General features: G+C 70.9%; 55 protein-coding genes and 1 riboswitch (1 of these 56 running past the window's edge). Of the genes, 22 read left to right on the top strand and 33 right to left on the bottom strand.

Going from position 1 to position 57,092, the window contains the following annotated elements:
* Nucleotides 1-2: a 2-nt sliver of an ABC transporter permease subunit gene (locus VHU88_18665; protein ID HEX3613719.1), read on the bottom strand. 1,747 nt of this gene lie to the left of the window's left edge; a 2-nt sliver of its 1,749-nt coding sequence is all that appears in the window; the start codon is cut by the window's left edge — 2 of its three bases fall inside, at nt 1-2; the stop codon falls past the left edge of the window.
* Nucleotides 3-210: 208 nt separating this feature from the next.
* Between VHU88_18665 and VHU88_18660 the strand changes: the two genes are divergently transcribed.
* On the top strand, nt 211-582 hold the full coding sequence (locus VHU88_18660; protein HEX3613718.1) for a metalloregulator ArsR/SmtB family transcription factor: 372 nt from the start codon (nt 211-213) through the stop codon (nt 580-582).
* Nucleotides 583-588: 6 nt separating this feature from the next.
* On the opposite strand, the gene VHU88_18655 is transcribed toward VHU88_18660, so the two are convergent.
* Nucleotides 589-732: a hypothetical protein gene (locus VHU88_18655; protein HEX3613717.1), complete on the bottom strand. Its 144-nt coding sequence runs from the start codon at nt 730-732 to the stop codon at nt 589-591.
* A 150-nt stretch (nt 733-882) separates the two neighbouring features.
* Between VHU88_18655 and VHU88_18650 the strand changes: the two genes are divergently transcribed.
* Nucleotides 883-2,724: a hypothetical protein gene (locus VHU88_18650; protein ID HEX3613716.1), complete on the top strand. Its 1,842-nt coding sequence runs from the start codon at nt 883-885 to the stop codon at nt 2,722-2,724.
* Between the two features lie 98 nt (nt 2,725-2,822).
* Here the strand turns inward: VHU88_18650 and VHU88_18645 are convergent, their stop codons facing one another.
* The 3 genes from VHU88_18645 to VHU88_18635 form a co-directional block, all read right to left on the bottom strand.
* Nucleotides 2,823-3,686 carry an SGNH/GDSL hydrolase family protein gene (locus tag VHU88_18645; GenBank protein ID HEX3613715.1) on the bottom strand — a complete coding sequence of 288 codons (864 nt, stop codon included), beginning with the start codon at nt 3,684-3,686 and terminating at the stop codon, nt 2,823-2,825.
* Nucleotides 3,687-3,752: 66 nt separating this feature from the next.
* On the bottom strand, nt 3,753-5,270 hold the full coding sequence (locus VHU88_18640) for an LCP family protein (GenBank protein HEX3613714.1): 1,518 nt from the start codon (nt 5,268-5,270) through the stop codon (nt 3,753-3,755).
* 146 nt (nt 5,271-5,416) lie between these two features.
* Nucleotides 5,417-8,059 (bottom strand): hypothetical protein, encoded by a 2,643-nt coding sequence (locus VHU88_18635; GenBank protein ID HEX3613713.1) that lies wholly within the window; start codon nt 8,057-8,059, stop codon nt 5,417-5,419.
* Nucleotides 8,060-8,230: 171 nt separating this feature from the next.
* Here VHU88_18635 and VHU88_18630 point away from each other — a divergent pair, with 171 nt between their 5' ends.
* Complete coding sequence (locus VHU88_18630; protein HEX3613712.1) at nt 8,231-9,082, top strand: glycerophosphodiester phosphodiesterase family protein; 852 nt, start codon at nt 8,231-8,233, stop codon at nt 9,080-9,082.
* A 46-nt stretch (nt 9,083-9,128) separates the two neighbouring features.
* Here VHU88_18630 and VHU88_18625 read toward each other — a convergent pair whose 3' ends face one another.
* From VHU88_18625 to VHU88_18610, 4 genes are all read right to left on the bottom strand, one after another.
* Nucleotides 9,129-12,896: an adenylate/guanylate cyclase domain-containing protein gene (locus tag VHU88_18625; protein ID HEX3613711.1), complete on the bottom strand. Its 3,768-nt coding sequence runs from the start codon at nt 12,894-12,896 to the stop codon at nt 9,129-9,131.
* Nucleotides 12,897-12,920: 24 nt separating this feature from the next.
* A complete protein-coding gene (locus VHU88_18620; protein HEX3613710.1) occupies nt 12,921-13,292 on the bottom strand; it encodes a Crp/Fnr family transcriptional regulator in 372 nt (123 codons plus the stop codon).
* Between the two features lie 74 nt (nt 13,293-13,366).
* On the bottom strand, nt 13,367-14,161 hold the full coding sequence (locus tag VHU88_18615; protein ID HEX3613709.1) for an enoyl-CoA hydratase/isomerase family protein: 795 nt from the start codon (nt 14,159-14,161) through the stop codon (nt 13,367-13,369).
* Between the two features lie 92 nt (nt 14,162-14,253).
* Nucleotides 14,254-14,841 carry a TetR/AcrR family transcriptional regulator gene (locus VHU88_18610; GenBank protein HEX3613708.1) on the bottom strand — a complete coding sequence of 196 codons (588 nt, stop codon included), beginning with the start codon at nt 14,839-14,841 and terminating at the stop codon, nt 14,254-14,256.
* Nucleotides 14,842-15,064: 223 nt separating this feature from the next.
* Here VHU88_18610 and VHU88_18605 point away from each other — a divergent pair, with 223 nt between their 5' ends.
* Nucleotides 15,065-15,943, top strand: a complete 879-nt coding sequence (locus VHU88_18605; protein HEX3613707.1) for a phytanoyl-CoA dioxygenase family protein — start codon at nt 15,065-15,067, stop codon at nt 15,941-15,943.
* Between the two features lie 280 nt (nt 15,944-16,223).
* Here the strand turns inward: VHU88_18605 and VHU88_18600 are convergent, their stop codons facing one another.
* A complete protein-coding gene (locus VHU88_18600) occupies nt 16,224-16,508 on the bottom strand; it encodes a hypothetical protein (GenBank protein ID HEX3613706.1) in 285 nt (94 codons plus the stop codon).
* A 186-nt stretch (nt 16,509-16,694) separates the two neighbouring features.
* Between VHU88_18600 and VHU88_18595 the strand changes: the two genes are divergently transcribed.
* On the top strand, nt 16,695-16,901 hold the full coding sequence (locus tag VHU88_18595) for a hypothetical protein (GenBank protein HEX3613705.1): 207 nt from the start codon (nt 16,695-16,697) through the stop codon (nt 16,899-16,901).
* 7 nt (nt 16,902-16,908) lie between these two features.
* On the opposite strand, the gene atzF is transcribed toward VHU88_18595, so the two are convergent.
* The 9 genes from atzF to VHU88_18550 form a co-directional block, all read right to left on the bottom strand.
* Nucleotides 16,909-18,579: an allophanate hydrolase gene (gene atzF, locus VHU88_18590; GenBank protein HEX3613704.1), complete on the bottom strand. Its 1,671-nt coding sequence runs from the start codon at nt 18,577-18,579 to the stop codon at nt 16,909-16,911.
* Entirely contained in the window at nt 18,576-20,621 is a 2,046-nt protein-coding gene (locus tag VHU88_18585) for a 5-oxoprolinase/urea amidolyase family protein (GenBank protein HEX3613703.1), read from the bottom strand. Before VHU88_18585 ends, atzF begins: the two co-directional genes overlap by 4 nt.
* Entirely contained in the window at nt 20,618-21,265 is a 648-nt protein-coding gene (locus VHU88_18580; protein HEX3613702.1) for an urea amidolyase associated protein UAAP2, read from the bottom strand. Before VHU88_18580 ends, VHU88_18585 begins: the two co-directional genes overlap by 4 nt.
* Nucleotides 21,262-21,963: an urea amidolyase associated protein UAAP1 gene (locus tag VHU88_18575; protein HEX3613701.1), complete on the bottom strand. Its 702-nt coding sequence runs from the start codon at nt 21,961-21,963 to the stop codon at nt 21,262-21,264. The genes VHU88_18580 and VHU88_18575 overlap by 4 nt, the downstream gene beginning before the upstream one ends.
* Nucleotides 21,960-23,531 (bottom strand): amino acid permease, encoded by a 1,572-nt coding sequence (locus tag VHU88_18570; protein ID HEX3613700.1) that lies wholly within the window; start codon nt 23,529-23,531, stop codon nt 21,960-21,962. Before VHU88_18570 ends, VHU88_18575 begins: the two co-directional genes overlap by 4 nt.
* Before the next feature lie 54 nt (nt 23,532-23,585).
* A riboswitch (guanidine-I (ykkC/yxkD leader) is annotated at nt 23,586-23,692 on the bottom strand.
* A 52-nt stretch (nt 23,693-23,744) separates the two neighbouring features.
* Nucleotides 23,745-24,089 (bottom strand): hypothetical protein, encoded by a 345-nt coding sequence (locus tag VHU88_18565; protein ID HEX3613699.1) that lies wholly within the window; start codon nt 24,087-24,089, stop codon nt 23,745-23,747.
* Nucleotides 24,090-24,348: 259 nt separating this feature from the next.
* Nucleotides 24,349-25,827, bottom strand: a complete 1,479-nt coding sequence (locus VHU88_18560; protein ID HEX3613698.1) for a catalase — start codon at nt 25,825-25,827, stop codon at nt 24,349-24,351.
* A gap of 44 nt (nt 25,828-25,871) precedes the next feature.
* Nucleotides 25,872-27,116, bottom strand: coding sequence for an FAD-dependent oxidoreductase (locus tag VHU88_18555; GenBank protein ID HEX3613697.1), 1,245 nt, complete (start codon nt 27,114-27,116; stop codon nt 25,872-25,874).
* A 125-nt stretch (nt 27,117-27,241) separates the two neighbouring features.
* Nucleotides 27,242-27,697: an SRPBCC family protein gene (locus tag VHU88_18550; GenBank protein HEX3613696.1), complete on the bottom strand. Its 456-nt coding sequence runs from the start codon at nt 27,695-27,697 to the stop codon at nt 27,242-27,244.
* 403 nt (nt 27,698-28,100) lie between these two features.
* Here VHU88_18550 and VHU88_18545 point away from each other — a divergent pair, with 403 nt between their 5' ends.
* The gene (locus VHU88_18545) at nt 28,101-29,318 is read left to right on the top strand and encodes an AI-2E family transporter (GenBank protein HEX3613695.1); all 1,218 of its coding nucleotides are present in this window, start codon (nt 28,101-28,103) and stop codon (nt 29,316-29,318) included.
* 21 nt (nt 29,319-29,339) lie between these two features.
* Here the strand turns inward: VHU88_18545 and VHU88_18540 are convergent, their stop codons facing one another.
* From VHU88_18540 to VHU88_18530, 3 genes are all read right to left on the bottom strand, one after another.
* Nucleotides 29,340-29,582, bottom strand: coding sequence for a hypothetical protein (locus tag VHU88_18540; protein ID HEX3613694.1), 243 nt, complete (start codon nt 29,580-29,582; stop codon nt 29,340-29,342).
* A 50-nt stretch (nt 29,583-29,632) separates the two neighbouring features.
* Complete coding sequence (locus VHU88_18535) at nt 29,633-29,773, bottom strand: hypothetical protein (GenBank protein HEX3613693.1); 141 nt, start codon at nt 29,771-29,773, stop codon at nt 29,633-29,635.
* A 124-nt stretch (nt 29,774-29,897) separates the two neighbouring features.
* Entirely contained in the window at nt 29,898-30,317 is a 420-nt protein-coding gene (locus VHU88_18530; GenBank protein ID HEX3613692.1) for a hypothetical protein, read from the bottom strand.
* A 471-nt stretch (nt 30,318-30,788) separates the two neighbouring features.
* On the opposite strand from VHU88_18530, the gene VHU88_18525 reads away from it, so the two are divergent.
* The 5 genes from VHU88_18525 (at nt 30,789) to VHU88_18505 (ending at nt 33,674) form a co-directional block, all read left to right on the top strand.
* Nucleotides 30,789-31,175 (top strand): response regulator, encoded by a 387-nt coding sequence (locus VHU88_18525; protein ID HEX3613691.1) that lies wholly within the window; start codon nt 30,789-30,791, stop codon nt 31,173-31,175.
* Complete coding sequence (locus VHU88_18520; GenBank protein ID HEX3613690.1) at nt 31,172-31,360, top strand: response regulator; 189 nt, start codon at nt 31,172-31,174, stop codon at nt 31,358-31,360. Before VHU88_18525 ends, VHU88_18520 begins: the two co-directional genes overlap by 4 nt.
* Nucleotides 31,348-32,514 carry an Hpt domain-containing protein gene (locus VHU88_18515; GenBank protein HEX3613689.1) on the top strand — a complete coding sequence of 389 codons (1,167 nt, stop codon included), beginning with the start codon at nt 31,348-31,350 and terminating at the stop codon, nt 32,512-32,514. Before VHU88_18520 ends, VHU88_18515 begins: the two co-directional genes overlap by 13 nt.
* Before the next feature lie 208 nt (nt 32,515-32,722).
* Nucleotides 32,723-33,220 carry a cysteine dioxygenase family protein gene (locus VHU88_18510; GenBank protein HEX3613688.1) on the top strand — a complete coding sequence of 166 codons (498 nt, stop codon included), beginning with the start codon at nt 32,723-32,725 and terminating at the stop codon, nt 33,218-33,220.
* 73 nt (nt 33,221-33,293) lie between these two features.
* Nucleotides 33,294-33,674, top strand: a complete 381-nt coding sequence (locus VHU88_18505; protein HEX3613687.1) for a rhodanese-like domain-containing protein — start codon at nt 33,294-33,296, stop codon at nt 33,672-33,674.
* A 1-nt stretch (nt 33,675) separates the two neighbouring features.
* On the opposite strand, the gene VHU88_18500 is transcribed toward VHU88_18505, so the two are convergent.
* Nucleotides 33,676-34,371: a response regulator transcription factor gene (locus tag VHU88_18500; GenBank protein HEX3613686.1), complete on the bottom strand. Its 696-nt coding sequence runs from the start codon at nt 34,369-34,371 to the stop codon at nt 33,676-33,678.
* A gap of 113 nt (nt 34,372-34,484) precedes the next feature.
* On the opposite strand from VHU88_18500, the gene VHU88_18495 reads away from it, so the two are divergent.
* Complete coding sequence (locus VHU88_18495; GenBank protein ID HEX3613685.1) at nt 34,485-34,799, top strand: hypothetical protein; 315 nt, start codon at nt 34,485-34,487, stop codon at nt 34,797-34,799.
* A 4-nt stretch (nt 34,800-34,803) separates the two neighbouring features.
* Here the strand turns inward: VHU88_18495 and VHU88_18490 are convergent, their stop codons facing one another.
* From VHU88_18490 to VHU88_18475, 4 genes are all read right to left on the bottom strand, one after another.
* A complete protein-coding gene (locus tag VHU88_18490; protein HEX3613684.1) occupies nt 34,804-35,769 on the bottom strand; it encodes a TIGR03557 family F420-dependent LLM class oxidoreductase in 966 nt (321 codons plus the stop codon).
* A gap of 44 nt (nt 35,770-35,813) precedes the next feature.
* Entirely contained in the window at nt 35,814-36,149 is a 336-nt protein-coding gene (locus VHU88_18485; GenBank protein HEX3613683.1) for a plasmid stabilization protein, read from the bottom strand.
* A gap of 352 nt (nt 36,150-36,501) precedes the next feature.
* Entirely contained in the window at nt 36,502-36,798 is a 297-nt protein-coding gene (locus VHU88_18480; protein ID HEX3613682.1) for a hypothetical protein, read from the bottom strand.
* Between the two features lie 135 nt (nt 36,799-36,933).
* Nucleotides 36,934-37,491 carry an SRPBCC family protein gene (locus tag VHU88_18475; GenBank protein ID HEX3613681.1) on the bottom strand — a complete coding sequence of 186 codons (558 nt, stop codon included), beginning with the start codon at nt 37,489-37,491 and terminating at the stop codon, nt 36,934-36,936.
* 69 nt (nt 37,492-37,560) lie between these two features.
* Between VHU88_18475 and VHU88_18470 the strand changes: the two genes are divergently transcribed.
* From VHU88_18470 to VHU88_18450, 5 genes are all read left to right on the top strand, one after another.
* Nucleotides 37,561-39,027 (top strand): MFS transporter, encoded by a 1,467-nt coding sequence (locus VHU88_18470; GenBank protein HEX3613680.1) that lies wholly within the window; start codon nt 37,561-37,563, stop codon nt 39,025-39,027.
* Nucleotides 39,028-39,076: 49 nt separating this feature from the next.
* On the top strand, nt 39,077-40,324 hold the full coding sequence (locus VHU88_18465; protein ID HEX3613679.1) for a glycoside hydrolase family 3 N-terminal domain-containing protein: 1,248 nt from the start codon (nt 39,077-39,079) through the stop codon (nt 40,322-40,324).
* A gap of 207 nt (nt 40,325-40,531) precedes the next feature.
* Complete coding sequence (locus VHU88_18460; GenBank protein ID HEX3613678.1) at nt 40,532-42,016, top strand: MDR family MFS transporter; 1,485 nt, start codon at nt 40,532-40,534, stop codon at nt 42,014-42,016.
* Nucleotides 42,017-42,218: 202 nt separating this feature from the next.
* A complete protein-coding gene (locus tag VHU88_18455; protein ID HEX3613677.1) occupies nt 42,219-43,280 on the top strand; it encodes a glycoside hydrolase family 43 protein in 1,062 nt (353 codons plus the stop codon).
* A gap of 14 nt (nt 43,281-43,294) precedes the next feature.
* A complete protein-coding gene (locus VHU88_18450) occupies nt 43,295-43,801 on the top strand; it encodes a hypothetical protein (GenBank protein HEX3613676.1) in 507 nt (168 codons plus the stop codon).
* 78 nt (nt 43,802-43,879) lie between these two features.
* Here the strand turns inward: VHU88_18450 and ftsH are convergent, their stop codons facing one another.
* Nucleotides 43,880-45,919 carry an ATP-dependent zinc metalloprotease FtsH gene (ftsH, locus tag VHU88_18445; protein ID HEX3613675.1) on the bottom strand — a complete coding sequence of 680 codons (2,040 nt, stop codon included), beginning with the start codon at nt 45,917-45,919 and terminating at the stop codon, nt 43,880-43,882.
* A gap of 296 nt (nt 45,920-46,215) precedes the next feature.
* On the opposite strand from ftsH, the gene VHU88_18440 reads away from it, so the two are divergent.
* Nucleotides 46,216-47,076, top strand: coding sequence for an undecaprenyl-diphosphate phosphatase (locus VHU88_18440; GenBank protein HEX3613674.1), 861 nt, complete (start codon nt 46,216-46,218; stop codon nt 47,074-47,076).
* 8 nt (nt 47,077-47,084) lie between these two features.
* Here VHU88_18440 and VHU88_18435 read toward each other — a convergent pair whose 3' ends face one another.
* Nucleotides 47,085-47,765, bottom strand: a complete 681-nt coding sequence (locus VHU88_18435) for a hypothetical protein (protein ID HEX3613673.1) — start codon at nt 47,763-47,765, stop codon at nt 47,085-47,087.
* Nucleotides 47,766-48,361: 596 nt separating this feature from the next.
* Here VHU88_18435 and VHU88_18430 point away from each other — a divergent pair.
* From VHU88_18430 to VHU88_18420, 3 genes are all read left to right on the top strand, one after another.
* Entirely contained in the window at nt 48,362-49,234 is an 873-nt protein-coding gene (locus VHU88_18430) for an NAD(P)-dependent oxidoreductase (GenBank protein ID HEX3613672.1), read from the top strand.
* A gap of 15 nt (nt 49,235-49,249) precedes the next feature.
* Nucleotides 49,250-49,954, top strand: a complete 705-nt coding sequence (locus VHU88_18425) for an SDR family oxidoreductase (GenBank protein HEX3613671.1) — start codon at nt 49,250-49,252, stop codon at nt 49,952-49,954.
* Between the two features lie 420 nt (nt 49,955-50,374).
* Nucleotides 50,375-50,839 (top strand): hypothetical protein, encoded by a 465-nt coding sequence (locus VHU88_18420; protein ID HEX3613670.1) that lies wholly within the window; start codon nt 50,375-50,377, stop codon nt 50,837-50,839.
* Nucleotides 50,840-50,931: 92 nt separating this feature from the next.
* Here the strand turns inward: VHU88_18420 and VHU88_18415 are convergent, their stop codons facing one another.
* Both VHU88_18415 and VHU88_18410 read right to left on the bottom strand, forming a co-directional pair.
* Nucleotides 50,932-51,609, bottom strand: coding sequence for a lytic transglycosylase domain-containing protein (locus VHU88_18415; GenBank protein ID HEX3613669.1), 678 nt, complete (start codon nt 51,607-51,609; stop codon nt 50,932-50,934).
* Nucleotides 51,610-52,108: 499 nt separating this feature from the next.
* Entirely contained in the window at nt 52,109-53,293 is a 1,185-nt protein-coding gene (locus VHU88_18410) for an acetyl-CoA C-acyltransferase (GenBank protein ID HEX3613668.1), read from the bottom strand.
* Between the two features lie 125 nt (nt 53,294-53,418).
* On the opposite strand from VHU88_18410, the gene VHU88_18405 reads away from it, so the two are divergent.
* Nucleotides 53,419-55,131, top strand: coding sequence for an NAD-dependent malic enzyme (locus VHU88_18405; GenBank protein ID HEX3613667.1), 1,713 nt, complete (start codon nt 53,419-53,421; stop codon nt 55,129-55,131).
* A 7-nt stretch (nt 55,132-55,138) separates the two neighbouring features.
* Here the strand turns inward: VHU88_18405 and VHU88_18400 are convergent, their stop codons facing one another.
* Nucleotides 55,139-56,170, bottom strand: a complete 1,032-nt coding sequence (locus VHU88_18400) for a TIGR03617 family F420-dependent LLM class oxidoreductase (GenBank protein HEX3613666.1) — start codon at nt 56,168-56,170, stop codon at nt 55,139-55,141.
* A gap of 28 nt (nt 56,171-56,198) precedes the next feature.
* Nucleotides 56,199-56,960, bottom strand: a complete 762-nt coding sequence (locus VHU88_18395) for an SDR family NAD(P)-dependent oxidoreductase (protein ID HEX3613665.1) — start codon at nt 56,958-56,960, stop codon at nt 56,199-56,201.
* Nucleotides 56,961-57,092: the final 132 nt, after the last annotated feature.

The following is a 57,092-nucleotide window of genomic DNA, read 5'->3' as shown; positions in this document are numbered from 1 at the left end:
ACGGCCGCCCCCGCTGGGCGTCGTCCACCTGCGAAACCATCGCTCCCGAATCCCCGTCCCGACCGCGCCGCACAGCGGCGCAACCGGGTTGGCCATTCAATCATTTGCGTCAACGAAGAATTGGCGGCACAGTTTCGGCCACGATGTCTTTCTCATTCAGTGCGAGGCCACGCCCTGTTGCCGCGTCGCTTGAGCAAGAATGGCCCCACCATGTCTGACGTCCTGCGCAAGGTCACCCCGGCCCAACTGGAGGCCGCCGCCCTGACCTTCGGTCTGCTCTCGGTCCCGGGCCGCCTTCACCTGGTTTGCCTGCTTGCCGACACCGAACTCGACGTCACCACGCTGGCCGAGGCCACCGGGGCGACCATCCCGGCCACCAGCCAGCAGTTGGCCAAGCTGCGCGCGGCCGGAGTGGTCAGCGCCCGGCGCGAGGTGCGCCGGCAGCTGTACCGGGTCGACGACCCGCACGTGCTCGGGGTCATCGCCCAGATGCTCGAACACATCGCCCCCGACGGCACGCTCGCGCCGGACCCGAACCGGCCGCGGCCCCCGCGCCGGCCGCGGTTCACCACACCGGTCTGAGCCCGCTCACCGCGGCGCGGTGTCTCGCTGCGTCTGTCCCGGCAGGACGTCGCCCTGCCACCCCACCGAGGCGATGCCGGGTTCCTGCTCGATCCGAGCCACCAACCGCTCCAGCAACACCGGCGCCGAGGTGACCGCGCCAGTGACCAAATTTCGTTTGCCGACTGTTCATCGACGTCCGGGCGATACCCGATCCAGGCCCATTTGGGTATCGATGTTGTGGAACTGGCCGGTTTGCCCATGCTTGTTTGACAAGCTTCAACCGATGGCGCGGGTGTCGGTCGTGGATGGGGTGGACGGATGAGGTTGAGCAAGCCGGCCGGGGTGTTCGTGCTCGCGGTCGCACTGACCACTGGGGGTTTCGTCGGTGGGGCACGCGCGGTCGACGCCGCCCCGGGCGGCACGCCGGCCCCGCCGTCGACCGGCAGCGACATCACGAGCCTTCCGGAGAACGGGACCTACCGGCTCTCGCCGCAGTTGGCCGCGATGCTCGGCACCGGCACGTTGGACTCGGCGGGCCTGGCGAAGCTGCGCGCGGCCGCGCGGCCGGAGCTGTCCGGCGACAAGACCCCGCCGGTGGGCACGACCCTGCTGTGGCCGGCGATCGACGTCGCGCACGGGATCCCGCCGGGCATCTACCTGAAGCCGTACACCCTGCACGCGGTCGGCAAGCACGTCGAGGTGTGGGTGGCCTCGGGTTGCGACGCCGTCTCCTGCGGCACCCACTTCCCGGCCGGCGACTGCCGCGACCGCGACGTCCCCGGCACCACCGACGTGACCGAACCGCAGATCAAGCACCTCGTCGACGAGTTCGACAACAACATGTACCCGAAGGAGACCGCGGCGTTCTCCACGCCGCCGGACCACAACGGCTCCGCCACGATCCCCGGCCTGGCTGCGGCCGGGCTCGACTTCTCCGGCGACGGCGACCACACCGTCGCGCTGATCGACAACGTCCGCCAGCCGAACTTCTACGACTTCCCGAAGAACCAGACCTACATCGCGGGCTTCTTCGCCCCGGTGTTCAACCAGATCACCGACCGCAACGTGATCACCGTCGACGCGTACGACTGGGTGCACCGGACCGGCGCCAACCCGTCGGACAATCCCTCGGCCGACCTGTGCCGCTCGCGCCCGGCGCACCCGTTCACTTACGAGTCCGTGTTCGGCCACGAGTGGCAGCACCTGCTCGAGCACTACCAGAACCCGAACCAGGCGACCTGGGTCAACGAGGGCCTGTCGATGTTCGCCGAGGCCCTCGACGGCTACACCGACACCCGACGCGGCATCACGCAGACCAACGCCCAGCCGCAACTGCTCTGCTTCCAGGGCTACGGCCCGGTGAAGGGCCCGTCGAACCCGAACCCGCGCGCCTGCGGCGGCCCGGCCGAGTCACTGACCCTGTGGGGCGACCAGGGTGCGAGCGACCCGATTTTGGCGAACTACGGGAACGCCTGGTCGTTCATGCTCTACTGCTTCGACCGCTTCGGGCTGCCGTTCATGTCGGCGCTGCACCGCGACGGCACGGACGTCGGCCTGGCCGATGTGCAGACCCAGCTGGACAAGTTCGCCCCCGGGACCAAGGTCGGCGACCTGCTCCACCAGTTCCAGCTGATGAACCTGGTCGACCATTACGCCAAGCACGGCAAGGTGACGGGCATCGACCGGTCGCTGGTCACCGCGAAGGACCTCGACGCGACGCTCAACCTGGCCAATCCGGCAGCGGTCGGCGCCGATGGAACGGCCCCGAACGGCGCCGACTACCTGCAGCTGGCAACGGGCTCGGCGCTGCAGTTCGCGTTCACCGGCAACGACAAGGTCAACGCAGCCAAGGCCGACCCGAACGACCCGACCTCCGCACTCGGCGGCGGGGGCACCCCGCCGACCGTCGACGGCTGGTACGTCAGCCTGGTCGGCATCGACCCGAAGCACAATCGCGTCCTGGTCACCTCGCACTCCGGGTCGACCTGGAAGCCGGACGCGGCAACCCTCGCGCGCTACCGCTCGTATCCACAGGTGGTCGCGGTCATCGCGCACGACGACCCGACCGACAGCGACTCCAACACCGAGCAGCACGCCGGCTACTCGGTGCAGGGCGACGCCAAGGCGATGGGCTCGGACGAAAATTTCAATCATCGATGATTGAAATGACGACTCTCATACGCGAGGCGTCGTGCCGGGGGCCGATTTCCGGCCCCGGATGACGGTCCACGTATGAGAGTGGGCCCAGGGGCGCCTCGTCAGGCGGCCGGCCACCGCGCTGCCGGGGTGGCCATCCAGGCGTGGAACAGGGCGGCGGCGATCAGTTCGTTGCCGGCCTCGTCGGGATGGTTGCCGTCGTCCTCGAGGAACGAGGTCGGGTCGCCGCGCTGGGAGGTGAACGCGGCCACCAGCGGGACGAACGTGGCTCCGACGGTCGCGGCCGCGCCCTGCAGGGCCGCGTTGGTGGCCGCCGTGGCCGTGGCGGCCGCCGCGCGCTTGGCCGCCGAGTACTGACTGGCGGCGACCTTGCCGTCCCGGAAGTCGTTCCAGTATCCGAGCACCTGAACCGGGATCTGCGCGCCGCGCAACGACCGGACCCGTTGCACGATCTCCACCACGTTGCGCTGGAGCCGATCAGCGACCGGTCGGTAGGTGCTCGACGGGTCCGCCCCGCGGGTGACGGCGACGAACGCGTCGTCGAAGTCGTTGGCGCCGACCATCAGCACGACCATGTCGGCGGTACGGATGTCGGCGCCCAGCGTCGCCCAGTTCGTCAGTTGGTCGAGCACGCTGCTACTGGTCGCCGGTCCGTCGGCGGCGTTCACCATCAGTGCCGGGTGGTGCGTGCGGGCATCGAGCAGGCGGCTGTACTCGGTCAGCGCGCCCGAGCAGCCGCACCGGCGGGCCGACAACACGGAGTCGCCGAGCGCCACCACCTGCATCCCCGCCTGGTTCACCGGCGGCGGGGGTGGGGTGGTCGTCGGGTAGGCGACCGCAGTCGCCTGGAACTTGACGGAAGCCCGGTGCGCCACCGGGGTGGGCGCGGCCACACCGACGGCGACGGCCGCCGCTACCGACGCCGTCGACAGCCCGAGGACCTGCCACCGACCCAAGACCACCATCCCCCGACGTTTGCTCGCTCACGCAAGCATTGCCCCCGGGGCTGCCGCGACGGCGGCGACGCGCCGTCAGGAATACGAACAGACCTGGCTCAGCGGCACCGGCGATCCACCGACCGCGGCCGCCGGATGAGCCGCGTCGCGCGCGGTGGACTTCTTCTTCGGCTTGGCACCGGGCTTGGTGGAGGCCGCGGCGAAGGTCGGCGGGGCGGACGACGCCGTGATCGCGCCCTGGACGCTGTCGCGGGCCACCGCGACGTCCGGCGCCACGGCGGCGATCAGCGGCGGATTCATCAGCACGCTCGTCACGTCGGACTTCTTGGTCTTCGGTGCCACCTTCACCAACGCCGACAGCGCGCCGGTGGTCAGGTCGGTCTTGATCGCGTACTTCGCCGACGTCACGAGCGACCGGAAGTGCGTCAGCACCGTGAGCGGATCCATCTCCTTGAGCATCCCGTTGAGCACGCATCGCTCGCGCAGCATCCGGTCGTAGTCGCTGGTGCCCTCCCGGGACCGGGCATACCAGAGCGCGGTGTAGCCGTCCATGTGCTGCAGGCCCGGGTTGATCCAGCCGAGGATCTTGTTGTGCGCCAACTGTTGGCAGCCGCCGCCCTGCATGTCGCAGGCACCGGCGTGGTGTCCACCGCCGATCGGCAACCGCTCGGTGACCCGGATCGTGAGCCCTCCCACGGAGTCGACCAGCGACTCGAAGCCCGCGATGTTCAGGATCACGTAGTAGTGGATCGGGATCCCGAGCAACTGGGCCATCGCCTGCTCGACGGCGGTCGCGCCGGGGTTGCTCGAGCCGGGGAACATCGCCGGGTGCTGCGCGCCGTAGGGGTAGATGCCGTAGAAGAAGTCCGGGAAGCCGTTCGGGAACTGCTTGCCCATCGGTGTTTCCGGCGGGAACTGCGCGTACTGCATGTTGCGCGGGATCGAGATCAGCGTGGTCTGACCGGTGCTCAGGTCGACGCTGGCCACCGCGTTCTGGTCGGTGTAGCTGACCACCGAGTCCTTGGGGCTGTGGCTGCCCTCGCGCACCGGCTCGCCGCCCAGGATCGCGATGTTCAACCGGCCCTTGTAGAGCTGCCCGACGCCACCGGGCTGGAAGATCGAGGTGACCAGGTCGCGCTGCGCCCCGGCCAGCGTGACGCCGTACGCGACCGGGGTACCCACCCCGGCCAACAGACAAAGCACCATCCCGGTCGACAGCACGCGGGTCCCGACGCTCTGCCGGTCCGGCCGCCCCAGCCGCCAGGCGTCGACCAACAACGCGGCCCAGCCCAGCCCCAGCACGACCAGGCTCACCTGGATCGTGGCCAGGGCCTGCGGGTGCAGCGCCAACGAGACCAGCCCAGACCGCCCAGACCACCAGATCCCGAACGGCAGCCCGACCAGCAGCAGCGCCCAGACGCGCAGCGCCGCGCGGCCCACGGTCTTGTTGCCGGCCAGCAACTGCGCGCTGCCCGGCAGGACCACGCTGGCGACCACCAGCATCACCGCTCGGCGGGTCCGCACCCGACGGGCCACCGCACCCCAGCGCCCAACGGACGGCAGCAGATTCGACTCCGACTCGTCGGAACTCACCCGCGGCTCACCTGCCCTCCGTCAGCATCCGATGCGGCTCGCTGAAGGGGCGGCCCACAACCGGACGTTATTGTACCGATTGCGCGAATGAGCAAATAAGCTCAATAAGCCCGCCGTGGTCGAGCTTTTACGCTCCGCCGTACAGCTCAGGTAACTCGGCTGGTCCGGCCGGCTTTGACCTCCCGGGCGTAGATGTCGCCGTCCGGGTCGGCCGGGCCGGCCACCGACGCCTCGGAGGCGAACACCACCAGCCCGCCGTCGGCGTCGACCTCGGGGGTCCGGCTGGCCCCGACGGCCTGGTTGGTGTCGGCGGCCGTGGAGACGCGCGAGGTGGTCCGCGCGGCCAGGTCCCGCAGGTAGACGTCGATCTGCACCCGCCTGCCTCCCGGCGCCAGCGTCGGGTCGGTGGAGGCGAAGACCACCGTGCGACCGTCGGCGGTGATCGCGGCGTGGTAGCTGTCGCCGCGAGCCGGGGCACCGGCGTCGGTCAGGTCCACCTGGACAGTGGTCATCGCGGTCAGGTCGCGGACGTAGACGTGCGAGAGCACGTGCGGGTCGCCGTCGATCGGTGGTTGGTCGGACGGGCTGGCCGGGGCCCCGGTGAGGTCCGGCGCCAGCAGGTTCGTGGCCATCGACTCGAAGGCCACGAACCGGCCGTCCGCGCTGATCGACGGGTGCGAACTGGTGTCGTCGCCGATCGGCGAGCTGTGCCGCGAGACGAGCGTGGTGGTGTTGAGCGCGCGGTCGCGGACGTATACCTCGGTGATGCCCGGGGTCGTGCCCGGCACGAGGTTGTCCGCCGCGGACTCGAACGCGACGTAGCGGCCGTCGGTGGAGATCGCGGCGTCGCCGCTACCCGCGTCGCCCGGGCCGCCCAACCAGCCGGAGCTGATCAGCGTGGTGAGCTTGGTCGTCCGGTCCCAGACGTAGACCTGCGATCGCGGTGGACGGCCGGGTACCAGGTCGCCGGCCACCGACTCGAAGGCCACGTACCGGCCGTCGCTGCTGATGCGGGCCAGGCCGCTCTGGCCGTCCGGCTCCGCGCCGCTCAGGTTCACCGAGACCCGCACGGTGGTCCCGTCGGACATGTCGTGCAGGTAGACCTCGCCGGACCGGCCGCGCGAGCCGGGGACGAGGTTGTTGGCGAACGAGTCGAACACCACCCAGCGGCCGTCGGCGCTGATCGACGGGTCGGCGCTGTCGGCGTTGGCCGGCTGCCCGGCCGAGGACGCGCTGACCAGCCGGACGCGGTGGGTTCTGGTATCGGTGACGAACACGTTCTGGACGTGGTTGCCGATCCCCGCGACGAGGTTGGTGGCGCGGGAGGCGAACGCGACCCAGCGGCCGTCGGAGCTGACGGCCGGGGTCGCGCTCACGTCGTCGCCGACCGGGGCCGAGCCGGCCGGTACGGCCGGTTCGTGGCCGGGCAGGTAGAGCGGCGCGGGCCGGCCCGGGGTCCCGGCCGGATGGGTCGCCCCGCCGCCGGGCCAGCGCCGTTCGTAGATCGCGTCGTTGCCGCCCCCGGCACCGGGCACCAGGTCGGCGGCGCGCGAGCCGAACGCGACCAGGGAGCCGTCGGCGTTGACCGCAGGGAACGAGGTCGCCACCCCGTTGCCGGCCCGGCCCCTCGGGGTGACGTCGACCAGGCTGGTCGCTCCGGTCAGCGAGTCCCACCGGAACACGTGCTCCGAACCGCCGGCCGAGCTGACGCCGACCGAGCCCGGCAGGTCGCCGGCCTGCGACAGGTAGATCACCCAACGGCCGTCGGAGCTGAGCACGGCCCCGCCGGAGGCGCCGTTGCCGCCGTGGCCGTGACCGTCGGTACTGACCAGGCGGACGCGTCCGGTGCGCAGGTCGCGCCGGTAGACCTGGGTCTGCCCGGCCTTGGCCTGCCGCGCGGCGATCTGATCGGTCGTCAGATTCGTTGCGGAGGACACGAAGACCACCGAGTTGCCGTCCGGGCTGATCGCCGCGCCGGTGCTCTCCTCGTTGCCCTCGTGGCCGGCGGAATCGGTGCTGATCAGGTCTACCCGGTGGGTCTTGCGGTCGTAGCGGAAGCAGTCGGCCTTGCGGTTGGTGTCGCCCGGCACCAGATCGCGGTCCTCGGAGGAGAACACCACCCAGCGGCCGTCGCCGGAAATCGCGGGGTCCATGCCGTCGACGTGCCCGAGTCGCTCCCGGCCGCCGGTCCGGGTGTCGTAGACGAACATCCCGCCCTGGTCGTCGGCAGTGCCGTCGGACACCTCGGGCACGCCGGCCGTGTAGACCACCGACCGGCCGTCGGCGCTGATCGCGGGGCTGTTGCCCTCGACCAGCGACCGGCCGTCCGGTGCCAGATCCAGGCGTCGGGTGCTGCGCGCGACCCGGTCCCGCAGGTAGACGTGGCGGGCCTTGTCGCTACCGACGCCGGACAGGACGTCGTCGGCCTCGGACACGAACGCCACCCAGCGGCCGTCGGCGGAGACCGACGGCGCGTAGGACTCGCCGTCGGCGCCGGTGCCCTTCGGGGTGGCGCTGACCAGGTCGATCTGCCCGGTCCGCATGTCGCGCAGGTAGACCTGGCCGTGCCCGCCGGAGACCAGGTTCGAGGAGTCGGAGTCGAACGCGATCCAGCGGCCGTCGGAGCTCATCGCGGGGCCGTAGCTGCGGCCCGGGAGCACCGTGCCCCGGCGATCACCGCTGACCACCACGGTGGAGCCGGAATGCTCGGCCGAGTTCGCGGGACGGACCCCGGCGCGGACATCGGGCGGCAGGGTCAGGGCGGAGAGTGCCGCGGCGAGCGTCGCCAAGACCGACCACAGCGCAAGACCGCGCCGGACGGGCCGCCGGGCCCGCCCCGATCGGCGCCGCGGCCGGTGTCGACGCCCGGCCTCAGGCGATTCGGCCGTTTCGCCGCTCACCGGACAATCGTAACTTCTTGTCGACACAGCCTTGGTCGACGCAGAGTTATGGTCCGATTTGTGAATTCCTCACATGGTCGGTCCCGGGCGGGCCTGGCCATCGTCGCCGTCGCCGGTCTGCTGCTGAGCCCGACGGCGCGCGCGGGCGCCGCGGACCGCGGGCCGATGGTCATCGCCCACCGCGGCGGCATGGTCGACACCCCGGAGTCGACGATCGCGGCATTCCGCCACTCGATCGCGGTCGGCGTCGACGGCATCATTTTCGACGTCCGCTTCACCAGCGACGGCGTCCCGGTCGTGCTGCACGACGAGACCCTGAACCGCACAACCGACTGCAGCGGAGCGATCGAGCGGACCAGCGCGGAGGAACTGCGGCGCTGCGACGCGGGAGCAGTCGACGACGATGCGTACGGCTTCCAGCACGTGCCCACCCTCGACCAGGCACTGGACTTCATCGCCGCACACTCGGCGACCGCGCGGGTGTTCATCCACTGCAAGGTCGTGCGCGACGGCGGGCAGGCCAAGGCCCTCGTCGACATGGTCCGCGACCACGGGCTGAACGTCTCGCCCCGGATGACCTACCTGGCCGACAGCACCGACTACCTGGGCCGGCTCTCCGACGCCGGAGCCGACCGGCTCGGGCTGGTGTTCCACTCGTGGAACAAGGATTTCGCGCTGAACAGCCACTACCCGGTGCTGCTGGCCTGGGACGTCTCGGTCACCCGGCAGGACGTCGAGCTCGCCGAGCAGCACGACCAACTGCTGATCGCCTCGGCGGGCCACCCGCAGTCGATGGATTCCCTGCTGCGGATGGGCGTTCCGGCGGTCTCGGTCGACGACCTGGACGATTCGATGCATCGGCTGGGTCGCGGCGGCCACGACGACGACCCCGGGGCCCCGATCGGGCTCTGACAGGCCCGCAGAACGACGCCCCGCGTATGAGAGAACAACGCTGCGATCATCGATGATCGAGGTGCGCGGCCCAGGGCGGCGGGGCCAGGCGCCGGACGCCGAAGCGGGCCAGGACGTCGTCCCGCTCGGCCGTCCAGCCTCGGGTGTGGGCCGTGACCGGCAGCGCGCACAACAGGTCCAGGCAGACGCCGACCTCGTAGGCGTTCCCAGCCGCCCGCGCGGCCTCCAAGGCGGCCAGCAGCCCGATCCGGACCCCCTCGTCGCCCTCGGGCTCCCGGGCCAGTGCCCGCGCGCGCAGCAGCAGCGGCCCCGGCGGCACATCGGTCCCGGGCCAGACGGCCTTGAGGACCACCTCGGCCTCGGCGCCGCGACCGGCCTGGGCCAGCGCCTCTGCCAGGTAGCCCCGGGCCAGGTTGGCGTCCTCCATCCCGTGGGCGGCCAGTTCGGCGACAGCGGACTCCAGCAACGCAACCCCGGCGGGCAGCCGGCCGGCCCGCGCCGCGGTGCGGCCGAGCAGCATCCGGGCGAAACCCGCGCCGCCGTCGTTGCCCGAGGCCCGCCAGACCCGGTAGGCCTCCGCCAACTCGACCTCGGCCGCGTCCCATTCCCCCTGGTCGGACAGCACCTCGCCGACGTTGCAGCGGGAGCAGGCCACGGTCTCCGCGTCGCCGGTCCGGGTGCCGAGCGCACCGCACTCCCGGTACAGCTCGACGGCCTCGTCCCACCGGCCGCCCCAGTAGGCGAACATGCCCAGGTTGTTCAGCACCCGCGACTTCTCCTCCAGGTCGCCGAGCCGGTCGTAGATGGCCAAGGCTTCCCGCGAGTGCACAGCCTCCGCGCCGCGGCCGAGCACCACCAGCGCCCAGTCGAGCAGATACCCGGCGTGCGCCCGGGCCCGGGCCGCGGTCTCGTCGACGTCGTCCCAGGCCAGCGCCAGGGCCTTGCGGCACAGCCGGACCGCGTCCACCGGCCGGCCTTGGTCCATCCGGTCGGCGGCCTCGGTGGCCAGCAGTCGGGCCCGCCAGGCGTCCGCCGTCGGCCCGCTGTGCTCGGCCAACAGGCGCAACCCCCGCCGGGCCCACCGGACGCCGGCGGCCGGGTGCCCGGAGCGGTGCGCCAACCGGGCCTGCCGGTGCAGCAGGCGGGCGCTGTGCATCGGGTCGTCGCCGACGGCCCGCCGGGCCTCGCGGTAGGCCCGGTCGGCCGGGCCGCTCTCCCCGGCCAGTCGCAGCGCCTCACCGAGGCCCTCCCAGACAGCGGCGAGCTCCGGCTGGGGCAGCCGGATCACCCGGGCGGAGTCCAGCGTGGCCCGGAACAGTCGCGCCGCGTCGCCCGGCGCGGCCCGCGCCAAGGCGCGCCGCGCCGCCTGCAGGGCCAACCCGAATGCCTCGGCGTCGTTCCCGGCAGCCCGGTGATGGGCGGCCAGCACACCCGGGTCGGTCGACCCGGCGGGGACGGCGGCCAGCGCCTGGGCCACCGCGGCGTGCAGCAGGCGTCGTTCGGCGTACGGCAGTCCGGCGTAGGCGACCTCGTGGACCAGGGGCCGGCCGAACCGGAACCGACCGTCACCGCCGGGCGCGACGAACCCGGCGAGCCTGCTCCACCGCTCGTCGGCGGCCGGCACGGCCAGCACGACGTCGGCCAGGCCGGCGCCGAATGCCGCGCCGAGCACGGCGGCGCGCCGCAGCAACGCCCGGTCGCCGGGCGGCAGCGCGTCGATCTGCGCCACGACCGCGGCCTGCACCGAGTCGGGCAGGTCGGTCCCCGCCGCGGCCGACAGGTCGAGCAGGAACTGCGGATTACCGCCGGAGCGGGCCACCATCTCGGCGACGAGGTGGCCCGGGATCGGTGCCTCCGCGGTGCGGGCGTGGACCAGGGCCAAGGACTCCTCGGCGGACAGCGGCGCAAGTTCGATAAGACGCTCGCCCACCGGGCCGGTGGCCGTGCGGGAGGCAACCACCAGCAGCCAGCACGAGGCGCCGAGGGCATCCCGCAGCGCCGCGAGCAGCCCTGCCGATGCCTCGTCCATCAAGTGGGCCGAGTCGATCAGCAGCAGGCTGGGCAGGGGCAGGTCGGGTTCCAGCAGTCGGAGCACCGCGGCGTGGGTGCGCAGGGCGCGGAACTGCGGGAGCAGGGCGGTGGTCACCGGGTTCGGTGCGACCTCCAGGCCGGCCACGTCCGCGAGCAGCGGCAGCAGATCGGTGACTCCCACCTGCGCGCAGCGTTCACTCAGCCGATCCAGTACGACCTCGGCCGAGTCGGTTGCGGTGCAGCCGAGCAGGCCGCGCAACAGCCTGTGCCACATCCCGTACGGGACGACCGAGGCGGCGGCCTCGCAAGCGACCCAGTACCGGCGGGCGCCCGCGCCGCCGGACACCTCCTCGAGCAGGCGGGTCTTACCGACGCCCGCGTCGCCGACGACCTCGACCAAGCCACCGCGACCGGCGACCGCGTCGGCCAACGCGGATCGCAACGTCGCCGACTCCGCGACCCGCCCGACCAGGGCCGGGCCCGCCGCCGCTGGGGCCGGGGTGGCCGAACGGATCGGCGCGCCGACCGCGAACGCCTCGACCGGCCGGATCTTTCCCTTGACCAGGAACGGTTCCAGCGGTTCGACCGCGAAGCGCGCCGCACATCGGTCGAGCACGGAACGACTGGCCAGCACCTGGCCGACCTGGGCCTTGCCCATCAGCCGGGCGGCGAGGTTGGTCGTGTCGCCCATGACCACGTAGGACCGGCGATAGCTGGGCCCGATCTCGCCGGTGAAGACCGGGCCGCGATTCACCCCGACCCGGATCGGCAATCGCCCCGGCGAGTCCATGATCTGACGTAGCGTCAGCAGGAGCCGTTCCTCGTCGTCACCGACGACCCGTGGGGCCCCCGCGGTGAACAGCAGCTTGCCGCCGTCGGCGTCGACGTCGGAGTCCAGGAAGCAGACCCCCCAAGAATCGACCGCTCGTTGGGCGCGCGCGACCAGCTCGTGCAGCGCATCGGCGAGCGCCTCGACGCCGTCCTGCTCCAGGATCGCGTCGGTCCCGCGGAAGTGCAGGAACGCGACGGCGGCGCGGCGGTGCTCGGGCGCGGACCCACCGTCGGCGATGTGCGCGCGGACCGCGGTCGACAGTGCCCGGCGGACCGCCTCCGTCGGCGGCAACACCATCGGTCCGGCCAGGGCCAGGTCGGCCGTGAGCGGATCGGCCCGCAGCAGGAAGCAGTCCGCCACGGCCGGCCCGAGCACCCGCTTCGGCAACCGTGCCGCCGTGCTCGCACTCACCACGATCTGCCCGTTGTCGGCCAACGCCTCGGTCCGCACGATGCCCGTGGCTCCGCTGCCCACCACCAGCGGCTCCAGGTGCGATTCCCCAACCAGGAAGAACTGGTAGGCCCCGGAGTGGACCCCGACCGTCATCCGCAGCCGGACGGCGACCCCGGCAACGTCCATCGGGACCAGTGCCCGCAGCCGCTGCCGCATCCGGAACGCGGCGTGGCCGGCGCGCTCCGGATGCCGGTCGCCCTCGAAGAACAGCAGCAGCGCGTCGCCGCCGAACTTGATCAGGCTGCCGCCGTTGTCGTAGGCGACGCGCAGCAGCTGCTCGAAAACCCGGTTGATCGTCCCGACCAGCAGTTCGGCGCCCTCCGCGCCCCGGCGTTGCAGGCGCTCGGACAGGCGGGTGAACCCGGACAGGTCGGCGAACAGCATCGAGCCGTCGACCTCGCGGACCCGGGAGAACGGTTCGGCGGCGAGCTGCATCAGGACCCCGCGTGGCACGTAGGGGTCGAACTGCCGGTCCTCGCCCGGCACGGCCGCGCTCACCAGCCTCGCGGCGAGGCCGGTGTACTACCCCTGGTCACCGGCGTGCGCCGCGTCGCGGTCCCGAAGCCGGCGGGCCAGCACCGACATGACCTGCAGCGCCAGGTTCGGCGTGTGGCTGACGAGGTACAGGAACGTGTCGCGGTCCATCGCCGCGACCGTGGTCTGGGCGTCTGCCTTCGCCGTCAGGCTGCGCGGCGACCGGTCCACCAGCGCCATCTCGCCGAGCACCTCGCCCGGACCGACTACGCCGACGCGGTGGCCGCCCTTGTACAGGCCGATCTCGCCGGCGATCACGCCGTACATGTGCTCGCCCAGCTCGCCCTCGTGGAAGAGCACCTCACCGACGGGAAGCACACGGGTGTCGCGAGCACCCGAGAAAACCGCGGGCACGTCCATGTCGGCCACCTTCGAACAGCCCTCGATCCGGCCCGACGCCGGGGGCTTTGAGCGTACCCGTAACCCGGGACGGTTCAGACGAAGCGCGGGGGGCGCTTCTCCTTGTGCGAAGCCAGCCCCTCGGCAACCTCCGGCCCGGTGAACCCGAGGAACTCCAGGGCCAGCGAGCTGTCGAAGATGGACCCGGCCAACTGGCGGTACCAGGCGTTCAGCGATTGCTTCGTCCAGCGCAGCGCGGTCGGGGCGCCGGCGGCGAGTTCGTGGGCCACCTCGCGGGCGGTGGTCAGCAGGTCCTCGTCGGCGACGCACATCGAGACCAGGCCGATCCGCTCGGCCTCCTCACCGCTGAGAGGCCGACACGTCATCAGGTAGTACTTGGCCTTCGCCATCCCGCACAGCAGCGGCCAGCAGACCGCGGCATGGTCGCCGGCCGCGACCCCGAGCCGGGTGTGGCCGTCGATGATCTTCGCGGTGCGGGCGACGATCGAGACGTCGGCCAGCACACCGGCCACCAGGCCCGCGCCCACCGCCGGGCCGTGCATCGCCGAGACGACCGGCTTGGTGAAGTCGATGATGTTGTAGACGAGGTCCCGCGCCTCGCGCAGCGTCCTCGCGCGCGTGGCCCAGTCGGCCATGATCTTCTCGATCATCTCGAACGAGCCGCCGGCGGAGAACCCACGGCCCTCGCCGCGGAGCAGAACCGCGCGGACCGAGTCGTCGGCGTCCAGCTCCCGCCAGATCTCCGCGAGTTGGCCGTGCGCGGCCTCGCTCACCGCGTTCAGCTTCCCGGAGCTGAGCACGACTTCGGCGACACCGGAGTCGTCCGGGCCGTCGACGCGCAACTCGCTGAACCTGGAGTACCGACTCACGTTCGTCCTCCTCGACGATGCCCGCCCCGCGCAGGGCGCTTGGTGCCGGAACTTACCGGCGGGCCGCAGCCGCGCAGGTGGCAACCGTCGGGTCAGGCCACCAGGCCGGCGAGCGCGCCTGCCACGAGCATCGGGATCGACCGGCTGAACTCGACGAAGGGGGCCGGTGACTGCTGGCCTCGCGAGACCATGATGCAGCCCTCGATGCCGGTGACCACGAGCGTCGCGAGGTGGGCCGCCTGCGGCGCGTTGAAGTTCTTCTCCACCAGGGCGTCGGCGATCGAGGAAGTCCACACGTTGAAGGCGTTCTCGACCGCGGCGGCCAGCTCGGTCGTCTCGGCCTCGCCGGTGGCGATGATGCCCATCAACGGGCAGCCGAGCTCGTAGCCGGAATTCACCAGGCGCTTGCGGTGGTGCTCGACCAGGCGCTGCAGGAAAGCGGTCGCGTCCGGCTTGCGCGCCGCGATGTGCGCGACCAGCTCGGGCAGCTCCCGGGTGACCTTGGCGGCCACCTCCAGCGCCAGCTCCAGCTTGCCCTTGGGGAAGTGGTAGTAGATCGAGCCGCGTGGGGCATCGGCCCGCTCGACGACGTCGAGCATGGTCACGCCGTAGCCCCGGTGGCTGAGCAGTTCCTCGCCGGCACTCACCATCCGGGCCCGGACATCGGCTCCTCGAGCCATGACGCACTCCTCGCGCAGTGGCCGGGCACTGGCGGGGCCCGGGAAAATCTGTATGCAAGTCGCCTTAGATCGTAGCCTCCCCGGCGCTTTCGTGCGTTCGCCGCCGCAGGACACGTCCGGCCGCGAGCGACCGGCGGCCTCCACGGGTTCCCAGCAAGGACCGAGGCAGATTTCCTCCGCCACTCCGAAGGCCGGCTCAGCGTTCCTGGGTGATGGTTGGGGAATGCGCACCGTCGACCGCCCACTGCCCACCTCCGGCCTGGTTCGCGACCTCACCCCCGCCGAGGCCGCCACGTTCTGGCGCGACGGCGCCGTGATCGTGCGCGGCGTCCTCCCGGCCGACTGGGTGGCGGCGCTGCGAGCGGCGACCGACGACCTGATGGCCGACCCGAAGATCCCGGCGGTCGACTACGCCGGCGACGGCGGGCCGCGGTTCTTCTCGTTCACCTACGCCTGGAAGTACCACGAGACGTTCCGCGACTGGGCGCTGCGTGGCCCGCTGATCGACCTCACCCGCCAGGTGCTCCCGGGAGCCCGCTCGCTCAACTTGTTCTTCGACCAGATCTTCGCCCGCGAGGCCGGCTCGTCGAAGAGCACGCCGTTCCACCAGGACGAGCCGTACACCCCGCTGGCCGGGTCGGACCACTGGTTCCGGCACTGGGTCCCGCTGGACGTCGTCACCGGGCGCACCGGCGCGGTGCACTACCTGCGCGGCTCGCACCGTGGCCCGATCTATCGGGCCCGCAGCTTCGACACCTCGAGCGTCATGGCCGACCGGTACGACCGGTCGGCGGACTTCCTCGCGCTGCCGGACTTCGCCGCCGACTACGCCGCCCACGACTGGTTGATCGGCGAGGTCGAGCCGGGCGACGTCATCCTGCACCACCCCGGGACCGTGCACGGGTCGCTCCCGGCCACCGACCCGGCGCCGCGCCGTGCGGTGACCACGATCTACGCCGACGAGACGGTCCGCTGGCATCCGCACCCCGGGAATGCCTTCCACAACGACGCCCTGATGGGCCATCAGCCAATTCCGGACCTGGCTGCCGACTCCCCCATCGACTGCGACCTGTTCCCCCGGGTCTGGTCCGCGCAGGCCTGAGCGCCGGGCACAGAAGGTCCAACGACCGTTCCCCCATGGCGCCGCCCCGGCCCCTCCCGCCCAATGCAGGCGTGCTCCCGTTCGCCTGCGCCGGGCGGGAGAAGGAGGCTCCCGGGGCGACAGACCGCAGAGTCGAATCCGGACGCTGGAGACAGATCCGAGAAAGCGGTCGCCCGAAATGTTGCCGGCTCAACTTGAGATACGGCTGAAGAAACTCGCCTGCCGGCAATTATTAGGTTCGGGTCGATCCCGGTCCTTCTGACGCCACGTCAGATAAGAGTCAGTCCTGCCCGAACCGCTGTTCGTCCAGAGCCCGACGCACCGCGGAGCGTTGGGCCGGCAGCAAGCGCTGGCCGAGCGAGCGGAAGCGGGTCTCCAACTCGTCGAGGTCCCAGCGGACGCCGGTGATGGTCGGGAACGGCGCCTCGTCATCCCGCGCGGCACCGGCGACGAGCATGGTCTCGTTGATCCACGGGTCGTCGAGGAACATGCTCCCGAGCAGGGCGTTGCGGCGGCAGGCGATCATGTCGCCCGGGTTCCGGGTGATGCGATAGGGCTCGGACAAGGTTGGCTCCCCCACTGGTCGTGCTGGACACAACCAGTGTCGAAGCCGGACGAGCCCGGTGGAATCGATCGGAGAGCCGGCCGCGCATGGCCCGAACGGACGAGGCGGCGCCGCCGATCGGGTCGAACCGTCGGGGCGATCCGGAACTGCTCGACAGGCAGCGCCCGATCGGTCACTCTGAGCACGATGCGTGGATTGATCGAGCTCTCGCTCATGGTGGCCGTGCTGGCCGGCGCCGTGGCGTACGTCTGCGCCTACGACCGCGCCCGGTTGTCCATGCCACAGCGGCAGGCGCGCAAAGCCGCGCTGGCAGCCACGCCCGGTCCGATCATCTTCTACCTGGCGTTGGGCGCGGTCGTCTCATTCGCCGTGCCCTACTTCGTCGAGCACTGATCCCGGGTCAGGTGCGCGCTCGCCACCGCAGGTAGGCCCGCCATCCGCCGTGCCGGGTGATGTCGACAGCGTCGGCATCCAGTCGCTGCGCGACGAACCCGGGCACCGTCGTCGCGTCGTCCAACGTCACCGGACCCAGCGCGAGCGGCGCGGCCACCTCGGCCAGCAGCGCGCCGACCGCCCCGACCGGCAGGTCCCAGACCTCGACCTCGATCCCGCCCGCCGGGCCGGCGGGGTCCGCGACCAGGCCGGGACGCGGGAACGGGCCGGGCACCTCGAACAAGCGGTACCCACCGGCGGTGCGCGCCCTGGTGTGCAGGCGCCCACCGAGCCGCACCAGGTCCGCGTTGCGGGGTTGGCCGGTCAGATGAGCCCCGGCCACGGCGAGCAGCGCCCGCGTGGCCGGCGCCGCCGCAGGTTGCTCGCCGACCCACCGCGCGGCCAGGTCGAGCAGCGGCCGGTCGGCGAAGGCCGGCGCCAGCAGTTGCACGCCGAACGGCAACCCGTCAACGCGTTCGCCGGCCGGGACGGCGACCGCGCACAGATCCAGCAGGTTGACCATGTTCGTGTACGTCCCGAGGCGCGCGTTGACCCCGATCGGGTCGGTGGCCACCTGCGCCAGCGTCGGATGGCACGGGGTGACCGGCAGCAGCAGGGCATCGATACCCAGATACAGCTCCGCTGCCACCGCCCGCAGTGCCGCCAGGCGGTCGAACGTCGCGAACACCTCGGCGGCGGAGGCCGCGGCGCCGCCCAGGACGATCTGACGGACCGTCGGATCCAAGTGCGGACCGGCGTCCCGCAGCTCGTGCCCGAAGGCGGCGTAGCGCTCGGCGACGAAGGCCGGGTGGTAGAGCAGTTCGGCGGCGGCCAGGAATGCCGAGACGTCGACCGGAACCAGATGCGCCAGCGTCGAGGCCTGCGCCAACGCGCCGTGCCACGCCTCCCGGTGCGCAGACTCCAGGTCGAGCTGACCGGCCGGGACCCCGATCACCCGCATCCGGTCGGCGATGCCCACCGGCGGCATCGGCGGGACCGCCCGGGACCGCGGGTCGCGCGGATCCGGACCGACGAGCACCTCGAAGGCCGTCCGGGCCGCGCTCACGGTCCGGGTGAACCAGCTGACACAGTCCAGCGACGGGCACGCCGGAAGAACCCCGGTGGTCGGCACCAGGCCCCGGGTCGGCTTGGTCCCGACGATCCCGTTGAACGCCGCCGGCACCCGTCCGCTGCCGGCGGTGTCGGTGCCCAGCGCCAAGGGGACTACGCCGGCGGCCACGGCCAACGCGCTGCCCGAACTGCTGCCACCGGCCACGTGCGCGCTGGACCGGATGCTCGAGCACGGCCCGTACGGCGACCGGGTCCCCACCAGCCCGGTCGCGAACTGGTCCAGGTTCGTCTTGCCGATCGGCACCGCACCCGCGGCGACGAGCCGGGCCACCGCGACCGCGTCGGACTCTGCCGGGGTGGTGCGTTTCGGGCAGCCCGCCGTGGTGGGCAGCCCGGCCACGTCGATGTTGTCCTTCACTGCGAAGGGGATCCCCCGCAGCGGACCGTCCGGGACCGGACGGTCCAGGCGGTCCGCGTCGACCATGGACAGGAACACCGGCCCGTCCAGGCACACGGCGGCACGGTGTGCATCGCGTGGCTCGCGGTGGGGCGCGAACGCGGTGTTCACCTGGCCCACCGTTCCCGTTCGGCGTCGAAGGCGGCCCGGCGGCGGGCCCGCAGCCCGGCGATCTGGGGCGCATGCGCCTGTTCCAGTGCGTCGACCTCGGAGAGCGCGAACGTCGCCGCGCGGATCTCCAGGTCCAGCCGGCCGGACTCGACGCCCGCACGCAGGTCGAGCAACTCGTCGGCCGACACCGGCCGGAACCGCAGCCGGTCGAACTGCCGCAGCAGCCACGGAGGATCGGAGGAGCCGGGCAGGTGCCGCCAGACCGGCACGGTGCGGCCGACCAACTGGTACCCGCCGGGGCCCTCCATTCCGTACACGCACAGGTAGATCCCGCCGATGCCGACAGCATTCTGCGGGGTCCAGGTGCGGGCCGGGTCGTACTTGGTGGTGACCAGGCGGTGCCGTGGGTCCATCGGCACCGCAACCGGCGCACCGAGATACACGTCGCCGAGCCCGACCACCAGGTAGGTGGCCGAGAGCACGACGTCGAAGACGTCCTGACGGTCCGTCAGATCGTTGATACGCCGAATGAACTCGACGTTGTCCGGACACCAGGGGGCGTCCGGGCGGACGCCCCGGGCGTACCGGTCCATGGCCTCGTGGACCGCCGGGTCGTCGAGGCAGATCGGCAGCGTCACCTCGCGGACGGCCAGTTCGCGTGTGCGCGGGTCGGGAACGTCCGCGGCCAGTTCGGCCAGGTGCTCGGCGACCGCGCGGACCGCAGCGGGACCGCCGTGGACCCGGACGAGCATCGAGCGGACGCCCTCGGTGAGCTCGACGATCTCGCTGCGGCCCGTGCCGCGTACCGCCTGTGCCAACAGATGCACCCAGACCCGCACACCCAGGTCGAGCTCCGGGCGGCCGGCCTCGAGCAGCAGGTGATGGTCGCCGGCTCGGCGGATCACCAACCGCGGTGCGTGTCCGGCAGCGGGCCGGTCCAGCAGCACGACCTCATCGGCCCGGGCCGGGATCGGCACCGGTGTCGCGATCGGGCGGTCGGCCACCGCCGCCTCGATCGCGACGGCCGCCGCGGTCCGGGGGTCGGCCAGCAGCGCGGCGCGGGCGATGTTGGCGGCGCTCGCCGCCGCCTCGTCGACCGGCACCAACCGGACCCGGTCGGCCGGGCGCAGTTGGGCGAGCATCCAGCGGTCGGCGGCGATCACCACGGCCGGCACCACGAAGCCGCCGAGGCTGGGCCCGTCCGGGCCGACGATCACCGGGGTGTCCCCGGCGAGCATGATCCCCCCGATCGGATAGGCGCTGTCGTGGATGTTCGACGGGTGCAGGCCGGCCTCCCCGCCGTCGCGGCGCGCCCAGCCCGGGACCGGTCCGACCAGTCGGATCCCGGTGCGGTCGGCCCGGTGGTCGACCGTCCACGTCGCGGCGAACAACTCGGCGACGCCTGCCTCGGTCAGGTGCTCCGGGGCGCCGTGCGGGCCGGGAAGCACGCGCAGCGTCCACTCGGCGGTGAACCGCGGCAGCACCGGGGCCACGTCCAGCGGGGCGCCCACGTTCTCCGTGCGCCCGACCGGCAACTCGTCGCCGACGGCCAGCGCCCGTCCGGCGTGACCGCCGAACTTCCCGAGCAGGAAGGTGGACCGGCTGCCGAGAACGTCGTCGACGACCAGTCCGCCGGCCACCGCAAGGTAGGACCGCATTCCCATCGGCCCGCACGGGCCCAGGTCGAGGACGGCGCCGGATCGGGCCACCTCGACGACTCCCGGCCGGATCCGCCGCCCGTCCAGGCTAGCCGCGGGCGCCGCACCGGCCACGCAGAACAGGGTGCGTTCGGTGAAGCGGAGCACCGGCCCGGTCAGGACCGCCTCCAGTCCGGCCGCCCGGGCGCAGTTGCCGACGGCGACGTTCGCCAACGCGAACGACAGGTCGTCCCAGGCGCCGGACGGCGGAACGCCGACGTCCCACATGCCGGGCCGACCACCGAGGTCCTGAACGGTGGTCTGGACACCCGATGACAGCACCGCAAGCGTGGCGGGTCGCACGGTCGCCGAGCGTTCGGCGACCGCGAGGGTCGGGCGGGTCATGCCTGCCACCACCCCAGCAACCGGATCGGCGTGGGATTCCAGCCGTTGCACGGGTTGTTGAGCTGCGGGCAGTTGCTGATCAGGACGAGCACGTCGCGTTCGGCGCGCACCTGCACGTACTTGCCCGGTCCCGAGAGCCCGTCCGCGAACGTCAGTGCCCCCGCGGGGGTGAGCGGGACGTTCATGAAGAAGTTGACGTTGTGGCCGAGTTCCCGGGCCCCGATCCCGAACGGTGCCCCGTAGCGCAGGAACGTCTCGCGGCAGGCGTGCTGGTGGCGGGTGTGACTGCCGTACCGGATCACGTTCGACTCCTGCGAGCAGGCGCCCCCGACGGTGTCGTGCCGGCCGCCGGTGTCGGCGCTGATCGTCACCAGGAGGTCGCCGCGGTGCGAGAGCAACTGCGATCCGGTGGTGAGGTAGACCGCGCCCTGCTCGCGGATCGTGTCGGTCGCGCTGTAGCGGTTGCCCAGGTCGAGGGCGTCGTAGAAGAGCGTGTCCGCGGCCTGGTTGCCGCACAGGTCGACGATCCGGAACTCACCGCCGGCCGGGATCACACCGGCGAACCCGTCGCCGGCCTGCACGACGCGATCGAGCGCGGCGTCCGCGTCGCGCAGTTCCACCGCGGTTTCGACGACGGCGGTCATGCGAACACCGCGCGGGCCGCCTCGATCGCGCGTGCGCTCTCCGCCCGGAAAAGCATCGAGGGATCGTCCGGGGCGACCGGGTCGGCCGGTCGGATCTGCGCCGACACCGGGCCCGGCGCGCAGTCCGGGTCCATCGGGTGCGGGGCGGTGGACAGCACGACCAGCAGGTCCTGCTCGGCCCGCAGACTCACCCAGTCGTCGGCCGCGGCGTGCCCGGCGACGAAGTGCAGGCTGCCCCGGTCGTCGTCGGCCACCGCGACCTTGCTGAAGAAGTTCACGCAGGCATGCAGGTCCGCCTCGCCGCGCCCGTGCTTGCGCAACTCCGACAGCAGCCCGGCGCGAGCCGACCGGCGCCACTCGTTGCGGTGCTCGGCGTAGTCCGAGCGCCCGAACCGCTCGAGGTGCCGGTCGAGACTGTGTCCGCACAGTGCGTCGTGCCAGTCCAGCGAGGAGCCGGTCACGCAGGCCAGGGCCGCGCCCCGGTCGGACATGAGCACCATCGGTGCGCGCACGCACGCCGACATCTGGGCCTTCAACGTGTCGGGCACGTTCAACCGGTCCACGTCGCCGGCGGCGAACAGCAGGACGGAGCAGTTCACCGCGTTCTGACGAGCCGTCAGAACGAGTTCCCGACCGGAACGCAGCAGTACCGACCAGGCGGCACCGCCCGGAACCTCGTGGGCGACCAAGGTGCTCACGCTCCACCGCCGTACCACACGGCGCCGTTGACGATGACGACCTCGTCGGTGCCGCGGGCCCTCGCCTCGGCCCGCCGCTTCTGCTCCCGCTGCTCCAGGTAAGCCACCGATCCCACGGCCGCGGTCCCGGCGAGGAACAGCACGGGGAACCAGTGCAGGTACCACAGGGTGCCGAAGACCGTCGCCCGCGGCCAGCCCAGGTTCACGGCCATGCCCAGGCCCCAGGCCACCGCGCATCCGTTGACCAGCGGACCCCACTTGCCCAACGAGAACAGCGGTCCGTCGTCTGCAGAGGCTTCGCCGATGCTCGGCCAACCGCGCAGTCGGCGGATGAACAGCGGCACGGTGACCATCAGATAGGCCACGTACAGCAGCATGATGCAGATGCTGGCCAGGGCCAGGAACAGTTGTGCGTTGCCGACGTTCACCACGAGCAGCAGCGCGGCCAGGACGCCCACCAGCACGGCCGGACGGATCGGCGTTCCGGTTCGCGGGTTCACCCTGGCCAGTCCGCCGGAGAACGGCAGCATCCGGTCGCGGGCCATCGAGAAGATCATTCGGGTCGTCGCGGTCTGGATCGCCAGCGTGCAGACCGAGATCGCGATCGCGACGTCGACCAGGAAGATCCGGCCGAGCACGCCGCCGAGGCGGTCCATCAGCACATAAGGCAGGCCCTTGGTCGGGTCGCCCAGGCTCCCGTCGCTCAGGCTGGGCGCGGCCATCAGCGTGGCCAGCAGCATGAACGCGCCGCCGAGGCCGCTGACCGCGACCGCCCGCAGGATCGTGCGCGGCGCGGTGCGCCGCGGGCTCTTCGTCTCCTCGGACAGTTCAGCCGCACTGTCGAATCCGACGAGGACGTAGGCCGCCATCAGCGCCGACACGACAAACGCCGAGAAGTACGCGGTTCCCTGCGGCATCCCGGCGCCGCGGTGGATCACGACGGACGGGCCACGCTCGGCGCGGGCGAACAACGCAATGCACAGCAGGACCACGCCGACCAGTTCGCAGGTGACGCCGATGCTGTTGATCCGCGACATCACGTTGACCCCGAGGGCGTTGACAACGGTGGTCAGCACCAGCAGCAGGCTGCCGAGCAGTACCGCGTTGTGGGTCGGGTTGGGCAGGATCTCGAATCCCGTCCACAGGGCGGGCAGCACGATCTGCAGCGCGATCGCGGCTGCGGCCAGGGTGACCACCTGCGCGACCAGCATCAGCCAACCGGCGGCCCAGCCCCAGATCCGCCCGCCCAACCGGGTCGCCCATTGGTAGATGCACCCGGAGATCGGGTACCGGGCCGCCAGTTCGGCGAAGCACAGCGCGACCAGCATCTGGCCGACGAAGACGATCGGCCACGTCCAGAAGAACGTCGGGCCGCCGAAGCCGAACCCGAACGAGAAGAGCTGGAAGACCGTGGTCAGGATCGAGACGAACGAGAAACCGGCGGCGAAGGAGCCGTAGCTGCCGATGGTCCGGTGCAGCTGTTGCACGTAACCGAACTGTGCGAGGTCGTTCGTGTCCGACCCGGCGCCGCTGTCCACGACGTCCGGTGCGGGAGTGATGATCGACATGGAGTGGGCCCCCGATGTGAATGGCCCGAAACCAGCACAGCCCGGGCCGACGTGGCCTCCCGGGCTTTTCTCCCGCCGTGGAGCGGGACGACGTCCCGCCTGCATCTCTCGGACCAGACCCGCCGGTCGAAGCCGGCGACGGAACCCTAGACGCGCCCCGCCTTGCGGCGGGTCATGACGAAGTCAACGACCAAGCTGTTGCATCCGGAGCACTTATTTGTGAACCTCCGGTTTCGCGTCCCGCACCTCCTGGGTGCGCACGCGTGCGCACCCAGGCTCGGCGGTACCCAACCCGACGCGTCGCACGGCCCGGGCGATCGGGCTGCCGGACCGAACTATCAGGTCCAGATCGACCGAGGCGGCCACGGCGCGCAGCATCTCCAGGGCGCCGCGGTGCAGCCCGTCCAGCGCAGTCAGGTCCAAGCGGCACCGACCGTGCCGGGCGGCCCGGCCGACGGCAGCGGTCAACTCAGCCTCGCAGGCTCGCGAGACATGGCCGCGCAGCACGACGATCTGCGGATCGCGCGCGTCCGCGACGATCGCGACGTCGCCGAACATCGGGCCCCCGCTTCGTGCCGATCAGTACCGGCGCCAGGAATCTCGCCAGGATGGCAGCCGCCGGGGCACCCGCCGGGGCACCATCTCTTCCGGCTCCTCGGTCGGCCACCGACGACGGACGGCGCGCGGGCGACGGGCGAGAACTCGTACTCGCGCCATGGCACGACCCTTTCTCCGATGACGAGGATGACCGCGTCGGGTTCCTACCCAGCGGACGCGGTGGCCCAACCACCGATCGGGAAAATTCCCCCGACCGGGGCTATCCCTTGCGTTCCGCGGCGCCGGCGCGAACCCCGGCCTCGACCCGGTCGCCCAGGTGCTTGTCCACGTGGCGCCAGTAGTCGAAGGCGCGCTGGAGCACAGACTCACTGACGCCGTCGAGCAGGTGCCCGACGATGTTGCCGACCAGTCGGTCCCGGGCGGCGTCGTCGAGTACGTCCCGGACCATCGTGCCCGCCTGTCCCCAGTCGTCATCGTCCGACCGCAGGGTGTACGCGGTGCGGACCATCTCCCCGTCGGAGGACCACACCGCGAGTTCCGGGTAGGTCTCGCCGTCGGCCCGCGGTCCGCCGTACGAGTTCGGTGCGTAGACCGGGTCGCGCACCGGGTCCATGCGCATTGCCCCGTCCTTCGAGTACGAGTGCACCGGGCACTTGGGCCGGTTGACCGGGATCTGCTGGTAGTTCACTCCCAGTCGGGCCCGGTGCGCGTCGGCGTAGGCAAATCCGCGGGCCAGCAGCATGCGGTCCGGGCTCAGCCCGGTGCCCGGCACCAGGTTGTTGGGCTGGAACGCGGCCTGCTCGATCTCGGCGTGATAGTCCGTCACATTCCGGTCCAACGTGAGCCGACCCACCTGGTGCAACGGATAGTCGCCGTGCGGCCAGACCTTGGTCAGGTCGAAGGGGTTGAAGCGGTAGGAGGTCGCATCCTCGAACGGCATGATCTGCACGTAGAGGGTCCAGGACGGGAACTGCTTCGCCTCCAGGTGCTCCCACAGGTCTCGCTGGTGGTAGTCACCGTCGGTCCCGGCCATCTCGTCCGCCTCGTCCTGGGTCATGAACTCGACGCCCTGGTCGGTGTGGAAGTGGTACTTCACCCAGAACCGTTGCCCGGCGGCGTTGATCCACATGTAGGTATGACTCGAGTAGCCGTTCATGTGCCGCCAGCTACGCGGGATCCCGCGGTCACCCATCAGCCAGGTGACCTGGTGCGCCGACTCGGGCGACAGGGTCCAGAAGTCCCACTGCATGTCGTGGTCGCGCAAGTTGTTGCCGGCCCGCCGCTTCTGCGACCGGATGAAGTGCTGAAACTTCATCGGGTCCCGGATGAAGAACACCGGGGTGTTGTTCCCGACCAGGTCGAGGTTTCCCTCTCCGGTGTAGAGCTTGATCGCGAAACCGCGCGGGTCCCGCCAGGTGTCGGGGCTGCCCCGCTCCCCGGCAACGGTGGAGAACCGGGCGAGCGCCTCGGTCCGGGTACCCGGCGCGAAGACCTGGGCCTTGGTGAACCCCGACACGTCGTCGGTCACCTCGAAGAACCCGTGGGCGCCGCCGCCCTTGGCGTGCGGTTGGCGCTCGGGAATCCGCTCGCGGTTGAACTGCGCCATCTGCTCGATCAGGTAGTGGTCCTGCAGCAGGATCGGCCCGTTCGGGCCGACGGTGAGCGAGTGTTCGTCGCTGGCGACGGGCACTCCCGCGTCGGTCGTGGTGGCCGGGCGGTGATCGCTTCGAGTCGTCATCATGTTCCTTCCGGGGTTAGGATCTCGGAGCAACTGACGGGCCGTCAGGAACGGCCGGGTTCAAGCAGGTCGGTCAGCGGGACGCCAGGGTCGGCCAATCGGTCGCGGTCGAGCGGACGTCGTTCGGCGATCAGCGCGCGGATGGTGTCGTTGACGTCCCAGACGTTGACGTTCATCCCGGCGACAAGTCGACCTGCGGGGTCCTGCCAGAACGCGATGAACTCTCGCCCGGCCAGGTCTCCGCGCACCACGACGCGGTGCTTGCGGTCGGGCATCAGGTACCCGCCGTACTCCATGCCGAGGTCGTACTGATCGGTGAAGAAGTAGGGCACCGCGTCGTGCACCGCCCGCCGGCCGAGGATCGCCGCCGCGGCGGTCTCCGGTTGGTGGTGCGCGTTGTCCCAGTGCTCGACACGCAGCGGGCAGCCGTACAGCGGATGGTCCGCGCGGGCGACGTCGCCGACGGCGTACACGTCGGGTGCGCTGGTGCGCAGGCCCGCGTCGGTGCGGATGCCGTCCTCGACGGTGATCCCAGCCCGTTGCGCCAGTTCGGTGTTCGCAGTCGCGCCCACCCCCAGCACGATCAGGTCGCCCGACAGGCGAGTGCCATCGGCCAGCCGGACACCGGTCGCGAATCGGTCCCCGGTGATCGCTGACACCTCGACACCGACCCGCAAATCGACCCCCTGCTTGCGGTGCAGATCGGCGAACACCGGCGCCATCCACTCGCCGAGCACACGCATCAACGGCAGCGGCGCGGTCTCCAGCACGGTCACCGGAAGCCCGACGGCCCGCGCGGCCGCGGTCACCTCCAGCCCGATCCAGCCGCCGCCGATCACGACGACGCGATTCGCCTCGGCCATCCGGTCGCGCAGGCGGTCGCTGTCGGCAAGGGTGCGCAGGCACAGCACGCCGGGCAGGTCCGCCCCTGGCAGGTCCGGGCGCTGGGGGGTGGCCCCGGTGGCCAGGACCAGTTGGTCGTAGCCGATCGCCTCGCGCGGTCCCAACTTCACCTGACGGCTGCCGAGATCAATCTCACTCACGGCGCTGCCGACGAGCAGTCGCACGTCACGCTGGTCGTACCAGCGCAGGTCGTGCAGGAACACCTCGGCCAGTCCGCTCTTGCCCTGCAGGTAACCCTTGGACAGCGGTGGGCGGTCGTAGGGCAGTTCCGCCTCGGCGCCGATCAACGTGATCGGCTCGGCGTAAGCACCATCCCGCAGTGCTGCGACGGTCGCCGCGCCGGCGGCGCCGCCACCCACGATCACACAACCAGCCGCTGGTGCCATCTCGGCCTCCTTTCCGTGCCGCGGCACCCCGACCGCCGAAACACCCGCTGAACAGCCGCTACCCGCCTGCAGGACGCAGCCACACGCCACGTCCGGCCCGAATCGGACATGAGGTCGGTGGATCCTCAGCTCTTGCGCGGTACGTCGCCCCGCCAACCGCCGGACTCCTGACCGCGCTGCTCGATGAACTCCTTGAAGCGCTTGAGATCGTGCTTGACCTGTCGGTCGTCGGTACCGATCAACGCACCTACGTGCTCGGCGACACCTTCCGGCTTCCAGTCCAGCTGCGCGGTGACCCGCGCGCTCGAGTCGGACAACCTGTGGAAGGTGATCACGCCGGCGTGCGATCCATCGGCGCTGCGCCACGCCACCCGCTCGTCCGGGTGCTGTTCGGTTATCTCGGTCTCGTAATCACGTTTGACACCGTCCACCGAGATCTCCCAGCGCAGATGGGTGTCGTCCAACTGGGTGATCGACTCGACCCCTCCCATGAACCGCGGGAACTCCTCGAACTGCGTCCACTGGTTGTAGGCCACGTGCACCGGAACCTCGACATCGACCGACTGGGTGACCGAAGTCATCCGATTCTCCTTTTCCTGGGGGCAAATTTCCTCACCCCGGGGGCTACCCCAGCCCGGCGGACGAACCAGCACCGCAGCGATCGGTGCCCGCGTCGAGCGGCCGACCTCGGGTAGTCCGGGCACATGACGACGCCTCCCGCACCTCCCGTCGACCCGAGGCCGCCGCGACCCGGTCCCGGGCCCGACCCGGCGCCGCCGCGCCCGACGCCGCCGATGCCCGGACCGGGGCCGGACGGCCCGGGCCCGGCGCCGCTCCCCCCGCAGCCCGACCTGCCCTGATCCCGTCCACGCTGTCCGCTGACGGCCCCTCAGAAGGTCGCTGCGCCGACGACGCTGACGGTTCGGACAGCCTTCCTGGCGGGTAGCCACGCCACCAAGATCCGCCAAGACGGAGAGGCTGTCGATGTTGTTGCGGACCGCTGTGACCACGCGGCACCGGGCGAGCGGCGACCACCCCTACCGCTGGGGCTTGCTGGTCGCGCTCGGCGGCCTCACCGGCTGGATCGTGTTCCTGGCGATCGGCGAAGCCCGCCAGGAACTGCTGCTGATCGCGATCGCGCTGGTGCTGGCTCTCGGCCTGGACCCGGTCGTGATGCGGCTGACCCGACGGGGCATGTCCCGCGGGTGGGCGGTCGCCACGGTCGCATTGACGGGTTTGGCCCTCGTCGTCAGCTTCCTGGCCTGGATGGTGCCGACGCTGGTCGACCAGGCCGAGGCCTTCACCCGACAGTTCCCCGCCTACCAACGCCAGTTGCAGGACCACAGCAACGTGCTGGGCCGCCTGAACGCCAAGTACCACGTGCTGGACTCGATCCGGTCCAAGGTGAGCCAGGGCGGCAGCGGATCGATCGTCGGCGGGGTGTTCGGCGCGGGAAAGATCGCGGTGAGCGCGGCCGCCGCCGCGGTGCTGCTGATCGTGCTGACGTTGTACTTCCTGGCCGGGCTGCCCCAGCTCAAGCAGTTGTGCCGACGGCTGGCGCCGGCACCGCACCGCGACCGGGCCTCGGAGTTGACCGACGAGGTGTGCAAGCGGGTCGGCGGTTACGTCCTCGGCAACGCCTTGACGTCGTTGATCGCCGGCGCCGGCACGTTGGTCTGGGCCCTGGCCTTCGGCCTGCCCGACGCGGTGCTGCTCGCCGTGATCGTGGCGGTGCTGGACCTGGTCCCGGTAGTGGGTTCCACCGTGGGCGGCACCTTCGCCGCGCTGCTCGGGTTGACCGTCAGCGTGCCGGTGGGGATCGCCACGGCCGGCTTCTACATCGCCTACCGGGTTCTTGAGGACTACCTGATCGTGCCCCGGGTCATGGGCCGGACCGTCCAGGTCGACGGCCTGCTCACCGTGGTGGCGCTGATGATCGGCGGCGCCGTCCTCGGGATCGTCGGGGCATTGCTCGCGATCCCGGTCGCGGCCACCGTGAAGTTGCTGCTCGACGAGGTCCTGTTCCCCGAGCTGGACCGGGCCGGCAGCCCCGGCGAAGACGTGGCTGTGGTCCCCGTCGGGTTGGTGCCCGCCGAGCCCGTCGCGGTCGGGCACCGCAAGCAGTCTCTGACACGTCGGCTGGCCGGTCCGGCTGGGCTGTTCGGGATCGGCGTGCTGACCGGACGCCGGCGGAAGAACTGAGCTTCTCCCAGCCGGGCCGGGTCAGTGTCCGCCGAGCGCGTTTCCGGCCTTGACCCCGCCGTCCTTGACGGCGTTGCCGGCGTCCTGGGCGCCGCTCTTCACGGCATCGCCGGCGTCCGAGGCGCCTTGCGAGGCCTTGTCGCCGATGTTGTGCGCGGTCTGCGCCGCGCTGCCGCAGCCGGCGAGCAGCAGGGCGGACGCAGCGGCGGTTGCCGCTACCCGCGCTGCGGCGGTCCGGCGGCGGGTCGATTCGGTGTTCCTCATCGTCGGTCGGTCTCCTGTGGGCACGGGTCGGGTGGGTTACTGACCCGACGTCAGCTTCGAGTCAGCCCCCTGGACACGACGTGGGCCACCGCCAGCACCAAGCCCACGATCAGGCCGAGCCAGAGGATGTGGGCCACGAAGCCCAGACCGCCGAACAGGATCAGCACCAGCAACGCGACGACTAACAGCACGATGGACCTCCGATAAGTTGGGAGGCCGAGCCTCAATCCGGCCTCCCTGCGTCGGCGGCATAACTTCCCGGTTCACCTGCCGACGAAACAAGCAGGCCGGGCAGCGACTCCGGACTCCGGCCGGTCAGACGCGGGCGGCGTAGACCCGGTCGCGGTTGCGCAAGAGGGTCGCCACCAATTCCTCGGGTTCGGCGACGGTCACGGTCAGCCCCGGGTGCTTCAGCAGGCCGGTCGGCTCGAACCCCGGCACCGGGGTGCGGAAGCCGATGCAGACACCGTGCAGCCCGTTGGTCGCGAAGGTGAGCCCGCGGTCGGCCAGCGACAACCGGGCCGGCCCGGCCACCCGAACGAACTCATAGGGACCGGTGACCCGCGCCCACTCCACGTTGGTGGTCGGAGTGCGCAGCGACCACGGCCCGAACCGGACTCGCAGTTCGTCGTCGACATCGACCCAGGCCGTGGCGGGCAGGATGCCCCAGACGGCACTCGCCACCAGATGCATCGGGCTGAAGTCGAACTCGAACCTGCGCGTCTGCGCGCTCATCCCTCTCCTCCCAGGTCGGGCCGCAATCGTCCCACCGTACGAAGTCGGGGACGATCGCGCTCGACGGGTCAAGCCTGAGGGGACCGAAGTCCCGCGTCAACGACGAGGGGCCCTGGACCGGAACGGTCCTAGGGCCCCTGGACGCAACCGGAACCGAGGTTCCGGCGCGCTGCTCGCGAGGCCGATTCCCCAACCGGTCGCCCGCATGTCGATCGTCCGCGACCGACCGCCCCACCCCGGGACGATCCGGTCCCACACCGTGATCCCGCACCGCAGCACCCAGTGAACCCGGCGACGCCAGGGCCGCCCAGGGTCCAAAGTCCCGACGCGCCGACGACCGCGAGCACCGGTCCGGAGGATCCCGGGATCGACCGATCGGCCGGCCCGCGCGGGACCTTGGCCTCTATCGACGGCACCGTCCCGGACCGATGCTGCCGACGAGGGAAGTTCACAACAGCAGGGAGATTCTCGGTGGCTCGCATCCTTGTCGTCGACGACGACCGCGACATTCTTGAACTGGTCCGCATACATCTGCAGCGCGAGGGACATCAGGTCCTGACGGCCACCGACGGACCGGTCGCGCTGCGCGCGCTCGGCCTACGGGACGTCCCGGAACTCGCCGTGCTCGACGTGAACATGCCGGAGATGGACGGCTTCACGCTCGCCGGGCAGTTGCGCGACCAGCCCGGCTGCCGGGACCTGCCGGTGATCTTCCTGTCAGCGCGGTGCGCGGAGCAGGACGTCGCCTCCGGGCTGGGGATGGGCGCCCGCTACCTGACCAAGCCGTTCATGGCCGGCGCGCTGCTGCACTTCGTCGAGACGGCGCTGAAGGAGCGTCAGGTCAACGCGGATTGGTGACGCAAGTGCTCCGGACGGTCGTGGTCGACGACTCGGAGGACATCCGCGCGCTGTGGTGCGCCACCCTGGGCCGCAGCCTGGCCTTCGAGATCTGCGGCGTGGCCGCGGACGGCCCGACCGCGGTCGAGGTGGTGCGGCGCGAACAACCGGACGTGGTCCTGCTCGACCGTCGATGCCCGGCATGAACGGCCTGGCCGCGCTCCCGATGCTGCGTGCGGCCTGCCCGCAGGCGAAGGTCGCCGTGGTGTCCAGCGTCTCCCGGGTGCAGTTCGCGGCCGAGGCGATCGCTTCGGGCGCGTGCGGATTCCTGGAGAAGCACCTGCCGGTGCAGACGCTGGCGACCCGACTGCTGGAGGTGCTCGCAGACCCGTGGCCGGGTGCCACTTCCTCGGTCGCGGACGATGCCTCCGTCGGTGATCAGCTGGTGCTCGTGGTCGAGGCCGATACCCGGCACTGCGCGCTGCTGGAGTACCTGGGCAGTTGGCTGCCCTACCGGATCGACGTGGTTCCGGACCTGGTCGCCGCCATGGCCGCGTTGCACTCCGACGACCCGTGCGTGGTGCTGGTGGACATCAGCGCACCCGGCGTCAGCGAGACCGAGGCCTGGCGTGGGATGCGCCAGGTGTGCGCGGCGGGCGGCATCCCGGTGGTGGCGATCGTCCCTGACGGGCCGGAGCCCGAGGCCGCGCCCCTGCCCGCCGGCGTGGTCGCGGCCCTGCGTAGACCGGTTGACCCGCAGGAGTTCGCCGAGCTGCTGGCCGATCTGACGCAGCGTCACCCGGTGGCTCCCGGGGCGGCCGCGCGTGGGGTTGCCGCGAGCGTGCGCGAGGCGGTGGCGACGTTGGCCGCGGACCTCGGTCCGGACGAGGCCGGCGCGGTGTGGGCCGCCTTCGATCGACACACCGCGGAACGCTGCGCTGCCGCCGCGACTGCCGTCGCTGCCGGCGACCTGGCCGAGCTCGCGCGGCTGGCACATTCCGTGCAGGGCTCGGCCGCGGCCATGGGTATCCCTGCTCTCGCCGAGTTGGCCGCGGCCCTCGACCGGGCCGCCCGGTCGCGGCGCCACGTCGCGGCTGCCCGCCTGAGCACAGCGCTGGCCGGCGTGTTCGCCACGGTGCGCCCGGTGGCTGCCGAGGTGTTCGAGCACCTCGACGCGGCCGGGTCGGCAGGCACACCGCAGGCAGACGGCGTGATCCCGGCGTTGCCCGGCCCGCGCGAACCGGAACGCCTCGACCCGCAGGCGGCGTCGGGCGATCGTCCGCGCAGGCTGCGCGACTGGTTGCGGTCGTCGGGCGAGCCGGAGGCCGCCGGTGAGCGCCGGCGGCATGCCCGCCGCTGACGAAGCGGCCGGCCACCCCGCCTCAGCGGCTCGCCGATCTGACCACACGTCAGGGGTATCGTGATTGACAACTGAACTAGTCGAGTTTAGTTTCATCTCATGACCGCGCTCACCACTCGACGCCACGTGGCCCTGCTCCGCGTGGTCTCAATGGCGTGTCGCTCGCTCGGCTGAACAGCTCCCCCCGAGCGAGATCGAGGAACCGGACGTGCCCAACTTCTTCGGCAGCACGATGCTGCCCGTTCCCCTGGACCTGGCCGAACTGACCACGCTGGTCCGTGAGATCTCCGCCGACGAGGGCTTCTGGCGACCGCACCTGCGGTTGCCGGAGTCGGACGCCCGCTGGTGGACCCTGCTGTGGACCGACCCGGACGTCGACGTGTGGTTGCTGTCGTGGTTGCCCGGACAGGCCACCGAACTGCACGACCACGGCGACTCCGCGGCCGCTTTCGCCGTGCTGTCCGGACAACTGACGGAGAGTCGGATCGAGGCAGGGCGACTGAGGGTGCATCCGCGACCGGCCAGGACGACCACCTGGGTGGCCCCGGGCGTGGTCCACGACGTGCACGGCGCCGGGCAGTCCCCCGCCGCGTCGATCCATGCGTACTCTCCTCCGCTGCGCCGGATGCACTACTACGACGCCGCAGGCGTGCACGTGTTGCGCAGCGTCGCGACCACCGAATCCGAGGAGCCGTTGGAGCGATGAGCGAGCTTGCGAGTGAATCAATGTCACAGTCGCAACCCACCCCGAACGCGCACGCGCGGATCAAGGGCTTCCGGTGAGCGCAGTGGACGAAGTGTTGGCCACGGCCCGCGGGCGCCTGCATCGACTTCGGCCTGCCGAGGCGGTCGAGGCGGTGTCCGTCGGCGCGGTGCTGGTCGACATCCGACCCGCGGCCGACCGCGAGCACGAGGGCGGTATCCCCGGGGCGTTGGTTATCGAGCGCAACGTGTTGCAGTGGCGGCTGGACCCGACCTGCGAGGCTCGGCTGTCGGTCGCGAGCCCGGACCTGCGACCGATCGTGTTCTGCAACGAGGGCTACGCCTCGAGCTTCGCCGCGGCCGACCTGCAGGATCTCGGCCTGACTCAGGCCACCGACCTGGTCGGCGGGTTCCGGGCCTGGCGGGCGGCCGGGTTGCCCGTGACTGTCGCGGGCTGAGTCAGCCGTTCGGCTTGCGCAACTCGGCGCCCAGCACCGCTACCTGCGTGCGGCGTTCCATACCGAGCTTGGCCAGCAACGCCGAGACGTAGTTCTTCACGGTCTTCTCGGCCAGGAACAGCCGCTCGCCGATCTGACGGTTGGTCAGCCCGTCGGCGATCAGGTCGAGGATCTCCCGGTCGCGAGCGGACAGCCCGGCCAATCGCCGGTCCTGCCCGACCCCGCTGCGCAGTCGGCCGATCAGCCGGTCGGTGACGGCCGGGTCGAGCAGCGAGCGACCGGCGGCGACCTGACGGATCGCCTCGACCAGATTGGTACCGCGGATCTCCTTGAGCAGGTAGCCGGCTGCCCCGGCCATCACCGCCGCGAAAACCGCGTCGTCTTCGTCGTAGGAGGTGAGCATCAGGCAGTTGGTGGCGGGCACCGCCGATCGGACGTCTCGGCAGACGTCGATGCCGTTGCCGTCGGGCAGTCGGGCATCCAGCAACGCGACGTCCGGGCGAGCCGCGGGGATGCGCACGACCGCCTCGGCCGCGGTGGCGGCTTCACCGACGACCGAGATCCCGTCCGCGGCCGCCAGCAGATCGGCCAGCCGCGTCGGACGATCTCGTGATCGTCGAGGAGGAAGACCGTGATCGGTGCCACAGCACTCACGGTAACCCGTCCGCAGCCGCCCACTCGGCGGTTCCGCAGACACCCGGGCCGGTCCGGGACGAACCGCCGAGTCAGCCCTGTCCGGACGGATGATTCCCCGGCCCCGTCGGGTCGGTCACGCTCGCCATGGCCGGGGGCTACCGGGGAGGTCGAGGCATGGACACGTACCGGTTGCCGCACCAACCGAGCGCCGCGGACGTCGACCACGACGGCGTGCCGGTGCGGGTCAGCATCCGCAAGCTCGACACAGAGATCCGGCGCCTGCCCGCCCGCGATCGACGCGCCCGGGTACTGGCCGCGCTGTGCGTCCACGACCAACTGGCTCCGCATTCCTGGAACCCGTTGGACGGGAACTTCGTCTGGAACAAGCAGTGGCGGGCTCGGCGCATGCTGCGCAATCCGGCCGCCAAGGCGATATACGAGCAGGCGATGGCCGACTTCCGCTCGACGGCGCGCGACCGTTACCGGTGACCGTTCACCGCTGAGCCAACGCGGGCAACAGTTCCTTGGCCGCCCAGTCCAGGAACTCGTCCTGCACGTCTCCGCCGATCTGCAGCAGAGCGAGGTGGCTGAACCCGGCGGTCCGCCACGCCTCGACGGTCTCGACGACTCGGTCGACGTCCGACCCGCACGGAATCGACGCGGCCACCTCGGACTCGGTGACGGACGAGCTCGCAGCGGCAAATGCCCGCGGCGTCGGCAATTCGGAGTTGACTGCCCAGCCGCCGCCGAACCAGCGGAACTGCTCGTGCGCGCGGCGGGCCGCTCGCGCCTCGTCGGCGTCGAAGCTGATCGGTAGTTGCCCGTAGACCGGCTTGTCGGCACCGTCGCCGTCGCGGAAACGGGTGACCAGGTCCGCCTTGGGCTCGACCATGATCAGTGCGTCGCCCAGGTCGGCCGCCAATCCGACCGAACGCCGGCCGGAGGCCGCGATCCCGATCGGCGGTTTGGAGTCCGGGACGTCGTGGATGATCGCCCGGTCGACCGGGAAGTGCTCGCCGCGCTCGGTGACCTGCTGCCCGGTCCACAGTTCGCGGATCAGGCAGACCGCCTCGGCCAGCATGTCGTGGCGGATGTGCACCGGCGGCCACCCACGCCCGACCACATGTTCGTTGAGGTTCTCCCCGGCACCCAGGCCCAGCGTGAAGCGACCGGGCGCGAGCAACTCGGTCGTCGCGGCCATCTGGGCCACCACGGCCGGGTGGTAACGAATCGTCGGGCAGGTCACGAACGTCGCGAAGGGCAGCGAGTCGGTCGCCTCGAGCGCGGCGGCGAGCACCGACCAGGCGAACGGCGAGTGGCCCTGTTCGGCCAACCACGGCGAGAAGTGATCGCTGATCACGGCGAAGTCGAAGCCGACTTCCTCCGCCCGCACCGCGTTCTCGACCAGGGAACGCGGCCCCGACTGCTCGCACATCAACGTGTAACCGACCTGCACCACGACCTCCGCCTCGCCTCTGGTGGACCGTCCGATCCGACGTCCGCTCAGTTCGAGCGACCTCCGACGGCTTGCTCGAGTTCGGCCTTGCTCATCCGGGAGCGGCCCTTGATCCCGCGCTCCCGGGCCTCGTTGTAGAGCTGCTCCTTGGTGCGCCCGGCCGAGCCGGAGTGAGACCGCAGTCCGCCGCGGCGGCCCGAGGAGATGTCGGAGGTCGAGGTGCGACTCGACTGCCGGGACTCACCGGACCGGGCCCGCTCCTTGTTCACCGTGCGGGCCGCGATCTCCTCAGCCGTCGGCTCGGAGCGACCCCGCTCGCGCAGGCCCTCCTTGATGTGCTCGTACTGGCGTTCCCGCTTCGCGTTCCAGGCCTGTTGCGGCATGTCCCACTCCTCCCGCCTCGACGCCTTCTCTCGTTCCAGGCTTCCCCGGCAGCCGGCACCCATGCAGCGCACGGGCGGCCGAGCAGTCCACTTCCACCCATCGCGCCCCGGCGGTCGAAGCAGTACCCGGCCCCCCATCACCACCCCTGGGCAGAGTCGCAACTGGCGTGGCGATCCCCGGCTTCAAGTCGCCAAACGCGTTGCAACTCAGCCCCGTGGTGGCGGTTTGGCAGGCGCGGTGGGGCGGGCGCGGTGGGGCGGGCGCGGTGGGGCGGGCGCGGTGGGGCGGGCGCGGTGGGGCGGGCGCGCCGGCCTCCGGGTGGCCAGGCAGCGGTGTCGAGCCGCGAACCCCTCAGCTGACGAAGAAACTGACCTCCGCGCCTCGATCGGCCTGCTCCACGCGGGCGTCGAGCAGGTGGTCGCCCATGATCTGCGCCGCGGCGGGCTGGACGAACACGCGCGCCCGACCCTCCTGGATCACCTCGTCGTTCGGCTCCGGACGAGCGGCCACGCGCAGGCTCACCGCCGGGGTCTTTCCGTTGCCGCTGACCGGCTCGGACTCACTCGCGATGCGGATACCGCAGTCGTCCGGCCCGTCGGCGATGAGTGCCTCAATGGCGTTCTTGGCGTTCTCGGTCAAGGTGATCATGCGGGCACCTTCCTCTCTTCGGCGGATGCTCTGTCGGCGAGGGCCACCGCACGGTGGTCCTCTACCGAAGCCCCTGCCCGTTGGCGGCGAACGAATGCATCCGCGCGGCAGACCGGCGCGTCGCGAGGTTCCGCGTCAGTCGCCGGCGTCGGCCTTGTCCGGCGGGTCGACCAGGATCGTGTCGAGGTTGCGCAGCACCACGTGCCAGGCGTGCTCGTGCTCCCGTCCGGCGGACTCGGTCACGAAGCCCGCATGGCTCAGCCGCACGACGGTCCCCGGTCCCGCCGGAGTCAGCACGATGCTCAGCACGGTCTCCGCGCCCGCGGTGCCGCTCGGGCCGGTCACCCAGGTCATCACGATCCGACGGTCGGGTTCGAGGACCAGGAACCTGCCGTAGTGCGGGTAGCGACGGCCGTTGAACTCCGTCTCGAAGTAGAACGGCTCGCCGACCTCGGCCCGCATGACGATCCGCCCGGGCAGCGCCAACCAGCGGTCGGCGTGCACGGTCCAGGCCGCGTAGATCGCCGCCGGCGCGGCCAGCATCTGCCGCTCAACCGTGTGCGAGTGCGGCCGCCCGGACAGGTCCGGCCAGGGAATCGCGTGGTGGTCCGCGGGGCCTCGACGGCCCGAACCAGAACCGCCGGCGTGCTCCGCCGGCGACTCCGGTCCGCCTTCGAACTCCGTGTCTCCCACGAACCGCAGGGTACTGCGCAAATCAGTGCGGGTAGGAGCCAGCCCGAAAGCAAAACGGGAGGTGTGCCGGTGAACGTGCGGACGTCGGACGCGACGCCGGCCGTGACCGACGCGGTCCGCAGCACGATCCCGGCTCGCATCGATCGCCTGCCCTGGTCGCCCTTCCACACCCGGATGGTGCTGGCCCTCGGCGTCGCCTGGGTGTTGGACGGACTCGAGATCACGATCGCGAGCAACGTCGCGGACAAGCTGACCGATCCTGCGGTGCTTGGCCTGTCGGCAACCGCGGCGGGGGCGCTGGCTTCGGTCTACCTGGCCGGCGAGGTCTTCGGCGCCCTGCTCTTCGGGCGCCTGTCCGATCGGCTCGGCCGGCGCAACCTGTTCGCCGTGACCCTGATCGTGTACTTCGCGGGCAGCGCCGCCACCGCGGCCACCCTCGGGTCCGGGCCCGGCTGGGTGGCTTATCTGTACGCAACCCGCTTCGTCGCCGGGACCGGCATCGGCGGTGAGTACGCGGCGATCAACTCCGCGATCGACGAGCTGATCCCGGCGCGCTACCGGGGCCGGGTGGACGTCGCGGTGAACGGCACGTACTGGGCCGGCGCGGCACTGGCCGCGGTGCTGCAGATCCCGTTGTTGGACGGATCACTGGCCCCGGGGTCGGGCTGGCGGATCGCGTTCCTGATCGGACCGGCACTGGGCATCGGGATCGTGTTCGTGCGCCGCAGCCTGCCGGAGAGTCCGCGGTGGCAGCTCATGCACGGCCGAACCGCGGGCGCCGAGGACTCGATCCGCCGGATCGAGGACGAGGTCCGATCCGCCGGGATCGCCCTTTCCGACGTCGACCCGGCGCGGGCGATCGAGGTCCGCCCTGGCCCGGACCGCGGGTACCTGACATTGCTGCGGGTGCTGTTCCGGACTTATCCCCGCCGCGCGGTGCTCGGCGTCACGCTGATGGTCACGCAGTCGTTCCTGTACAACGCGATCTTCTTCACCTATGCGACGGTGCTCTCGGCGTTCTACGGCATTCCGTCCGGATCGACCAGCCGTTACTACATCCCGTTCGCGCTCGGGAACTTCGTCGGCCCACTGCTTCTCGGCTCGGCGTTCGACCGCATCGGTCGGCGACCGATGATCGCTGGGTGCTACCTCGGCTCCGGGATCCTGCTGGCGCTGGACGCCTTCGCGTTCCGGGCGGGAGTCTTCGACGCGTCGACGCAGACCCTGGCCTGGTGCGTGATCTTCCTCTTCGCCTCGGCCGGAGCGAGCGCGGCATATCTGACGGTCAGTGAGATCTTTCCGCTCGAGGTCCGGGCCAAGGCGATCGCGGTCTTCTTCGCGATCGCCCAGTGCGTCGGGGCCCTGGGCCCGATCTGCTACGGGGCACTGATCGACAAGGCCCACCCGAACCCGACCCGCCTCGCCCTGGGCTACGTGCTCGGCGCCGCCGTGATGATGACCGGCGGGGTGGTCGAACTGGCGCTCGGCGTCTCCGCCGAGAACAAGTCGCTGGAGGAGGTGTCGGGTCTAGGCTGACCGCCCGTCGGACCATGATCGACGGAACCATGATCGACGGGGGAGAGCCATGCGGGCGCCACGGCTTCGCCTGGCCGCGCTCGGCGGTGCCGCAGCGCTGCTGGCGGCCTGCGGCGCCGGAGCCGACAAGGCCGCGCCACCATCGCCCTCCGGCGCACCGCCGGCCGCCTCGTCGGCCGCCTCGTCGACACCGTCCGCGGCCGACACCGGCGCGCCCTCGGGCACGCCGTCGGCGGGTTGCCTGTCCACCGCCGACGTCGCCGCCTGGCCGGTCGCGCGACGCGCCGCGACCGTGGTCGTGCTGCCCTCCGCCGACTTCGACTTCACCTCGCTCGCACCGGAGTTGGCGGCCGGGGCCGCCGGGGTCCTGTTCCTCGGCAGCAGCACCGCGCCGGGCGACCTGGCCGCCCGGATCCACGCCGCCACGTCGACCGCGAACGCTCCCGGGCCACTGCTGGTCATGGCCGACGAGGAAGGCGGCGGCGTCCAGCGTTTGAAGGCCTCGGTGCCGAACCTGCCCTGGCCACGGGACCTGGCCGCGACGAGCAGCACCACCGCGGTGCGGTCGCAGGCCGCCGCGCTGGGCCGGGCATTGCGCAAGCTCGGCGTCAACGTCGACCTCGCGCCGGTGCTCGACGTGGACTCCCGGCCCGGCCCCTCCGACGACAACCCGGACGGGTCACGTTCGTTCAGCGGCGACCCGGCCATCGCGAGCAAGTACGGCCTGGCCTTCCTCGAAGGCCTGCGCGACGGCGGGGTGCTGCCGGTGGTCAAGCACTTCCCCGGCCTGGGCGGCTCGACCGGGAACACCGACGTCCGGCCCGCGGCCACGGTGCCGCTGACACAGCTCAAGACCACCGGACTGCCCCCGTTCCAGGCGGCGATCGCCGCCGGCGCCCCGGCGGTGATGATCTCGAACGCGACCGTCCCCGGCCTGACCAGGCATCCGGCGAGCCTGTCCTCGGCGGTGATCGGCGGTCTGCTCGGGTCGCAGCTCGGCTTCACCGGACTTGTCGTCACCGACAGCCTGTCCGCCGGTGCGATCACCGTGGCAACACCTTCGCTCGGTCAGGCCGTTGCCGACGCGATCGAGTCCGGCGCCGACCTGGTGCTGTTCGGCTCGACCCGGACCGCGGCGGACGTCGCGGCGCTGGCACCGGCCCGGCTGGCAGCCTCGTTCAACCAGATCCTCGCCACGATGGCGTCCGAGGTGAGCAGCGGCGCCTTGCCCGAGGCCCGCCTGAACGCCGCGGTGACGCAGGTGCTGCACGCACGCGGCGTACCTCTCTGCGGCTGACCGGCTCATCCGTTCGGAGGATTCGCGGGCGAGCCGTTCGCCGCCCGATCCTGCACGTTCCGCCGAGGCGCAACCTGTCCGGAAAAAGCAGACTCCTCATGAAATGACCGCAGGGGAACGTCGCGACCGACAGGCGCGGACGAGCGGTCGGTGAGCGGGGGGCTTGCGATGCACCAGGAACGTTCGAAGCGCGAGATCTTGATAGTGATGTCCGGTCTGATGATCGTGATGATGCTGGCGATGCTCGACAACACGATCATCAGCCCGGCGCTGCCGACGATCACCGGTGATCTGGGCGGCATGCAGCACCTGGCCTGGGTGACGACCGCCTACATCCTCGGCTCGACCGTCTCGGTGCCGCTGTGGGGGAAGCTCGGCGACATCCTGCCGCGCAAGGCCGTGTTCATGACCTCGATCAGCATCTTCCTGATCGGGTCGATGTTGGCGGGCCTGTCGCAGTCGATGAACCAGCTGATCGCGTTCCGCGCGCTGCAGGGCATCGGCGCCGGCGACCTGATGACCGGCGTAATGGCCTCGATGGCCGTGCTGGTCCCGCCGCGCGACCGGGGCAAGTACACCGGCTACTTCATGGCGGTGATGCCGGTGTCGATGATCGGCGGCCCGCTGGCCGGCGGCTGGATCACCGACAACATCTCGTGGCGCTGGAACTTCTACGTCAACCTGCCGGTCGGCCTGGCAGCGATGATCGTGCTGGCCCGCACGATGAAGCTCCCGCCGAACAAGACCCGGACCGCCGGCTTCGACTGGAAGGGCGCCACGCTGTCGATCTTCTGGATCACCTCCGCGGTCCTGGCGACCAGCTGGGCCGGGACCGAGTACTCGTGGGGTTCGCCGGTCATCCTTGGCCTGTTCGCCCTCGCGGCCCTCGGCCTGGCGGCATTCATCCGCACCGAGCTGCGTGCGGCCGAGCCGGTCGTCCCGGTGCGTGTCTTCGCGATCCGCAACTTCGCGCTGGCGGCAAGCCTGCGGTTCATGGTCGGGTTCACCCTGTTCGGCGCGATGACCTTCCTGCCGCAGTTCCAGCAGTACGTGCAGGGCGCCTCGGCCACCAAGTCCGGCTTGCTGATGCTGCCGATGATGGCCGGTGTGGTCACGATGAGCCTGACCTCCGGTCGGGTCGTCTCGAAGACCGGCAAGTACCGCCTCTTCCCGATCGCGGGTTCGGCGCTGATCATCACGGGCCTGTCGCTGCTCTCGCTGATCCGCGTCGACACCGGCCGGGTCGAGGCAGGCGTGTTCATGTTCATCCTGGGTCTGGGCATGGGCTGCATGTTCAGCACGACCCAGGTGATCGCGCAGAACAGCGTGCCGCTGTCGGACATCAGCTCGGCGACCGCGACCACCTCGTTCATGCAGTCGATCGGTGGCTCGCTGGGGATCTCGCTGTTCGGCGCTCTGTACGCCCATACGCTGGCCGCGGACACCGGCGGCCGGTTCGCCAACGGGCTCTCGGTGCCGCCGTCGGAGTTGAGCAAGCTGCCCGGCTCGGTGGTGAACGCGGTGCAGCACGGCATCACGGACGGGGCGACCAACGTCTTCCTGGTCGCGGCGCTGGCGAGCGTCGTCGGCCTGATCGGGTCGCTGTTCATCAAGCAGGTCACGCTGCGCGGGAGCATCCCGCGGCAGGCCTCGGCGCCGGAGGACTCGGCGATGGACGTGGCGCACGCCTGACGCGGACGCCGCTCATCCGGCCCCTGACCCGCCCGCCGGGTCAGGGGCCGGGTGTCTTTCATGAACCGGAAACGCCCGATCAGCCGATCGATTCGGATACGACAAAACCTCGTACGCATAACGATTCGGCGACTTACTCTTCCCGCATCCGCCCGCTCCGGTAGGTCGCCGAGCGCGTCGCGGGTGGACCACGGGGGCCGGCATGACACTCGAGTCGATCGCACGCACGCGGGCGCCGCGCCGACTTGTCCCGGCCCCGCGCCGCCGCGTGCCGGAGTGGCTGCGCACCTGGCCGATCCCCTTGACCGCCTTGCTCATGACGTTGCGACTGCTGATCCCCGGAACGGCACAGGCCGAGGTTCGGAACCTGCCCACCGACCCGGTCCGGACCATGGCGACCGAGGCGATCGGGCAGGACTTCGCGGACCCGACTGTGCTGGTCGTCGACGGCGTCTACTACGCCTACGCCACCAACAGCGACGGCATGCACATCCAGCTGATGACCTCGACCGACCTGGTCAACTGGAGCTCACCGATCGACACCCTGCCCACATTGCCGGGCTGGGCCCGCACCGGCCGCACCTGGGCCCCGGAGGTCGTCTCGGTCGCGGGCGGGTACCGCATGTACTACTCGCCGGAGGAAGCCTCCTCGGGCCGGGAGTGCATCTCGATGGCCACCGCGGCGACACCGCAGGGCCCGTTCCGGGACACCTCGACGACACCGCTGATCTGCCAGTTGGACCGCGGCGGATCGATCGATCCCGACGTGGTCGCCGACGGCACCGCGTCCTACCTGATCTGGAAGAGCGAGGACAACGCCAAGCACAAGCCCACGAACATCTGGGCCCGGCAACTGGACCCGGCCACGGGCGGTTTTCTCGCCGGCTCGCAGAACACCCGACTGCTGACCGCAACCGCCTCGTGGCAGCAGCCGTCGCTGGAAGGGCCCGCGATGATCTCCGACAGCGGGGGCTACTACCTGTTCTACGGCGCCCACGCCTGGGACTCCGGCCGCAGCGGGATCGGTTACGCCACCTGCGCCTCGCCGCTGGGCCCGTGCGTCGACCGGACCACCGCCGGCCCGTGGTTGACCGGCTCCGGCTCGATGAGCGGGCCGCAGGGGCCCTCGTTCTTCACCGACAGCAGCGGGGCGCCGCACCTGGCCTTCGCGGCCTGGGTCGGCGGTGTCGGCTACAAATCCGACGGCCGGCGTGCGCTGTGGACGCAGCCGTTGGCCCTCCCGCAACCGGCGACCCGCCGGTAGGACAGACTCGCCGGATGGCAGTCACCCGCGACCTGGCCGACCTCCGCGCCGCATATCTGCACGATCTGACGACCAGTCAGCAAGGTGCGTTCACCGGCTGGGCGGCATTCAGCACCACCTTCGGCAGCGTGCGCCTGATCACCCACGCGATCAAGGACAACCGCGGTCCGTTCCGGAACCTCACGGTCGGCTCCGCGCACCTGCACCACTACATGTGGGGCATCCTCGGGCTGAGCGCAGTGGGGTCGGTCGCCGTCAACGGCGACGGGAGCGCGGTCGCGCATCCGCTGGTCGCCATCGCCTACGGGTCCTCGTTGGCCTTGATCGTCGACGAGTTCGCGTTGCTGCTGGACCTGCGCGATGTGTACTGGCAGAAGGAGGGCCGGGTCTCGGTGGACCTGGCCGTCGGGCTGATCGCGGGCATCGGGCTGTGCCTGACCGCCCCGCCGCTGGTGCGCCGCTGGCACAGGCGAATGAGGCGAGCGGAGCAAGAACAAGCGAGCCTGCGAGCCTGTTCGTGATCCCGAGCCGATTGAAGCCTGTTGACCGAAGGGAACATAAACGGCGCGCCCGCCGACTGGCGGGCGCGGCGGGCTGAGTCAGTCGCCCGGGCCCGCGGACAGCAGCGGGTCACCGATCGGACGGGAATCGCGCGGGATGCCCGCGGCGGCGTAGGCGTCGATCTCGTCGAGGGTCTCGACCTCTATCAGCCTGGTCGCCAACGAGTCCAGGTGATGCCGGTTCTCGGTCAACAGTCGGACCGCGTCGGCGTAGCACTCCTCGAGAATTCGCCGAACCTCCGCGTCGACCCGCTCCTCGGTGCCCGGGGCCAGGCCCGACATCCCGAACGGGTTCTCCTGACCCGGCCCGGGCAGCACCGAGACCGGCCCGATCGCCGCCGACATGCCCCACCGGCCCACCATCTGCCGGGCGATATTGGTCGCCTGCTCCAGGTCGCTCTCCGCGCCGGTGGTGACGTCGCCGTAGACGATCTCCTCGGCGGCCCGGCCGCCCATGGCCCCAGTGATGCGGCCGCGCAGGTACTCCGCGGAGTAGCCGTACCGGTCGGTGGTCGGGCTCTGGAACGTGACGCCGAGCGCGCGGCCACGCGGGATGATCGTGACCTTGCGGACCGGGTCGGCGCCCGGGGTGAGCATGCCCAGCACCGCGTGCCCGGACTCGTGGAACGCGGTGCGTTCCTTCTCATCCTGGGAAAGCATGATCCCGCGGGCGGTGCCCAGCAGAATCTTCTCCAGGGCGTCGGAGAAGTCCGCCGAGGTCACCGAAAGGTAGTTGCGCCGGGCCGCCGACAGGGCCGCCTCGTTCACCAGGTTCTTGAGGTCCGCGCCGACCATGCCCGGCGTCGAACTGGCGATCGCCCCGAGGTCGACGTCGTCGGCCAACGGCACGCTGCGCGAGTGCACCTCGAGGATGGCCTTGCGCCCGGCCAGGTCGGGCGGACTGACCATGACCCGCCGGTCGAATCGACCCGGCCGCAGCAGCGCCGCGTCGAGGATCTCCGGACGGTTGGTCGCGGCGAGCACGATCACGCCCTCGCTGCCGGTGAACCCGTCCATCTCGGTGAGGATCTGGTTGAGCGTCTGCTCGCGCTCGTCGTGCCCACCGATCGAGGCGCCCCCACCGCGGGCGCGGCCGATCGCGTCCAGTTCGTCGATGAAGATGATCGCCGGGGCGACCTTCTTCGCCTGCGCGAACAGGTCGCGGACGCGGGAGGCGCCGACGCCGACGATCATCTCGACGAACTCACTCGCCGACATCGAGAAGAACGGCACGCCGGCCTCCCCGGCCACGGCTCGCGCCAGCAAGGTCTTGCCGGTGCCGGGCTGCCCGGACAGCAACACACCGCGCGGGATCTGGGCGCCGAGCCGGCGGAACCGGTCCGGGTCGCGCAGGAAGTCGACGATCTCGGAGACCTCGTGCTCCACCTCGTCGATGCCGGCCACATCCTCGAACGTCGTCCGGGGCCCGGCGTCGGGCTGGTAGAGCTTCGCCCGCGATCGGCCCAGGCCGCCGATACCGCCGCCGGCGGCGGCGCGGCGGAACCACCAGACGGCGACGCCGACCAGCAGCAGCGTCGGGCCGAACCCGGCCAGCAACTGCTCCCACCACGGGGCCGGTTGGTCCGGGGACTTGGCGTTGACGATGACGTTGTGGTCGGACAGGTCGGTGAGCAACTTGTCGCCCGCGAACGACGGGCGCTGGGTCGAGAAGTGCGACACCTGGGTCGTGTCGGAGGAGTTCGGCGGGTAGGCGACCTTGTTCTTGAAGTCGCCCTGGATGGTGTCGGCGGTCGAGGTGATCTCGTCGACGTTGTTCGCCTGCACCTGCTGGGTGAAGAACGTGTAGGAGACCTGGGTACGCCCGGTCGGCCGGAGGAACAGGCCGGAGACGATCCAGTTGATCGCCAGGAAGATCGCCAGGATCACGAACCAGCGCGGGCGGCGCAGCATGCCGCCGTTGTTGGGCGGCCCCGGTGGGTCGGAGCCGGGCCCCTTCGGCAGCCCTTCCACCCGCCACGGCGTAGCCGGCTCGGGCGTCGACGGCTTGCGGCCCAGCCTGGGGCGCTTGGCCGGATCGGCCTCAGGCGGGCGCGGCGGCGTCTTGCTCGGCTCCGTCACAGGCCATTCCTCCCTCACCCCACCGCGCCGGGCGCGCGGTCGCCGGGTGCAGCGCGCGAACTCCAGACGCTTGCGCAACCGACCTGGCGATTGTCGAGGATATGACCGGCGGGCCCAGCCCGCCGTCGCGACGCCCGGTGGGGGGCCGCCGAGCGTCCCCGAGGAGGCTTCCGGCCGCCCGGCGGAACTTCCGGTGAACCGCCCGCCAACATCGCGGTTGCGCTCGCTGTCGACCCCGCCGCAGGCCCCAGGATCGTCCACGAGCGAGCGGCGCGAACTCCGGGGGGACGACCTGCATGGCCGACATCAGCTACCTCCAGGCGGTGTCGGTCGGTCTGCTCCAAGGCGTCACGGAGCTCTTCCCGGTCTCCTCGCTGGGACACTCGGTGTTGGTACCGGCGTGGATCGGCGGGAGTTGGCGGCACCTGGTCACCGAGTCGGCCAGCCACGACAGCAGCCAGTCGCCGTACCTGGCCTTCGTGGTCGCGCTGCACGTCGCGACCGCGCTGGCGTTGCTGTTCCACTACCGCGCGGACTGGGTGCGGATCGTCCGGGCCGCGGTGCAGGTGGCGACGACCCGGCGCGTGCGGACCTCGACCGAGCGGCTGACCGTGCTGCTGGTGATCGCCACGATCCCGGTCGGGATCCTCGGCCTGGCGTTGGAGAAGGCGTTCCGGACGGTGTTCGCCAAGCCGGAGGCCGCCGCGGTGTTCCTGACCCTGAACGGCCTGATCCTGCTGGCCGGTGAACGCCTGCGGCGGCGAGAGCGGACCCGGGCCCTGGACGACCTACGACCTGCCGAGGCGGCGGGGATCGGGCTCTTCCAGAGCCTGGCGCTGCTGGCCGGCATCTCCCGGTCCGGCGTCACGCTGGTGGGCGGCCTGGTCCGCGGGCTGGACCACGACGACGCCGCCCGGTTCGCGTTCCTGCTGGCGACCCCGGTGATCCTGGCGGCGGGCGTGCTCAAGTTGCCCACGCTCGCCGGATCGGCCGGCCACGGGATCCATGGTCAGGTGGTCGTCGGCTCACTCGCCGCCGGCGTCGCGGCCTACGCCTCGGTGGTGTTCCTCACCAAGTGGTTCCACACCCGGACGATGAACCCGTTCGCCGTCTACTGCCTGGTCGCCGGGATCGCCAGCGCGATCCATTTCGCCTGACGAGACTCTCAGCCCAGGGAGATCGCGGGCGTGTAGACGCGGACGCCCTCGAGGTCCTCGGTCCAACCCAGGTAGTTCAGGCCCCAGTCGTTCGCGATCGTCGACAGCCGAACCTTGGAGATGTGCCCGGTGTACGGCTGATCGGTGCTGACGATCCACCCGTTGCCCAGCGAGACCGCGACGTGGCCGGCGCCGGACGAACCGCCCGACCAGAACACCGGCACACCGGCCGGCGGGCGCCTGTCGCCGCGATGCTTGTGCCGCGCCGCCCGCCAGGCCCCGATCGCCGAGCCCTCGTTGCTGGGCAGTTTGAACGCCGTCCGGACGAACGCCAGACACATGTGCGCCCAGTCGTGCCGCGCCCCGACATAGCGCTCGGCCCGCCGGAGCGCCGCCAGGTTGATCTTGGCCAGCGACACCAGCGTCGGCTTGGGAGCCGCGATCGTGGCCGGCAGATTGAGCGCCGGACGCAGCAGGTCGCGACTGGCGCTCTTGCCCAGGTCGTCGCGTCCGATCAGGTCGGCCGCGCCGGCCGCGCTCTGCCCGGAGTTGGCGGCCGTCTCCTGCACCGCGAATCCGAAGCCCACCAGCAGCGCGCCCGCGAGGCCGCCCCGCGCCACGAGGCCTCGGCGGTACTCCTTGCGTTGCAGACCGCTGTCGGGTCGGCGGTGCTTAGCCGGCTCCGCCATCAGTCGGCCACTTCGCCCGCGCATGCGCGCAGCGGTGACCGCATCGTGCCTGTGAGGTCCATGCCGTTCCCTGCCGCCCGCTCGCCCGGCCCCGCGTCCTCTACAGGAAAGCTGATCGAAAACGAATTTCGGCGAACTCGGGCACGGAAAAGGGAAACGAGCCGTCAAGAATCGGTCGCAGCAGGTTTACTCCGCAGATTGTCTCGATCGTTTTTGTGAGATCGAATTTGTTGCGTCGCAGATCTTTCGGGGCGTCAGTTTCGCGGTCGGGCCATCCGCGGTCATCGCCCCGACTTGCCAACGACGCCACACTCGTCCACATATGTGCAGATCAGAGCATCCGCCGTTCGGCCGAGTCGACCGGCCGCGCGGACCGACCGGACCGTCGCGGTGGCGGCGTCGGTCGGGCTGAACTGATCACGTATTCCCTGTCCCGCCCACCGAATATCGACCGCAAAAGCTGCGGCCGAGCAAGGAAAAGCAACGGTCGAATTCCAACGTTCGCAAGCGGTCGGGCGACCCATTGCAGACCCCGAATTCGGCGCGTTCTAGCCTCGAACGTGTTGGACCGATACGCCGACGGAGGGAGACGCATCATGCGAGTCGCGGTCCTGGGTCTGGGTCAGATGGGTTCGCCCATCGCTCGGAACCTCATGCAGGCGGGGCACGAACTCCTCGTGTGGAACCGGACGCCGGCGAAGGTCGAGGCGCTGCGTGCGGACGGGGCAACCGTCGCGGCGACGCCACGGGAAGCGGCCGAGGCCGACGTCGTGATCACCATGCTCGCCGACGACGATGCGCTGTCCGCGGTGCTCGACGGGCCCGACGGCATCCTGGCCGCGGACAAGCTCGGGGTGCACGTCTCGATGAGCACGATCAGCGTCGCGCTGGCCGAGCACCTGACCGCGACCCACAGCGAACGCGGCGAGGCGTTCGTCTCGGCCCCGGTATTCGGTCGCCCGGACGCCGCCGCGGCGGCCGCCCTGTCCGTCGTCTGCGCCGGACCGGCCGACGCGCTGGAGAGGTGCACGCCGCTGTTCGAGGCGATCGGTCGGCGCGTGTTCCCGTTGGGGGACCATCCGCCCGCCGCGAACCTGCTGAAGCTCACCGGCAATTTCATGATCATGGCCACGATCGAGACGATCGCCGAGGCGATGACGCTGGCGGAGAAGGGCGGCATAGCGCGCGGGAAGCTGTTGGAGGTGCTCACCGGCACCTTGTTCGACGCCCCCGTCTACCGCACCTACGGCCAGATCCTGGTCGAGGACCGGTTCCGACCGGCCGGATTCGCCGCTCCGCTGGGCCTGAAGGATCTGCGCCTGGTCGCCGCGGCCGCCGAGGCGCAACGCACGCCCATGCCGTTGATCGGAGTGGTGCGCGACCATCTGCTCTCCACGCTGGCCGTCGACGGTGAGGACATCGACTGGTCCGCGCTGGCGTTGTCCGTGCGCCGGGCAGCCGGGGCCTGAGGGGAGGACGACCCGATGATTGCGCAGCCGTGCACGGTCGTCGTCGGTGGCACGTCAGGCCTCGGGCGGGCCGTGGCTGCGCGGTTCGCGCAGACGGGTCATCGCGTCGTGGTCACCGGCCGCGATGCCGCACGCGCCAAGTCGACCGCCGCGGAACTCGGTGGCGAGGTCCGGGGCGTCGCCTTCGATCTGGCCGAGCCGGAGCAGATCGAGGCCGCGCTGGGCGATGTCGGTCCGGTCGACAACCTGATCGTTGCGGCGATCGAACGCGACCTGAACTCGGTGCGGGAGTACAAGTTGCCCGAGGCCCGGCGCCTGACGTTGCTGAAACTGGTCGGCTACACCGAGGTTGTGCACACGCTTTCGCCACGGTTCACCGACCGGGCGGCGGTCGTGCTGTTCGGCGGCCGGGCGAAGGATCGTCCCTACCCGGGTTCGACGACGGTATCCACGATCAACGGTGGGATCAGCGGCCTGATGCGCACCATGGCCGTCGAACTCGCGCCGGTGCGCGTCAACGCCATCCATCCCGGACTGGTTGGCGACACCCCTTTCTGGGCGGCGAAGCCCGCAGAGGTCCTGGCGCCGGTGGTGGCCCGGACGCCGACTGGACGACTGGCCACGACCGCCGACATCGTCGACGCGGTGGAGTTCCTGGTAGGCAATCAGTCTGTCAACGGCATCGACCTCTACATCGACGGCGGCACGATGTTGCTCTGAATCGACCAACACGTCTTGTGGAAAGGCGTGGTGGTCCTTGCCGGCACGGGATCTGACGTATCGTCAGGTGAGTCGGCGTCAGTAGTCCGCAACGCGCGGGGTTCGCCCGAACGGGTGAATGCTCGCCGGCGGCCGCACGCCGCAGCGCAGCCGGAACTGCCAGGTCAGCGACACGCCGCCGCTCGACTACCACAACCGCGACACGGTGCCCGGTTGCTGGACATCGCCACCGGGCGATGCCTGAATGGAATCACTGCGGTTCATGAACGCGAACCCAGTCGGTCGTCGAGGAAACGGCGACCCCCCTGGTCCCTGCAGCGTGGGATCCGCGTCCGGTGCGAGCGCCCGGACGTTCACCGAAGAACCATCCAGAACGCCGGTGGGCGAATCCGCGCCCGCCTGGAATCAAGGAGTTTCCAAGTGAATCGACGTCTGCCTTCTGCAGTCTGCAAGTTCCTCCCCGTCGTCGCAGCCGCCGGCCTCGCGCTGGCTGCCTGCAGCACGGGGACCCCGTCCACCAGCACGGCCGAGACCAATCCGCCGCCCGCGGTGGCGCCCGCCGCCACGCCCGCACCCCCGGCGCCTTCGTCGAGCGGCGCGGGTGAGTCCGGCGCCCCGGGCGGTGGCACCACCGGCACCCCGGGTACGGCGGGCGCCCCTGGTGGCACCACCGGCAGCGCTCCGGGCGGGGCCGTCGGCGGCGTGCCGGGCGGTCAGAGCAACGGTGCCATCGCCTACGACAAGCACAAGAAGGACAAGAAGGGCGGCGCGGACTCGACTGCCCCCGCCGGTTCCGACGCCGGTGCGCCGACCGCCGGCTCCACGGCGGGTGGCTCGGCGGGCGCTCCCCCCGGTGGCGCGCCGAGCGGCCCGACCGCCGGCTGACCACGCACCACCCGCAAGACCACGCGAGCCCTCCGCTCACGTCAGCGAAAGCGTGCGCTACAGCGCTCGCTTTCGCTGACGTAGTGGGTGGATCAGTAGTTGTGGTGGTGCCGCCAGTGCGCCCAGGCGGCACACGGCGAGCCGTACCGCTCGTCCATGTAGTGGATCGCCCAGCGGATCTGCGTGCGCGGGTTGGTGCGCCAGTCCGCGCCGGCCGAGGCCATCTTGCGGCCGGGCAACGCCTGCGGCAGGCCGTAGGCGCCCCGCCGGTTGCCGGCGCGCGGGTCCCAGTCGCTCTCCCGCTTGATGATGTGGGAGAAGCAGCTGAACTGCGCGTCGTTATGGATCATCTCGCGGGCCATTTCCTGATACCTGGCCTTGTTCCCACTGACGTGGTCTCCAGGGCCCTGCTTGCGGTGCCGGCCATGGTTCTTGTGGTGCTTGCGATGGTGGTCGTGGGAGTTGTGTGCACCGCGGTGGCGCCCTTGGCCCTCGTCGCCGTAGTACCAGCCGCCGTTGTCATCACCGTCGCCGTAGCCGTACCCGTCGCACCAGTCGGCGTCCTCGTCGTCGCAGTCCTCGGTGCCCCAGTCCTGCGTCTTCTGCGGGGCACTCACCGACGTGGCCGGCTTGGCGGAGTGCGAGGCCTCGCCGGCCTGCGCGCCGGGGGCCAGCGCGAGCACGGTGCCGCCGAGCAGCACACCACTGGCGGCGGTGCTCAGGACAGTCTCGCGATAGGTATGGCGCTTGAGTCGACGGTGGGCAGCCATGTGGGGAACTCCTGATCGTCCGAACCGTTGATTGCGCGCTTTCGACGGCTCCGGACGATCATTGGCACCCGGATTTCGTCAACCGAATGGACTCGGATTTGGACGGTAAGCAGCGATCCGAGGCCCGTCAACGCGGTAAAAGGGTCGTTCGTGACATCTGACGGAACGCCAGATCCGAGGGCCGAATCGCAACAAACTGGTCCAGAACGGACAGAGATGGGGCGGCCAAATCCGGGCAAAACGGACACAAGCCGGGAAACCCAAGATCTTATGTCTTGCCGCACTCTTTGCGAGCTTGGCCGCCTTACCGACTAATACCGGCCCTGGGGAACAGCCGGAATTAATGTGCATAGTTGCGCGCTTCCCGTGCTCGACTAGATCATTTCCGTGACAGGCGAAGTGAGATCGAGGCACCGGACGGCACATATTCCGTACCGAAAGCGAAGATCTATAAACCTGACCACGCAAAGTCGTGCCGCGAGCGTGCCGCACCGGCGGATCAGGTGCTTTCCCACAGCGAGGCAATGCCCTGGCCGACCCCGATGCACATCGTGGCCGCGCCCCGGCCGCCCCCGCGACGACGTAGTTCGTGCAACAGGGTCGTGACGATCCGCGCGCCGGAGCAGCCCAGCGGGTGCCCGATCGCGATCGCGCCGCCGTTGACGTTCACCCTGTCGGGGTCGAGCTTGAGCTCGTCGCACACGGCCAGCCCCTGTGCTGCGAAGGCCTCGTTCACCTCGATGAGGTCCAGGTCGTCGGTCGTCCAACCGGCGCGCCGCAGAACCTTTCGCATGACCGGGACCGGGCCGATGCCCATGTAGTCCGGGTGCACGCCCGCGGCACCGGAACCGACGTAGCGCGCCAGCGGGTTCAGCCCGACCCGGTTCACTGCGGACTCGGACATGAGCAGGACCACCGCGGCGCCGTCGTTCAACGGCGAGGAGTTTCCCGCGGTGACCGAGCCGCCCGTTCGGAACGCCGGCTTCCGGGTGCGCAACTGATCCATCGTCAGATCTGCTTTGACTCCCTCGTCCGCGCTCAGCGAACCCTCCGGCAGGTCCACCGGGACGATCTCGTCGGCGAAGCGGCCCGCAGCCCAGGCGGCGGCGGCGTTCGCGTGGCTGCGGGCCGCGAGGCGGTCCTGGCGCTCCCGGCTGATCCCGTAGCGGTCGGCGACGTTCTCAGCGGTCTCACCGAGGCTGATCGGCGGGTACTTCTCCGTCATCCAGGGGGAAACCAGCCGCCAGCCCAGCCGGGTGTCGACCACGTCCAAACCGCGCGGGAAGGCCTCGTCCGAGCGGGGCAGCACGAACGGGGCGCGGGTCATCGACTCCACCCCACCGGCCACGATGACGTCGGCCTCACCGGCAGCGATCGCCCGGGCGCCGGCGGAGAGCGCCTCCATGCCCGAGCCGCACAACCGGTTGACCGTCGCGCCCGGCACGTCGACAGGCAGACCCGCCAGCAGCGCAGCCATCCGCGCCACGTTCCGGTTGTCCTCACCGGCCTGGTTGGCAGCACCCCAGTACACGTCGTCGACGGTCGCCGGGTCCAACTGCGGCGCGCGAGCCAGCAGTGCCGCCAGCACGACTGCGGACAAGTGGTCGGGCCGCACACCGGACAGCGCGTCCTTGATCTTCCCGATCGGCGTGCGGCAGGCGTCGATGGCGTACACGGCACCCATTGGAAACCTCCAGATACGTGGCACCCGACGCCACACTCTACTCTATTCCCACGTTTCTCCATGTGTATGTAGCATAAATGCTCCGGTATGCGGCTCCCGCTCAACGCTGCGGCAGACTGCAGGGCATGACCGAACGTCCGTACGACCTGGTGCGCTCCGGCTCCGCGTGGACCGCGCAGGTGCGAGTCCGGGGGCACGCCGTGCTCTCGCTCCCACTCCTGAACCGCGGCACCGCCTTCACCGACGCCGAGCGCGAGGCGCTGCGCCTGTCCGGCCTGCTGCCCGACGGCGTCTCGACGATGGACGGCCAACTGCGCCGGGTCTACGGCCAGTACCTGCGGCAGCCCACCCCGCTGGACAAGCACGTGTACCTGGGCAACCTGCGCGACCGCAACGAGGTGCTGTTCTACAGCCTGCTGGCCGAGCACATCGAGGAGATGCTCCCGATCGTCTACACCCCGACGATCGGCACCGCGATCGAGCGATTCAGCCATGAGTTCCGCCGCCCGCGTGGCGCCTACCTGTCGGTCGATCACCCCGAGGAGATCGAGGCCCGACTGCGTAACACGGGCGCGACGGCCGACGACGTCGACCTGATCGTGGCCACCGACGGCGAAGGCATCCTCGGCATCGGGGACTGGGGCGTGGGCGGGGCCCAGATCGCCGTGGGCAAGCTCGCCGTCTACACCGCCGCCGCCGGGATCCACCCGCGCCGGGTGCTGCCGGTCATGCTCGACACCGGCACGGACAACCTCGCGCTGCTCAACGACGACGTCTATCTCGGCATCCGGCACGCCCGCGTCCGCGGCGACCGGTACGACGAGTTCATCGAGTCCTTCGTCGAAGCCGTCGGCAGGGTGTTCCCGAACGCGATGCTGCACTGGGAGGACCTCGCGGCGGGCAACGCCCGGCGGGTGCTGACTACCTACGCCCAGCGGTGCTGCACGTTCAACGACGACATGCAGGGCACGGCCGCGGTGGTGCTGGCCGCCGCGTTGGCCGCCGTACGCTCGATCGGCTCCAGGATGCGCGACCAACGCATCGTGATCCACGGCGCCGGCACCGCAGGCATCGGCATTGCGGACATGCTGTGCGACGCCATGGTCGCGGACGGACTGCCACGGGACGTCGCGACGGCCAACATCTACGCCCTGGGCAGTCGCGGCCTGCTGACCACCGATCAGGCCGCCACGATCCGCGACTTCCAACTCCCCTACGCGCGGACCCCGCAGGACACCGGGGGCTGGGCCAAGGACGGCGGTGTGCCCACGCTGGCCGACGTCGTCCGCGAGGTCGCCCCGACCATGCTCATCGGGACCTCGGCGCAACCGGCCGCGTTCACCGAGGCGATCGTGCGCGACATGGCCGCGAACACTGCCCGACCGATCGTCATGCCGTTGTCCAACCCCACCTCCAAGTGCGAGGCGCTGCCGGGCGACCTGATCCGATGGACCGACGGTGCGGTGCTGGTGGCCACCGGCAGCCCGTTCCCGGCGGTCGAACACGCCGGCGTGACACACACCGTGGCCCAGGCGAACAACGCCCTGATCTTCCCCGGCCTCGGCCTGGGCGTGATTGCGTCGCGGGCGAGCCGGGTCAGCGACGGCATGTTGATGGCGGCGGCGCAGACGCTGGCCGACATCGCCCCGGGCAGCGGGGCGGGCGCGTCGCTACTGCCGCCGGTGACCGATCTGCGGGCGGTCTCCGCCGCGGTGGCCGCCTCGGTCGCCAAGGCCGCCGCCCGCGAGGGGCTGGCGCGTACCCCGTTGACCGACCCGGTGCAGCAGATCCACGAGGCGATGTGGCGCCCGTCCTATCCGCAGGTGCAAGCGATCTGACTGCCCGTCAGTCGGCGGCGACGGCCCGCGCGATCTCGCCCCAGCGGCCGAGGTTGTCCGGGTTGCGGTCGAGGTCGTCGAGGGTCAGGTAGGAGATGACCCGCTCGGCGTGGTCGCCGTATCGGGCCCGGACCCGGTCCGCGATCTCCTCCCACGGGCCGACGATCGCGAACTGCTCGAGCATCTCCTCGGTGATCGTCTCGATCAGGCCCTCGCGGTCGCCGGCCTTGAGCAGCGTGTTGAGTCGTTCGCTGGTCCCGGTGAACCCGAGGTCGTCGAACTGGAAGGCGTAGTTGCGGGTCGAGCCGTAGAAGGCGATCTGCTCGCGGGCCCGCTCGGTGAGGAACGCGCGTTCCTCCACGGAGTCGCCGGGCACGATGAAGACCGGGATCAGCAGGTCGACGGCGTCCGGCTTGCGCCCGGCGCGGTCCAGGCCCTCGCGCACCGACGGGAGCAGGCGGCTCTCCAGGTAGTGCATCGAGTGCAACGGGTGGACGTGGATGCCGTCGGCGAACTCCCCGGCCATGCGGCACATCCACGGCCCGACCGCGGAGATGTCGACCTTGACGTGGCCATGGTCGTGCAGCGGCGGCAACCACTGTGCGGGCAGCAGGGTCATCTCGTGATGCTGGCTGTGGTGGTCCAGCTTGGACTCCCGGCGGAACGCGGCGAGCACGTCCTGGACCGCGAGCACATAGTCGCGCAGCCGCGGGCCGGGCGGGTCGAAGGGGACGCCGTACCGGCGTTCGATGTGCGCCTTGACCTGGCTGCCGAGGCCGAGGCGGAATCTGCCGCCGGTGTTGTCGGCGAGCTCCCACGCGATGCTCGCGGCCATCATCGGGCTGATCGGGAAGGCCACCGCGACGCCGGTGGTGAAGTTCAGCGACGGGGCCGCGTTCGCGGCGGCCGCGATGCCCATCCACGGTGTCTGGCCGGTCTCGGTGAACGTCATCCCGGTGAAGCCCGCGGCCTGCACCGCCCGGGCGATTGCGGCCACATCGGCCCACCGCCGGGGGCCGGCCATGACGTCGATCTGCATGCTCACTCCAGGTGTTGTCGGTGCCGACTCAGGCCATCGTCAGTCCGCCGCTGACGGACAGTGTCTGGCCGGTGATGTAGCCGGCCCCGTCGGAGGTCAGGAACACCACCGCGGGCGCGATGTCCTCCGGCGTGGCCAACCGGCGCATGGGGATCGCCCGGGTCAGCGACTCGACGAACTTGGCGCCGTCGCCGAGCTCGTCCGCCATGCCCCGGATCAGCGGGGTGTCGGTGGGACCGGGGCAGACCACGTTGACGGTGATGCTGTGCCGGGCGACCTCGCGGGCCACGCTCTTCGAGAACGCCACGACGGCACCCTTGGAGCCCGCGTAGACCGACTCCAGCGACGATCCGACCCGCGCGGCGTCGGAGGCGACCGAGACGATGCGGCCGTAGCCGCGGTCGACCATCCGGGGCAGGACCGCGTGCACCGTGTTCAGCGCGCCGCGGTAGTTGACTGCGATGACCCGGTCCCAGAACTCCGGGGTGCTGTCGACGAAGGCCATGAAGCGGTCCCAGCCGGCGACGTTGACCAGCACGCCGATGCCACCGTGGTCGGTCTCCACCTGCTCCACGGCCGCGCGAACCGCAGCGGTGTCGGCGACGTCCAGTCCGATCCCGAGGTGACCGGCGCCGGGCAGTTCGGCCGCGGCCGCCGCGGCGCGGTCCGGTTCGAGGTCGACGACGACGACCCGCCGGCCGGCTGCGGCGAGCCCGCGGCAGACCGCGCCACCGATGCCGCCCGCGCCGCCAGTTACGAACGCCAGGTCGTGCTGCGTATCGCTGCTCATCTCGTCCCCAGCCGTCGCGATCCCGGATCACTATGGCGGGCGCCCCACCCGCCCCGTCCTCCGGGTGCGGCGGCGCCCCAGATACCCATCTTCTGACGTGTCGCGCGCCCGTCCCGACATGTGGAAGGGCGC

The sequence above is a fragment of the Sporichthyaceae bacterium genome (genome assembly GCA_036269075.1).
Classification (GTDB): domain Bacteria; phylum Actinomycetota; class Actinomycetes; order Sporichthyales; family Sporichthyaceae; genus DASQPJ01.
This window is presented reverse-complemented; position numbering and strand designations above follow the sequence as displayed.

Coding starts and splice junctions, on each gene's coding strand:
- VHU88_18545 (HEX3613695.1), top strand. CDS start 28,101: ATGTTGTTGCGGACCGCTGTGACCACGCGGCACCGGGCGAGCGGCGAC.
- VHU88_18585 (HEX3613703.1), bottom strand. CDS start 20,621: ATGACCCGCCCGACCCTCGCGGTCGCCGAACGCTCGGCGACCGTGCGA.
- VHU88_18430 (HEX3613672.1), top strand. CDS start 48,362: ATGCGAGTCGCGGTCCTGGGTCTGGGTCAGATGGGTTCGCCCATCGCT.
- VHU88_18570 (HEX3613700.1), bottom strand. CDS start 23,531: ATGTCGATCATCACTCCCGCACCGGACGTCGTGGACAGCGGCGCCGGG.
- VHU88_18560 (HEX3613698.1), bottom strand. CDS start 25,827: ATGACGACTCGAAGCGATCACCGCCCGGCCACCACGACCGACGCGGGA.
- VHU88_18645 (HEX3613715.1), bottom strand. CDS start 3,686: ATGGTGGTCTTGGGTCGGTGGCAGGTCCTCGGGCTGTCGACGGCGTCG.
- VHU88_18400 (HEX3613666.1), bottom strand. CDS start 56,170: ATGCAGATCGACGTCATGGCCGGCCCCCGGCGGTGGGCCGATGTGGCC.
- VHU88_18530 (HEX3613692.1), bottom strand. CDS start 30,317: ATGAGCGCGCAGACGCGCAGGTTCGAGTTCGACTTCAGCCCGATGCAT.
- VHU88_18495 (HEX3613685.1), top strand. CDS start 34,485: ATGGACACGTACCGGTTGCCGCACCAACCGAGCGCCGCGGACGTCGAC.
- VHU88_18455 (HEX3613677.1), top strand. CDS start 42,219: ATGACACTCGAGTCGATCGCACGCACGCGGGCGCCGCGCCGACTTGTC.
- VHU88_18515 (HEX3613689.1), top strand. CDS start 31,348: ATGCCCGGCATGAACGGCCTGGCCGCGCTCCCGATGCTGCGTGCGGCC.
- VHU88_18555 (HEX3613697.1), bottom strand. CDS start 27,116: ATGGCACCAGCGGCTGGTTGTGTGATCGTGGGTGGCGGCGCCGCCGGC.
- VHU88_18395 (HEX3613665.1), bottom strand. CDS start 56,960: ATGAGCAGCGATACGCAGCACGACCTGGCGTTCGTAACTGGCGGCGCG.
- VHU88_18440 (HEX3613674.1), top strand. CDS start 46,216: ATGGCCGACATCAGCTACCTCCAGGCGGTGTCGGTCGGTCTGCTCCAA.
- VHU88_18620 (HEX3613710.1), bottom strand. CDS start 13,292: ATGGACGTGCCCGCGGTTTTCTCGGGTGCTCGCGACACCCGTGTGCTT.
- VHU88_18540 (HEX3613694.1), bottom strand. CDS start 29,582: ATGAGGAACACCGAATCGACCCGCCGCCGGACCGCCGCAGCGCGGGTA.
- VHU88_18435 (HEX3613673.1), bottom strand. CDS start 47,765: ATGGCGGAGCCGGCTAAGCACCGCCGACCCGACAGCGGTCTGCAACGC.
- VHU88_18480 (HEX3613682.1), bottom strand. CDS start 36,798: ATGATCACCTTGACCGAGAACGCCAAGAACGCCATTGAGGCACTCATC.
- VHU88_18610 (HEX3613708.1), bottom strand. CDS start 14,841: ATGGCTCGAGGAGCCGATGTCCGGGCCCGGATGGTGAGTGCCGGCGAG.
- VHU88_18450 (HEX3613676.1), top strand. CDS start 43,295: ATGGCAGTCACCCGCGACCTGGCCGACCTCCGCGCCGCATATCTGCAC.
- VHU88_18550 (HEX3613696.1), bottom strand. CDS start 27,697: ATGACTTCGGTCACCCAGTCGGTCGATGTCGAGGTTCCGGTGCACGTG.
- VHU88_18650 (HEX3613716.1), top strand. CDS start 883: ATGAGGTTGAGCAAGCCGGCCGGGGTGTTCGTGCTCGCGGTCGCACTG.
- VHU88_18565 (HEX3613699.1), bottom strand. CDS start 24,089: ATGTTCGGCGACGTCGCGATCGTCGCGGACGCGCGCGATCCGCAGATC.
- VHU88_18595 (HEX3613705.1), top strand. CDS start 16,695: ATGCGTGGATTGATCGAGCTCTCGCTCATGGTGGCCGTGCTGGCCGGC.
- VHU88_18660 (HEX3613718.1), top strand. CDS start 211: ATGTCTGACGTCCTGCGCAAGGTCACCCCGGCCCAACTGGAGGCCGCC.
- VHU88_18405 (HEX3613667.1), top strand. CDS start 53,419: ATGACCGAACGTCCGTACGACCTGGTGCGCTCCGGCTCCGCGTGGACC.
- VHU88_18410 (HEX3613668.1), bottom strand. CDS start 53,293: ATGGGTGCCGTGTACGCCATCGACGCCTGCCGCACGCCGATCGGGAAG.
- VHU88_18415 (HEX3613669.1), bottom strand. CDS start 51,609: ATGGCTGCCCACCGTCGACTCAAGCGCCATACCTATCGCGAGACTGTC.
- VHU88_18425 (HEX3613671.1), top strand. CDS start 49,250: ATGATTGCGCAGCCGTGCACGGTCGTCGTCGGTGGCACGTCAGGCCTC.
- VHU88_18580 (HEX3613702.1), bottom strand. CDS start 21,265: ATGACCGCCGTCGTCGAAACCGCGGTGGAACTGCGCGACGCGGACGCC.
- VHU88_18465 (HEX3613679.1), top strand. CDS start 39,077: ATGCGGGCGCCACGGCTTCGCCTGGCCGCGCTCGGCGGTGCCGCAGCG.
- VHU88_18605 (HEX3613707.1), top strand. CDS start 15,065: ATGCGCACCGTCGACCGCCCACTGCCCACCTCCGGCCTGGTTCGCGAC.
- VHU88_18460 (HEX3613678.1), top strand. CDS start 40,532: ATGTCCGGTCTGATGATCGTGATGATGCTGGCGATGCTCGACAACACG.
- VHU88_18485 (HEX3613683.1), bottom strand. CDS start 36,149: ATGCCGCAACAGGCCTGGAACGCGAAGCGGGAACGCCAGTACGAGCAC.